The organism is Zhongshania guokunii (genome assembly GCF_040892635.1).
GTDB lineage: Bacteria > Pseudomonadota > Gammaproteobacteria > Pseudomonadales > Spongiibacteraceae > Spongiibacter > Spongiibacter guokunii.
The window spans coordinates 56,741-107,213 of sequence record NZ_JBFRYA010000014.1; the positions used below are offsets into that span (position 1 = coordinate 56,741).

Below are 50,473 nucleotides of genomic sequence, written 5' to 3' on the forward strand. Positions count from 1 at the left end.
GCATTAATATGATTATTTTAGCTGGCATCAGTGTGTTGCTGCAGGCTTGCGCAGGCAGCAGGGCGAGTTATGAGTCCTTAATAGAAACCAAAAATGATACCGCCGCCATTTATTTATCGGTGGGTGAGACTAAAGAAGTCTTAGCGATTAGTAACGGCTTTCCCGGTTGGTGGGGTATTTATCCTGGGGTCGCATCGGTCTCGCCGGAAATTGCTAGCGTGAGCTGCAGGGACAAGCGAAGCGCGATACCTTTTCGCGCTCCTGGCCTAGTTTTGGGCGGTGAGGTTTGCTATTTAACCGCAAATAGCCTTGGTGAAACTTGGTTAATCCATGGTAATAAATTCAACTTGGATATAACTAGCCCTGATTTGCCAGAAAATAAAATTAAACTTGTTGTCACTAAGCCAGAGTAAATATTTTGCTTAGTAACGATAAAACAATGCCGATATCACCACCGCCACGTGGGGGCATATCGATTTCCTTCCGCAAATTGTGCAGCTTAGCTAATCTTAAGATGAAAAGCACAGCGCAAGTTATCCGTCTGCTTCTTCTTTATCCTGTGTTACTTGCCGTTTCTTCCAGCCATGCGCTAGAGCAATCTAGCCGTAATTGGCAGCTTACCGGGCCTAAGCAACAATCAATGGCGCTAAGTATCGTCAATCGCCCAGATGAGCCGGGAACATTAACACTCAGTGTTGACGGGCATGCGCTTTTTGAAGGACCAATGCGTCATGGCGAACTTTTGGGCGTTTGCCTAGATAAGCGTACACGTTCGCCCAGTTTTATTGTTAGCGACATAATGGAGGGAGTGGGGCTTGAGCAAGCCTCCCTGCTAAGAAAAGATACAGAGTGGCAGTTGCTGGCAATTCCTAGCGTAGAGGGCGTATCGAGAGTCGATGAGATTGCCGGTTGTTATCGAACCGTTAGCAATTGGAAATTAAACAGCGACGCCATTAATTGCGAGTGTGATGTAGACCAGCTTAGCAAACTGAAAATATTTACGGATCAATGGGCTGATTTACTTAACGACTATCAAACAGGCGTGTATTTTAATGAATCAACCAGTCAGCTTAATCCAAGGGGAATTGAGAATACCGCTCACATAGAGCGCCTGCTGAAGCACGCACGCGTTTACAAGTCGATTAGCTTTGATGAAGCCGTAAAAGGGCGCCGATGGCTAATTATTGAGCATCAAAATGGCGTCTACGGTTCCTTTTCCCTTGGCCTAATGAAACAGAAGAACCGCTGGTTTGCGTGGTATTACGTACCGGGTAATAGCAAATCCTTTAATACGGTGAGTAATATCGAGCGCTCAAACGCAAATGTGCTGTCGGCGATGCTTTGTATCGAGGGCTGCAACTGGTGGGGCAAGTTGGCAAGCGTTGATATTGGTCTTGATACATTAATGATCAAGGTGAATGACGACGAATGAGCAAACATTGTGCACTGTATCAGGTGTGGATTTGAATACATTAGATTTACAGGAGACTTGTGGACACGTGGACTAGGCTAAAATTGCAAATCTCACTGCAATACTTGCGTCTTATGGCTAAGGCATATTCTATTTTTACGCCTAAAAGGGCGCCGATTGCCGAATATCGAGCACGTAAACTACGCATCCAACTTGAGATGAATACAGTACTTATTAAGCAATTTAAGGATGCAAAACGTAAGCAAAAGAAGTCATACCACTGGGGCAACATTGGTTGGCAGGTAGAAAATGCTGCTGCACAGTGTGAAGTAATACTGCGCTCGTCCAATTCTGAAAATTTAGCACAATATTTCGAACGAGTTTTGCCTGCTATTTCTGAACTGGCAAGCAGCTATCGTTATGACCAAGCCGATGAAAGCGGCTATGCATTAGCGACAGTACGAGAAATTGAACAGGCGCTAATTGAGGAATCCAACAAGGTGCAAGATTGAAAAAGGTGGAAACATGAAACGAATTAAAAGGGTGGCTATCGCAGTTTTACTCGGTTGGAGTGTCTTAGGGAATACGGCGCTAGCACCATCGGCAGTTCACCTACGAGACTTAGATACGATGCTTGATTTTATTAGGGAGCACCAATATGTTGCGATGAGCCTTGAAAGTATTAACCTAATATCGCTAACTATTTTCTACAATAATAACTGTGAAGCCAAATTTGCCCGAAGCAAATCTAGCGTACTAAGCTTCGGACGCCCAGGCCCGCAGCCTGGTATTGAGTTTAAAAGCAGCTCTTGTCCAATAACTGAAACCAATGAGACCTCTCAATGATTTCAGCCACTGCCGCGATAGTAAGAAGGCACCAGTGAAGCCCGTAAAAAAATGGCTGTTGTTCGCGTTCAGCTTACTACTAGTTGAAACATTGATAGCAGTAAGCTTGACCAAATTTTTCCTGTGGGTAGAACGAGGCTACTGCGCACCGTACTTTCGCGCATCAGGACACTGCTACGCAGATTGGTTCGCGTTGTTTGAGTCAGTGTTCTATTGGGTTGCCGCAATACTTATGATTGGCGCAGCCTTTATGTTGTGGCGATATTTTTTACGGCGACAATAAACTCTGCCATGTAGATTTGCCGATTTCATATAGTAACCAAGTGAAACTGATGGCTGGTTAAAGACTAATCCAAGATAGCCGCTCAGCGGCAGTACCCCTAAAGTACCCGCCACCACTCATACTTTATCAACCTGATAGCAGCGAAATCATGAAGGAATTCACCGTGGCAGGCTTGAACTACTGAGACTCGAGCTCTGGGTAACTGGCGCGCATCAATAATTAATAGGCCTCGCTGTATACCAGTTCATAACTATGGCTATAGATTTCTAATATATTTCCGAATGGATCTTCCATATAAATCATCCGATACGGCTTTTTTCCTGGATAGTAATAGCGGGGTTTAGCCATACGTTTTTTGCCGCCGGCAGCAACAATTCGCTCCGCCAATTCCTCAACATTCGGGTCTTGTACGCAAAAGTGAAATACGCCGGTTTTCCAGTATTCGAAGTTGTTCTCAGGGTTTACTTGCCCCTTAAATTCGAAAATTTCAACGCCTATCCGGTCGCCGGTTGAAAGGTGTGCAATTCGAAACCTTTCCCAGTTACGATCAAATACATCGCTACACATTTCACCAATCGGACTCTTGTCTTCAACAACCTCGGTTGGTGCCATTATTAAATACCAGCCCATCACCTCCGTATAAAATTTGACCGCTGCCTCAAGATCAGGAACAGATATCCCTATATGAGAAAAGTTGCGTGGATAAATATTACTCATAATTTGCCGCTCCATAATTGATGTCGCAAGTAGCATACAAAGCGGAAAGTATTAGGTAAAATTATTATTAATCATGATAATGAGTAATAAATGTAATGATTAATCCCGTTTGGTTGCGCAGCTTTTGTACACTTGTAGAAGTAGGGCACTTCACCCGCACTGCCGATGCCCTGCATATGACACAGTCTGGCGTTAGCCAGCACGTACGTAAACTCGAAGGACATTTAAATCAACAGCTTATTGTTAAACGAGGCAAGGGCTTTACCCTCACGAGTGCCGGCGAACGCTTATATCATGAAGGGCGTAACTTGATTGCTACGCTGACAGACCTTGAACAGCAAATTGGAATAGACCCTGAATATGAAGGGCTCGTGAAACTCGCCTCCCCAGGCAGCGTAGGTCTTAAACTGTACCCTTATTTGCTAGCAGTACAGAAACGCTACCCAAAGCTGGTTATCGACTATCGATTTGCTCCCAATAGCGAAGTCGAGAAGTTAATTGCGGACCATAAAGTAGATATTGGCCTAATGACGTCCTTGGCGACAATGGCTGATGTCTGCCTTAGGGCAATCACCGAAGAAGAGCTCTTGTTAGTCATGCCGGCGGGGCACATAGCACCAACCTGGGAGCAGCTAACAGCGCTTGGCTTTATTGATCACCCCGACGGCTCCTATCATGCAGCTCTGCTACTAAGCATTAACTTTCCAGAATTCCAAAATAGCCGACAATTCAAAAGAACTGGCTTCTCGAACCAAATCAATTTAATTCTCGAGCCGGTTAGTATGGGCTTAGGTTTTACTGTGTTGCCTAGTTACGCAGTCGCTGCGTTTACGCAACATGCAAAAGTAGAAGTGCACCGCTTAGATAAAAGAGTCACTGAGACGCTCTATATTGGCCGACACGCCAATAGGTTTACGCCGAACAGAATTACTACCGTCACAAAAGAGATTGAAAAATGTCTTTGTGTAGACGGCTTATAGTGGGTATTTTACTAAATTCGCCCTATAACTCTCATCGTTTTCCTTTATCCTATTGATTTAACTGGATATTGTTGTGTTGTTTTTAGGTATGGCTCAAAATTCTTGATTGAGTATTTGAAGGGCTCCCCGTGAGCCGAATATCCAATTATTCGGCTCACGGATGAGGTGTTGTCTCGGTCTCGTCAGACCTTCCGTGCCTTCCCTCTTTCCGCCCGGACACGGTTTTCTGTCTGAACGTAGACGGGGTGCTAGCCACTTCCTATCAAATTATTTCGTGAAACACGAGCTCTCGCTGTGCTTTTCTAAGGATTTAGACTATTGCCAACATTAATTTCCGGAACCCATTGAAAAATAGTAATTATTGGTTGTAACTAGGTAGGGTATTTCGATATGAGTTTAAGAATTGAGGTCTTTCTTTGGCTGGAAAGGATTGGGGCGTTAAGACTGAAAGCTGCAACGCCCATTGACCATGAGAAGTTGTAAAGATGAACTACTTAGTTTCAACCTGTGTTACAGGTAGGGCAACAATAAGCACATCCATTTACTCGCCATGTAGGATGGTTTCTTTTGGCCACTTGGACAGCGCCGCTACATGTAGGGTGCTCACCCAAGCTTTCGCGGTTTATATGGTCGGGCAAGTTATTGCAGATGGATGGGGATTGGTCGGGATTAAGCTTAATTCAGCGATAGAATACGTTAGTATATTGATTTAAATAGGAATTATCGTAATTTACGCATTGATTAGAGGTTTTAGAGACGACAATAACAAACCGTCCTAAGAAATGGTAACTGCTTTTATAGCATATCCCAATCTAATCAAACCTTTCGGTCGCTACCACTAGCAGCACGCTTTTTGTCATCGGTCTGCACGTAAACTGTATCTGTGGTGGACATGCTCGCATGGCCTAAATCCTCGGATACATCTTTAAGTGAGCGACCGCGTTCAATTTCTAAACTTGCACCTGTATGCCGAAGCCAATGTGAAGTCGCTTCTTTAAAATTGCTAGCGTTGTCTTCGCCGTATCGTGCCTGCATTTGTTCGTATGCATGATCAAAAACTTCTTGTACTAACCGTGATAACTGCCGCGCTGTCATTCCACCACGGCCTCGGATTTTCTCGATAATTGGGTGGTTTTCTCCTGCAACAGGGAGTTTATTTAAACCACGGTATTGCCGGTAGCGTGTTAAATAGCTTAGAAAGCTAGGAGGGACTGTTACATCGCGGACTTTTCGGCCCTTACCGTAGATTTTCAACCACCAATTGTTGTCATGATCCTTCCAAAAATGACTCATTGCGGGCGACCATTCTGAGCGATCTGAGTATTCTGAAATACGGAGGAAGAGTGTTTTTAATGATGCAATGAGAAACAGGCTTCGCTCATATCTAGAGTCGTCCTCAGCCATGTTATGCGCAACATCGAGCAGAAAATTCCACTGGTCTTCTGATAAGCGCTTTACGTCCTTTACCTGTGTATCTTTGATTAAGTATCGACAATCTTTTTTCGCGATTTGTACTGGGTTACCGTAGCAGTATTCTTCATCAGTTAGATGCTTATAGAAGGCATTAAGCGCGGTGAACGTCGCTTGTAAGGTTTCTTGCGAGGGGCGGTATTTTTTCTTTTCGCGCTTGGATTCGTCCCCTTTGGCGACCATCAGTTTGAAGGGTGCCCATTCAGTGTTACTTGTGTAAAGACCACCTTTCATATGAAATTTTTCAACATTAGATAGCGATATCCAAGTTAATGGCGGTCTCCAGCAGAAATCTGCGTATTCGAGAATGTCGGCTTTTCGGTATTCATCAATGGGCTTATCCTTAACAAGAAACGCCCAAAGTAGAAACTTTTCAATCTCAGAACGAAATCGAGTGTATGTGTGTTCTGACTTGTTTCTACCGATATAAGATAGAAACTCCTGGCCCCAGAGCCACGCCTTAGATTTCCATTGGTCAGCGTCGGCTAACAAGGCGGCAAGATCAGGAAACTCTTCAAGCTTTACCTCTTTGAGGTCTTTGTATGTCGGGTACAGCGGGACGGGTTTAGGAATGGCCATGGATTTTCCTGATATCTACAGATAAGAGCATATAATCGGCTATCTGCATTCTAGCACCCTGCACGCCCTATTTCCAATACGTCACCGTATCGGAATTTTAACAGTGGTGGAACCCTCTCCACCTGGAAACGCGCAATACTTAGGCGCCTACCAGACCAGCAACACAAACCTCAGATTCATCTTATTTGCAAAGCTACCGATACCCCCCATTTAGGATTCTTAGACCGGCCTGCTTAAGGGTATCTTAAGAATTATAGTCTATCGTTACGCATATTGACTGAATGTGGATTAGCAAAAGTGCTTCTCCCGACATTCCACCTATGTAACGAGAAGCTATAACAATGCACTTTGGCCGCCGCCTAACTTCATACCAGCTATTGATTGCCGTCGCCTTATTCCTAGCACTAAGCGCAAACGCCACGTTCTTTCAGAACATACTGCAGATATACCCTTTACAGGACAATACTGGCTTTCTTCTGTCAGTGTTCGTCCTGCTTTTTTCTGCCCTTTTATTTATGCTCTCGCTGTTCAGTTTGATCATCCCGAGTAAATATGTGGCGATCCTCTTTATCGGTGTTGCTGCGTTCAGCGCCTACTTTTCCGACCAATACGGTACGGTTATCGACGTTGAAATGATACGCAATATGATCGAGACCGACACGTCCGAAACAGCCGATTTAATAACTTGGGGATTGATATCGAGAGTCCTTTTACTCGCTTTGCTACCTACCATTATTGTCTTTCGTCTCCGGCTCCAGAAAGTGAAGCTCCGGCGCTACTTAGCTGTTCACGCAATAGTCACTGGCATGTCGCTATGTGTGGCCGCGGCTTGCGTATTCAGCTTTAGCAGCCAGTACGCCAGTTTCTTCAGAGAACATAAATCTGTTCGATATTACGTCACGCCCGCCTATCCAATTTATTCGGCTTTGCAATTTGCAGCGAGTTTCTCCCATATCGACACAGACCTACCTTTCAAGTCATTCGACGCCATTTCTAGTATTCTGGAAGACGAAACTGACCACAAAGAACTTATCATCCTCGTTGTTGGCGAAACCGCCCGCGCAGACCACTTTTCCCTAAATGGCTATTCGCGCAACACCAACCCCTTGTTATCGCAAGAAAGTCGCCTTATCAGCTATAGCCGCATCCAGTCCTGCGGTACGTCCACCGCGATCTCCGTTCCCTGCATGTTCTCTTATTCTGGCCATGACGGCTTTGACGTAAAAAGCGCTCGTAACACCGAAAATGGCTTAGATTTACTCCAAAAGGCGGGTGTGAACGTTTTATGGCGCGACAATAACTCGGACTCTAAGGGTGTGGCTGATCGTATCCCATTCGAAAATTATCGTACGGCTGACAAAAACCCTATTTGCAACCCAGAATGCCGAGATGAAGGGATGCTCGATGGTTTACAGACCTACATCGATGATCAGACTGGTGACATTCTCATTGTTCTCCACCAAATGGGGAGCCACGGCCCCGCCTATTTCCAGCGCTACCCCCCAGAGTTCGAGCGATTCACCCCAGCATGTCAATCCGCTGAGCTTTCTGACTGCAGTCAGGAGGAGATCATCAATGCCTATGACAACACAATTGTGTACACCGATTATTTTTTATCGAAGGTGATCGAATTCCTTAAAGTAAATACCCCAAAATACGAAACCGCAATGTTCTATGTCAGTGACCATGGCGAGTCCTTAGGAGAATCGGGAATCTATCTTCACGGCATGCCCTATCGTTTTGCCCCTGATGCCCAAACGCATGTGCCCGTAATTGCGTGGATTGGAGAATCCTCCGACATAGATTACGAAGAATCTAAGCGACTGAAAGATCTGGACAATACCCACGACGAAGTATTTGACACCCTATTGACTGTTTTTGAAGTAAACACCGACCTTTTACCATCCGCAAAAGACAAGCTCATTGTTTTGTCAGAGGAAGACGAGTGAGACCAATGAACCCCATAAAGCAAATATTGTGGTCGATTCTCGCGCTATTCGTGCTGTTGCTCTGCTTTGAGAAAACGAACCTCGACCTGCTTGTTCAAGATGTCTTCTACAGCAGCAGTCAGCAATGGATTTTAGATACCACGCATCCAGTACTGCACTTTCTTTTATATGACGGTGCCAAAGCAGCCGTCATTGGTTGGGAATTATTACTACTTATTGCGCTGGTGTTTTTCAGAAAGAAAGCAATCGTCAAAGCGTATAGACAGGGAATCACTATCGTTTTAATTGCCATCCCCTTGTCGGTAGGCGTGGTGTCAGTACTCAAAAATTCGACCAATATCGCCTGCCCATACGCTTTAACCCGTTATGGCGGGGATATCCCCTATGTCCGCATATTTGATCATTACCCTGAAGGTCAGCGCCCTCAAAAACAACAGCGTTGCTTCCCAGCGGGGCACGCGAGTGCTGGATTTGCCCTCTTGGCGCTGTATTACTTGCCAAAGACCCGAAGGCGGAAAAATCAATTCCTTGCTTTAGCCCTAGGTGCTGGCACGGCGATGGGTACTTACAAAATGCTGGTTGGCCACCACTTTATCAGCCACACACTAATCACAATGGTGCTCTGCTGGTTAAAGGTGAATATCGTCGCCTTATGTACACAGCGATTCTCAAGCTTAGAAAATTCTGAATACACAGCCATTAATAACCAGACAGGCTAAGCCTGTGTTCAATTGCAGCCAAATAACTGAAAGTGCGCTGCTAAAGCCCCGAAGACTGTACTTACTTTGCGAACTGGTGGAAATCAGATCTATCGGACTAAGTGCATACGCCGCCACGATGATGGCAAGTAACCTGACGAAAACAGGCATATTGGGGTCGCGTGCAGCAAAATAAACTGTCAGTGTATGTATCTTCAACTTCTGTGCATGTGCTTTTAGTGACTTGATATTCATAACACGGAACAATTTGCCAATCGACACTGGCAATATAGCAGCTCTAGGTAAAACAAGCCCACTACGAGTACAAGCGTCAGCACTAATAGCGAATTAGTATCCACCACAATAACTTTTATCGTAATTAAAACCTTCGTGCTATGCTTCGCCAAGATTACTGTTCACCACATATAACTAATGCCAAAATCACGACAAGTCAAACGCATAAAAAAGGTAAAAAAACGCCGCTTGGTTATCGAATATTGGCCGGGAAAGCCGATGCGACGCTATTACCCACAACTGCAAACACACGCTCTGGTATGGCATGGACTCGTTACCAGCCAATTGCCCGCAGGTATAGTTGACGAGTTCACTTTCTCACCTGATGGGCCAATGTTTCTCGATGAATTTCTTCAAGTTATTCGAGAGGAATTTTCTAAAATTGTTGCTGATGATGCAGTTAACTGCGGAATTCGAGTTTACACCAAAAATTAGAAGGCCAGGTGGCAACAGCGTTATTTAATGCTTACGTTAACCATTAAACATCCGTGCTGGCACGTCAAACACGTGTAACCACGCACCCAAACTCAATGCAGGGCATATCTATAGGGCATATTTGCTAGGTATCACCCAATACAGCCGGCACCCTAGCTTCCACCTCTATCGTAATATGGGATAAGTTCGGGATAAGTGCTCGAACATTTTCTTTTATCTTCGCTACGGAGCTCCCTTTGCCCGCTGAGACAGATAAAATTACTGCGTTGTGGTGTTCCGCAATTGTCCAAATATGGAGGTCATTAACAACTAGACCATTATCACATTCAAGCTGGCGCTTAATTTCTGTTGGATTAACCCCTGTTACATTGCGGTCTAATAACACTCTTCCAGTGTCACCGAGAAGAACATAGGCCCAACGCGCAATAATAATGGAGCCGACAATCCCTATTACCGCATCCATCCACAACCAGTTCAAGTAGCGCCCCGCTAGCAAGGCAAAAATCGCCAATATGGAAGTCAGTGCATCAGCTAATACGTGATAATACGCAGCCTTTAGATTGTGATCGTGATGATGACTTTCGTGATCGTGCTCATGGCCTTCATGAAGGATTAGTACCGATATGATATTGACTACTAAACCAACTATTGCGACCGTTATCGCACTGAGATAGTGGATGGATTGTGGGTTAATAAGGCGCTCAATAGATTCTACTGCCATGTACAGCGCTACCATTGCCAATGCAATTGCACTAGCGAAACCACCTAGATAGTTTACTTTTCCGGTGCCAAAACTAAAGCTATCATCATTTCGATGCTTTCGAGCATAACTATAGGTAAAAATGGCTAATGCGAACGCGGCCGCGTGTGTTCCCATATGCCAGCCGTCGGCTAGCAATCCCATTGACCCTGACCAAGTGCCAACGATAATTTCTGCGACCATAGTAATTAGCGTTAGCCAAAACACCGCGAGTACTTTCCGCTCTTTATGAGCGGAATTACCGACAAAATCATGAGCATGGTTGCTATGAAAGGAGTTTTTCACTGTATTAAGGCTCATTGGATTAGGCTACTTGATTAATGAGAGAATAATTAAGATACTATACCCTAGTATAGTAAAAGGTCTACATGATATGTCTCACACAATTCAGAACCAGAAAAAAATACTAACCCGCATACGGCGAATCAAAGGCCAAGTTGAAGGACTTGAACGGCTGCTACTCTCAAAGCATGAATGCAATAAAGTATTGCAACAAATCGCAGCTATCCGCGGTGCGACCAATGGGCTAATGATGGACGTTTTGGAAAGTCATATGCGAGAGCATTTAGGTGCCGACGACATTCCTCCGGCACAGCGACAACAAGAGCTTGTGGATGTTATGGCAATCCTAAAAAGTTATCTAAAATGAACACCTTGCACCTAAAACAAGGCAAGAATGAAATCGTTGAATGAAGAAGCGCCTCACCTACATACTTATCCTTTCGCTGATGTTGTTTACCACATTAGGCTGGGGCAGCGTATCCGTTGCGGCTGAGCACATGACGCCAAACATGCAACCAGGATATGCGGGGTGATTGCGATACACCAGCAAACTGCTGTTGTGTGAATAGTAATAATAGCTGTGAAAACATCGATTGTGGCATTTGTGGACTAACGGCAAGCTTCCTACCACCCGTTCCTATAGCTGCACTTGAAAAAAACCAGCGACCCGGACAGTTGCCCTCCCGCCTCCACACAGTCCAGCGTTTCAACGCTTACTGCTCAGACCCCCAAAATTTTTATAATTTACTAATAGGCACCGGATAACGGTGCGTGGTTTGGCCTATTTATAGCGCCAAGTAAAAGGTATTTTATGAGGATTTATTATGTTCAGCCAAACTTAGTGGTATATCGCCGCCCCGGTCCGACGTTTTGTTGTTGCGGTCGTTGCAGCGTTGTCCCTGATTTTTGCCCCAGCACTGTATGCTGCTGAGGAATACACCCACTCGGTAACGCTGTCATCGTCATCGGGTTCAGCCATGGCCCAAGCACCTTTGACGAAGCGCTTCGTGCCAACCCAGGAATAACCGCCCTTGAAGCTCCTGTTCGAAGTACCGAAGCACGTATTATTCAGTCTACCGCCCTACGTGACCCACAACATGGCTACAGTACCCATCAATGTCAGGCTATTCGCCTCATATTTAGCTACTCTATCGGTTGCGTTATTGTGTTCCATATACTTGCCTATTCACTATTCAGGAGATAATTTCATGATGGATGTATCGAACAGTTGGGTGCGGACACTCAGGCGCTATATCGTTCTTATCCTAGCTAGCAACCTGCTGTGGGAAATACTGCAATTGCCTCTATACACCATCTGGCAAGAAGGCCAACCGAGCGAGATCACTTTTGCCATTTTTCACTGTACCCTTGGCGATGTACTTATCGCCACAGCCTGCATCGTAGCCGCACTCGCTATATTTGGTGACACAAGCTGGCCGCAGACTCGTTTTTGTCCTGTCTTGTTGACCGCGACCGTATTCGGAGTTGCCTATACCTTGTATAGCGAATGGGTCAACGTCCATATACGCGAAGCCTGGGCATACACTCGTTTGATGCCCACCCTGCCGTTGCTTAATGCCGGGATCTCGCCAATTCTGCAATGGCTCATACTGCCACCGCTTTGTCTGCTGCTCAGCGCACGGGGACGCCATGCTTTCAAACGTCCTTGCCACGCAGACGAAGAGCGTAAGTAATCACCGATACGGAACTGGTACTCATTGCCCGGGCAGCGTGACTCAGTCGACGTGCTTTGGCGATACCTCACTGTGTATCTAAATGCTCGCGCCGACTAATAATTAGCGATATCTCGACATTTTACTACGCCTTTTACCGCACCAAGCGGCATCGCTTGAGTGTTTTTCTTCCCTTTTGGTAAATAATTGCAATTCTTGAATGTTCGGAAAATTTTAACGCTTTTGCTAACCATGTCAGGACGACAAAAAGTGGTTTCCATGCCAAATGCGACGATCCTTTGATGCTGTGGGTATACCACGTTCAAGCCCTGAAAATCTTCTACGGATTTGTTGGAAATATGTATTTACCTGATAAAGCGATGCTTTGGATAAGAGATGAGCTATCTAGTCCAGATCAAGTCCTTTTTGAACGTAACGTTAAACAAGTGTGCAGTGCCATCCTAAATTTTTTCGGAGAAAACTGACATAAATGCGGCTCGCAGGCTTGATTCGAAATCAGCGAGATTTATGACGTCGATTGTGCAGCCACCCGTCACTTTGGGTTTAAACGCGGTGAGCAACTGCTTAACTTGTTTTGCGCAACCGCGAGCGCGCCAATCAGACAGCAGGCCGCGCCCACCCGGATCGGCGCAAATCCACTGCCTGGCTCGCGCATGCCGACGACCTGGCCATGGAACACGCGGGCTGCAGCACCGATGATTTTCCCGCGGTTGGCGAAGAAGCGGACGTCGTACTTCCATTCCCTGCCATCGCGATCAATCAATGGATGCGCTGCATAGCGCTGCGCGAGATAGGCATCGGCAGGTAATTCGGCCAGCTTCTTGCGGCTAATGCTCTTGCCAACGTAGACGCCGCGACTGGCATAGCCAGAGGCCGGCTTGAACACCCACTGACTACGGTCGGCGTACCACTCTTCAGTAGCTCGTTCGTCCATGGGAAGTGTTTCGGCGATGCGAAACGAAAGTCCCGAGGTTTCATCACGCGCCAGTTCCGGCTGTGATGACCATTCAATGAAACGACGCTTGTCGGCGATGGCTGTGTAGGCCGCTGGCGAAGGTGCCAAAATCGTCGTCCCTTCGGACACTGCGCGGAGGATGGATTCGTGAGCAGGCTCGGCTAACAGGAAATCCGTGCTGCGCCAATACACGCGATCAATCGACGTGTTTTGATGACGCAAACGACCCTCGCTGTAAGTCAGTTCAGCGGCATCAAGCACTCGCACGTCCATAGCATCCGGCCGAATGAGATCAGCCAGAGCATGCATTTCGGCAAGCAGCGCCTGGGACATGAGTTGGTCGTCTACGATCGCCACGACACCAGTGCTGTGTGGGTCAGCCCCCAGCAGGTCGTGACGAAATAGCGTAAGCAGTCGCTTTTCCAATTGGCCATGCTCCCAGTCTGCACAACATTCGTTGCCCTCGCGCGCCGCCTGCATCGCCGTAAGTACACCACCGGCATTGGTATTGACCTCGATCAGCACTGGCCCCTCAGATGTGGGATGAACGTCATAGCTCAGCAGCATGGGGCGAGAGTCCGCCTGCGGGTTCATGGCCAGGATCCGTGCCCAGAGCGTTTCAATGCCGGTAGTCACGAGACGTAATGCGCCCGGTGAGACAGGCACTGGCTGATCGAGAACGGGAAGGCCAAATGAATTAGACATTTTGTTACTCAGGCAAAGGTAAATAAATCCGCTGCATGTGCAGACTGTACCTGCACGCAGGTTTTCAATATTGGTACCATGTGGTCAGTGCCTTACAAAGGGCGATGAAAATCATGATGGCCCTGCCCACTATCGGCGTGGGTCTTTCAACTCAGCGCCACTGTTGGTCACTTTCCAGCCAACATAAATTCATTTCTAGCGACCTAGCTATCTTCTTGCTTTCCAATCTCCGCCTCCTCTGGGGTGTCCGGATGGCTCTCCAGTTTGGCCAGCCGTTCCTCTTCACGCTCTGATTCCCTGAGCAGCATGTTTTCAATCCGCGTTGTTAGCAAGAACTCCTTCTTTTCGCGGCGGCCGAACTCCAGGGCCAGATCTTTATAGAGCGAGATGGTCATGAGCACCATGATCAGCATGAAGGGAAACGCGGCAATGATCGAGACGGTACGCAAACCATAGAGCCCGCCGCTGAGCAGCAGGACAGCGGCCACCAGCAACTGCAGGCCGCCCCACATGATGCGGACGAATCGGGTCGGGTTGAGTACGCCCTTTGAGGTGAACATGCCGAGGACAAAGGTGGCCGAGTCCGCGGAGGTGATGACGAACATGGCCACCAGCAAAACAGCGCCAATACCCAGAAATTCACCACCTGGGAGTTGATTCAGCAAGGCATAGAGACCGGCCGGAGCCTCCGTGGCCACGGCATCAGCGATGCCGACTTGGTCGTATAGTTCAAAGTAAATGGCGGAGCCGCCAAAGGTTGAGAACCAGAGCATGCTGAGGACAACCGGCACGATCATCACGCCAAGGATAAACTCGCGGATGGTCCGGCCCCGAGAGATACGGGCGATAAAACTGCCCACGAATGGCGCCCAACTGAGGCCCCACGCCCAGTAGAACATGGTCCATTGTTCCACCCAGTGCTCGCTGGAATAAGGAGTGGTCACCAGACTCATTTCCGTGATGTTGCCCAGATATTCGCCTAGAGTCTGGGTCATCACCTTGAAGATAAACGCGGTGGGGCCAAGAGTGAGCACAAACAACAGAAGCAGAGCGGCCAACGCCATATTGGCGTTGCTAAGGAGGCGGATGCCTTTGTCGAGCGGGGTGAGCGCCGAAATCATAAAGAGCCCGCCCACCACGCCGATGATCATGAGCTGTGAGGTGAAGCCATAGGTAATATCAGCCAGGTCTGATAAGCCGCTGTTAATCTGGAGTGTGCCAAGACCAAGCGTGGTGGCAACGCCAAAAATAGTTGAGACCACGGCCAGGGTATCGATGGCCTTGCCCCAACCCCGATCAACCCTGGTGCCAAGCAGTGGGCGCAAGGTTTCGCTGATCAGTCCGTAGCTGTTGTGGCGAAAGCGGACATAGGCGATGGCAAGACCCACCAAGGCAAAATTTGCCCACTGGTGCAGCCCCCAGTGAAAGAAGGCATACCGCATGCCCATCTGGGCTGCTTCAGCAGTGCGGGGATCCCCAATACCCAAGGGTGGCTCATTGAAGTGCATCATGGGTTCGGCAACACCCCAGAACACCAAACCGACACCCATACCGCCGGAAAAAATCATTGCCAGCCAGCTGGGAAAAGAGAATTCTGGCGGTTCGCCATCGGGACCGAGACAAAGTTTACCGAATCTGGAAAAGGCAATGCCAAGGGTGAAAATAACAAAGCCACTGGTGGCCAGAAGATAGAGCCAGCCGACGTTGGTGGCGGTGGCATCCAGAACCTGCTGCGCCCCCTGCTCTACCATCTCTGGCCAGGAGGCCGCAACTGCCACGAAGGCGGCCATGATGAGTACCGAGACGTAAAAGACGGTGCCCACATCCCCAAGCAATCTGCTGAAAAAACCGGAAATACCGCGTGAGATATGCTTCATTGAACTCCCTGTTGCGAAATCGTAAATTTACGATTGAGTGTTGTCAGGAGCTATTCGGAGCCCTCTTAGAACAACAATGTCATAAAAATTATTAGGCATTCTGCAAGCGATTATAAATGGTGGCCAGCAACCATCCAGCGATACCCGCTGATACGATCCAGGCTACAAGGCCCTGAACAACACCGATCAGCGTCAGGTGCCAACCCATCTCATTCAACTGCATATGCAGCATATTACCTGACATGGACAACATCATGGTTGGCATCAACATGACCAAAGCGCTACAAATTAGCCATAGCACCGCCGCAGTAATCGCACTGGACACCCCAAATTTAAACGCATTAATGGTCATGATTATTTCTCCATCTGTGGTGGTATATCTGTGAAAAGAGTATCGCTACATATCGCTGAACCGGTTAGTAGACTGCGTCATGCGCATCATTTCGTGCTCCTCCAGCGAACGAAGTGATTCCATTAACTCTCTGGCAGAGGGGATGTCCGCCCTACTGGCAAGGTAGCGATACAGCTCAATCACCTGCTGATGCTGGTCGACAATCACCGCCATGATTTGCGTGGCGTTCAACTCGGCAAAGGGTGCGTCACAATGTGCATGTCGAACGATGGGGTGCTTTGCGACATATTCATAACACCAGGTATTCAGGGCAAGCTCATCGCCTGAGGTTTCGAAGCCATTAACAACTTTTGTGAGACTTTTTTCGTGATCTGACAGGTAGGCAAGAATCATTCGTGCTCGCTCATCGCTGTTCTTATCTACGCAATGAGATAAACACTGACTCAGCTGTTCGTGAAATTCCTGAGTCCAATGAAGAACATCTTTTAATGTTTCAATTTGCATAAGCACTCCCTCCAGTATCGATTAACTAAAAGCGGGAAATATCACGATAACCCGTGGCATCAGCCGTAAACTCTGCATATCCTTTTAAATACACGCACAAGTCCTTAAACGCATCAAGATCGTCATGAATATTTACTGTATTAACACCCGCTAATCCCCATCGGGGCACTCGTTAAAAAAGTTTATTGCCGTAAACATCTTTTAAACTATCGTCTTATGCTTGTAACGCCAGCAATTTTAATCTTCGGCATGCCTCTACAAAGGATTACCTTATTTCTCTTTATTGGAATTACCGCAACCGATTTCCCATGGCCACAACCGCCCCATAGCAAGAAACGTAAAAGACGCAGACCAAGTAATTAAAAGAAAACCATTTAATGCTTCCACTGCAGTAATAAAGCGAATATGTCCTAGCGGTTGAATATCTCCTAACCCAAGGGTCGTATAGATTACTCCCGAGTAATACAAATAATTCATTGCGTTACCCACTGGCGCGCCTTCAAACACGCCTAAATCAAGCAACGACACAGACCAATTATAAACCAGTGCATAAAAACCAATCTCGATTATATGTGCCAAGAAAAGTGCAATGACAATAACCAACACTTGCGATTGTCTTTCAAGATTAAATTTCTGTGTATTCGAACCCAGCCAGAGCAACACGCGATAATGGAATGCAAAAGTAGCTGCGACTAAACTAAATGCCAGAACAATCGCAAGTATCACGCTACTTATCTCCTCTGTTAGTAGCCAATGGGTATTCCAACTGATCGGGTATCAGTCTACCTTTTTCCTGATACTGCAATATGAAGCTATAGATTACGGGTAGTACCAGTAAATTAAGTAAGGTAACGGTTAGCATCCCTCCTAGCATAGGTGCTGCGATACGATGCGTTACATCGGAACCAGTTCCACTACTCCACATAATGGGAATCAAGCCCGCCATGGTAGAAATAGCCGTCATTGCGACCGGACGGACGCGTTTTGATGTAGCCGACAATACCGCGTCTTTTACCTCCTCAAGCGATAATCTATTGGTAGATATCGATCGTCTCTTGGCAATCTCTGTATCAATAAAACTTAGTACCAACACCCCTATTTCTGCCGCCATACCCGCCAAGGCAATAAAACCCACCGCGACGGCCACAGACACATTGTAGTCGTTGATATAGATGAGCCAGATCCCACCCACAAGACCAAACGGGATTGACATCATGACAACCAGTGGTTCGGTGATATTGCGAAAATTAAAATACAAGAGTAAAAAAATAATGAACAAGGTCGCTGGTGCCACAATTTGTAAGCGAGCCGCTGCGCGCTCCATATATTCAAACTGCCCCGACCAAGTAACGGTATAGCCCGCAGGTACCTTCACTTGCTCTTGTAACACTCGCTTCGCTTTGGCAACAAAGCCACCAATGTCAGAGCTAGAAATATCCACATAAATCCAGGCATTAGGCCTAGCATCTTCACTTTTAATGACCGGAGGGCCACGCTGGTATTTTATCTCTGCGACCATAGCCAAAGGAATTTGTGCTCCAGTCGGTGTTGGGATCAATACCCGCTTGAGCGTTTCTATGTCGTCACGTAATTCTCTTGGATAGCGCAGGTTTACAGGGTAGCGCTCGAGGCCTTCAACCGTTTCGGTAATGTTCATGCCGCCAATGGCACTCTGAATAACATCTTGCACTGCGCCCACCGTAAGACCATAGCGAGACGCACTCTCACGGTTAATATCAAAATCCAGGTAATAACCGCCCACCGCTCGATCACCAAACGCCGACGTGGTTTCAGGTAAGGATTTCATTGCTTGCTCAATGTCCTGAGCAACTTTTTGAAGGACATTGAGATCGGGACCAGAGACCTTAATACCAACAGGCGTTTTAATTCCCGTTGATAACATATCAATCCGAGTTTTAATCGGCATCGTCCACGCATTAGCTAAACCCGGAAACTGTATGGCCTGGTCCATTTCATTCATCAATTCCTTGGTGGTTTTCTTGGGATTTGGCCATTGATCCTTGGGTCTTAACCGTACCGTGGTTTCCATCATAGCTAGTGGCGCTGAATCCGTCGCCGAATCGGCACGCCCCACTTTACCGAAAACATGGTGCACTTCGGGAAAGGTCGCTAAAATTTTATCCGTTTGCTGCAATAGCTCCTTGGCCTTAGTAATCGAAATACCAGGAAAAGTTGTTGGCATGTAGAGAATATCGCCTTCGTCCAAGGGCGGCATGAATTCGCTACCTAATTTTGAATACGGGTAATAGGTCACGGCTAATAAGCCTAATGCCAAAATAACAGTAAGCCCCCGCCACCTCATTGCGAACTTTAAAGCAGGTCCGTGTAATGCATGCAATGCTCGATTGATTGGGTTTTTGTGTTCGGCAATGATCTTTCCGCGCAAAAAATAGCCCATCATTACCGGCACCAACGTTATAGCCAGAATGGCTGACGCTGCCATGGCGTAAGTCGCCGTAAATGCTAACGGGCTGAATAAACGCCCTTCTTGCGCCTGCATGGTAAAAATCGGCAAGAATGATACGGTAATCACCAGTAATGAGAAAAATAACGCTGGCCCGACTTCTTGGCAAGATTCACTAATGGTTTTCCAGCGCTCATCATTGTTCAATGCATTCCCTTTCTCCTCCACCGCAGTGGCCAGGCGACTGTGCGCGTTTTCAACCATAACAATCGCGCCATCGACCATCGTACCGATCGTTATCGCAATACCACCCAGGGACATAATGTTAGCGTTAAGCCCCTGAAATCGCATTACGATAAAAGCCATCAAAATACCGAGTGGCAAAGTAATAATTGCAACGAAAGCTGAGCGAGCATGCAGCAGAAATAGAATAACAACCAAACTTACAATAATTAATTCTTGTATTAACGATGTATTGAGGCTTTTAACCGCACGTTCAATGAGATCGCCTCGATCATAGACAGGTACAATTTCCACCCCGTCTGGCAAACCCTCCTTTAACTCCTCCAACTTGGCGCGAACTGCCTGAATCGTGGCTAATGCATTTTCACCGTAGCGCATAATCACCACGCCACCGGCGACCTCCCCTTCACCGTTAAGGTCAACTATGCCGCGCCGCAATTCAGGGCCAATCTGAACACGGGCGACGTCTTGTAAGCGTATTGGCGTGCCATCGCCATCAACTCCCACCGGTATACTGTTGAGGTCATCAATCGACTGAATATATCCCCGCGCCCGCACCATATATTCGGTTTCTGCCATTTCCACCAGGCGCCCGCCTACGTCCTTATTGGACATCTTGATGGCCATCTTGATTTTGTTCAACGGAATGCCGTAGCGCTGCAATGCATTGGGGTCGACTTCAACTTGATACTGCTTGACGTAACCACCCACCGATGCAACCTCGGCTACCCCTTGCACAGTTTGCAATGGGTAGCGCAGATACCAATCTTGCAAGGAACGTAATTGCGCTAAGTCATGTTTACCCGTTCTGTCGACTAAGGCGTATTCGTAAATCCAACCTACACCAGTTGCATCAGGCCCTAAGGTCGGCGTGATGCCCTGAGGCAAACGACCACTAACGTAATTAAGAGATTCCAAAACGCGTGAACGCGCCCAGTACATATCCGTGCCATCTTCAAAAATAATGTAGACGAAGGACAAACCAAAAAAAGAATAACCCCTCACGACTTTGGTGCGAGGTACAGCGAGCATCGAGGTTGTTAGGGGGTATGTCACCTGGTCTTCAACCACTTGCGGTGATTGCCCCGGATATTTGGTAAAGATAATAACTTGTACGTCTGATAAGTCCGGAATTGCGTCCAACGGCGCGTTTTTATAAGCAAACAATCCAACCAAGGCAATAATGGCAGTAGCAATCAACACCATTACACGATCACGTAGGGAGGCTTTGATAATGGCATTAATCATGTTCATACGCTCCCAGTGTGCCCTGTTCTGCATGGTCATCCTTTTTTATACTAGAAGTGCCGGCATCCTCCTCACCACGATCAATCCGCTTATCGCTTACCACGCCATTTGGACTGTCTCCGCTCACGTTCAGCACATCCATCATTTTTGCGGTGGCTTCCCGCAATTTTGATTCAGAATCAATCAGGAACTGAGCAGAGGTCACCACCTCCTCACCGGCATTAACTCCCGCCAGAATCGCTACTTGTCCAGCAGACTCAATACCTAAGGTTACGATTCGAGGTTCAAACTTTCCTACACCGCTTGCTATAAAGACCTGAGCACGATCACCGGTGCGAATAACAGCTTCAGCTGGTATAACAACCACATCTTTCAAGGGGTCGGCATAAATACTAACCTTCGCAAACATATCAGGGCGCAATAACAACTCACTATTATCAAAAACTAAACGCACTTTGGTGGTTCGTGTTTTAGACTCGGCATAGGGATAAATATAAGAGACAGAACCCTTAAATATTTTTCCTGGAACAGAAACCAAGGTCATGTCTACTTCATCACCTAACTTGACCCACGGCAGTTCATATTCATAGACATCCGCGTACACCCAGACCTGTTTCAGATCAACCATCATGTATAGTTCGGTTTTTGGTGTCACAAACTGTCCCTTGCGCGAACCAATACGAATAACAGTGCCGTTGACGGGAGAATGTATATGGAGGTATTTTTGAATAGTTCGCGTTTTTTCAAGCGCCCTAATTTGATGTTCTGGTACATCTAAAAATTGCAACCGTTCGCGAGCGCTCCTAACCAACTCTTCAGCCCCCCGCCGGATTTCATCGAAAGGACTCTTACTCAGTGTTGATAGATTATTCAGTGCTAATAGGTATTCCTGCTGCGTTGAAACTAGTTTTGGTGAATAGATACTCAGCAAGATATCGTTCTTAACGACTGTCTGCCCAGTTTTATCCACGCGGACATCTTCGACCCAGCCATCCACTTTGGGGTGCACCCGTGACATTCGCTGTTCATCAAAATCGATTCGTCCCATGGCTCGAATGGTTCGACTGATGGATTTACGCACGGCCATGGCGGTTCGAACACCGATATTCTGTACGACTACTGGATCAATTTTAACTGTGCCCGGTATTATACTCGTCTCGTTATCGGCATACACCGGAACATAGTCCATGCCCATCGAATCTTTGGCTGGTACCGGCGACGTCACTAATGGATTCATCGGACTGCGGTAAAACAAAATTTGTTTTGCTATAGAAGCTTCGCCTTCGTCTGCATATACCGGTACGTAATCCATTCCCATCGAATCTTTTGCAGGTACCGGCGACGTAACAGTCGGATTCATCGAGTTTCGGTAAAATATAGGTTTAATGTCATCCGTTGCCATAAGCTCGGAATCGGCATCACCACCGAAGATAAAATAACCCGCGCCGAGGCCAATAATAAGCATCAGAATTGGGAGTAATGGGGTAGATTTATTCATAAACAGATTCCTTACCGACGGCGGCTTCTAGTCGCGCTAATGCTTGTTTCGCTTCGCTCAACGCTTTCCAATATTGCAGTTCATAATTAAAGAGAGTCATTTGGCTACGAACCAGGTTAAGAAAATCGACTTCACTTACCTGATAGCCCGCCAACATAGAGTCCACCGTTTGTCGTGCCTGTGGCACGATGCCGCTGCCAAAAAGCGAAAATTGTTGTTTTGCTCGATGATAGTCTGTCACCGATGTGGAAATAGCCGCCATCACCAGGCCTTTTTCGTCGAGTAACGCATAGTGATTTTTTTGTAATTCATAATTTCTTTGCGACACCGCTTTTGATTGTTTTCGACCTGCATACAAAGGTATCTTTACACCGACCATAACAGACACAAAATCCGAACGAGAACCACCTCCTGGCGACGGGTTATCACCAGCTCTATCACCGTACGTCACACCTACTTGAAAATCAGGATAATAATCTCGCTTAGCCAAATCCAGACGCGATTGTGCTGCCTCAATCTGAGTTTCCATCTGTTTCAAGCGCGGCCTAGCAACTTCTGCCAATTGGTAAAGCATCGTTTCATTAGCAAGATTCGGCATCGTTTTTGAGACTTGATTCGGTAACAAGACGACCTTATTCGCCGGTCTATCCATAAGAACATTAAGCTGAATAGACTGGTTTCGTCGTATCGCTTGTAGTTGAATCTCTTGATCTATTAATTTTGATAATTCTAACTGTGCAAGTAAAACATCCTGCTGTAAACCTTTGCCAGTTTCGTATTTGGTTTTCGCTACGGCTATAAACTGCCGTAACAGACTTTTATTCATCTCTACTGTTTCAAGGGCGCGATCTAAATAGTAAATATTCCACCATCTACTTTTAACATTTCCAATTAATTGCAATCGAACTTCATCCACCGTATGTCCGGCAGCCAATGCATCATATTCAGCAGCCTCCTCCTTCAAACCCAGTTTCCCAGGAAAAGGAAATACTTGGCTGAAGCCGATCTGAGTCTGAGTCATGGCTTCCTGATCTCTATCAAATGTATCAGTGGGGAAGTTCATCGCATTTAAACTAACCATAGGGTCTGGCAACGCTCCCACCTGTGAAGGTATTTCGGACATCGACTTGTAGCGCGCCCTCATCTCACTGAGGTTTGGATTGTGTCCGACAGCTAGACTTACGGCCACTCTCTCCGTGAACTGATTTGTATTCTCTCCGCTGTACAAAGGCGAACTAACTACGCTCAACATGACAAACCACAATTGTAACGTCACTTTTTTATCAAAAAATATGTTTGACATTATTTCTATACCTGAAAAAATAATTGATAAAATCAACTAAAATATTTCATTTAATGAAAACAGAGTAAAGGAGAAACCCATCAATAGGGCACCAAGACTGAATTGCTATTCAGACTACAGCATACATATTTCGGCGCAGCCTTATTCGTCATTTTTGGTAAATCCCCCCATTATAATTTTGCGTTTAATGACATAAGACATTAGATCTACAATCGTTTTTCCAGATGGAAAATATGCCCAACTATCTCCCGCAGGCTTATAAACTGGGAAATAAGCCCTCTTTCTAATTATTCACAAATTCCACAACATCATTCTTCATAACATCCCCTTCGGTGTTTATTGCTCGCGAGAAATGATCATTAACCACAGATTTGATCTTCAATTTTCCGACATAATCGACTCTGTAGTCAGACTCACCCTCCTCAACAGCACCTTCCCATACATATCGATAAACCTGGAGGTCCTGACCTACTTTAGCCCCATCCTTGCTACCTATGCATATAACCAACTCATCATTATCGATGCCAACCACCTGGCCTTTCATGATTTGTTCGTGATAAAACTGACTGCCAAAACAGGCTGTCAGTAACCATACTAAAATCATCAGAAAGCTAATTCCCAGTATTTTCCGCAACATTTTAATACTCCTATTGACTTATATTTTTATATTACAATGTTAAAAACATAGGGCCACATAAACCTTATGCGCTCCAATACTTACAGATCACTAATCCGCGAATGTATTTTTTATATATTCAAGGGCTGCCGTTAGGTTTTCATCAGAAAGCCGACTGTTACCGCCTCTTGGTGGCATTGGCATCAAACTCCCCTCACTTTGAAAGCCATTAATAATGTTGCTAAGTAGTTCGCTATCACTCTTCGACAAACGGCCATCTGCGGAGGTAAAATCGGGAACACCTGAGAAGCTACCCTTTCCATCAGTACCATGACAGGCCATGCAGTTGTTTTTATAAACACGCTCCCCAGAAATAGTACTTTTAACTTCCGCTACCTCTGTTATCAACACCTCTGTACTAAGGCGTGTATGTGTAGACTTTGCATTAACTCCTCTTAAAAAGGTAAGGAGGTCGCGAGTCTCTTGCCCTGTCAGCCCTGCTCGAACACGCATATGAAAAATAGAAGTAATCCCATCACGAAGATCCGTTGGGTTACGCATGTTGTGACAACGCGAACAGTTCTCTGACCAAACCTTACTGCCTTGAGAAAAGTTGCCTGCTTCTGGATAATCAAGCGCCACCGACCACTGGGACGTCACCACTAAAAGCGCGGACAAAATTATTCCTTTACCATTGTTATAAATACCTGTGCAAATTTTCGTTTTCATTACTGTTTTCCTCTGTTAGAAAACTATCAGCTAAGAAGGTTCTAATTAAAAACCATAGGCCATCTGAAACAGGAATCTATCTTTATCGGCGTCGCTTTCCGTTTGACCATCATTAAATTCGTAGCTTAATTTTCCAATAAAATTATTGGCAAAGAGGTAGTTAGCACCTACAGCCCATTGCTGCTGATCCTGACTATTGTGGGGCGAATCGAAGTCCGTATAGCGCGCAACCAACTCCCATTTCGATTGACTGATTCGATAAGCTCCCTGTGCGTACCATGTCTCCCAAATTGCGCCTTCTGAGGCTGAAGCACCACTCCCCGTATCAGCCCCGACCTCAGTCTCAACATACTCACCACGTATATTGAAAGCTTTATACTGCAAGCTGAAATCACCTCCAATCACATCATAATCACGTGCTTCCTCACGGCCGAGCAGACTGTTGTCCCCTTCATGAATTGACGTAACCGTGGCTTCACCGCTAGCAGCGGAAATACCAAGTTCAAACCCGACGAAGGGAATAAAGCCCAGTCGAGCACCTACGGCTTTTTTACCATCATTGTCTGCGCCAAACCCTTCTGCCTCTACACCATCCAGTTCAAATTCACCGTCTTCAAATTCACTCATAAGCTCCGGGCCATTACTGATATATATGGCGTAATTTGTCCTTATACCGCCAACAGGAAATCCACCACGTACTTGGAATCCGACGTCGGATACTGGCGCGGCTCCATCGTGACCAAACCCAGGTGGCGCTGAAGGAAGTTTATTGATCCAGGACGGATGGAGGTTCTGTCGAAACTGACCAATAGGACTCAAAAATTTACCACCAACAAGGATCATATAGTCGTTTACAAACCAGTCGATCGTTAGATATTCAAGATTAGTCTCAGTCTCTCCATCGGCGTTAATTTCAATCTCCAATTCAGCTTCGAGCATCACTATGTCGCGGTATTGAAAGTGAAAGATGGGCGCAAACGTACCCACATTGAAACTACCGTCCGTCGACTCAGTTTCGATGTATCCCACATCGGCATAACCAGACATATGGATCAGGGTGTCAGGTAGTAACCAATCGCTGGTACTAGCGACATCTTGCTTGATAAGCTGAACCTCTTCTTTGGTCGCGCTCTTTCCTAACTGCTCCTTCAGCTGGTCCATTTCCTGCTGCATACGCTCGAGGCGCTCGGCTAACACTTCATCACTTAGCTCCGCGAGCGCCACCGTTGAAACCGTGGCAGCGGCAAAGGTGAACATGATAGCTCTTGCTAATTTTTCTAGTTTCATAACTTGTCTCCGTTATTTTGATAGACCTATCGACCAGGTGGTCGCTTATGGCAACTCAAAGGCTCATGGCTGACATTGTCTTTAACGTTCTGATCGACAAATTTGTAATAACCTTCTTTAAAATGCGTCCACCAATCATGGCTAACTTCCACATCATGTTGCTTGAGAACGCTTTCAATACCATCCAGACAAACTCGTGATGCGTCGTAGTCCAGATTCAAAACATGTGATTTCTCATCAAAAGAGATAGCGTCAAGACCATAAATATTTTCGATTTCTGCAATGGCTTCTTGCAACCTGCTCTGTTCGATGGGTTCGAGCCTCAAATGCCGCACTACCAGATTGACTTCAGAAACACCCAATCGATGATTTCCTTTTTTGCTCATATAAATCCCTCCAAACCCCAGGCCAGTGTATGCATGTAACTAAGTATTAAATTCCACCTCACATGGAACACCGGCGAGGGATTATAGTAGTTAGTACCTCCATGTTCTTGCTAATCCTATTGATTATGCTTTTCGCCTTCCATCGTCGCCTTGTAATGTTTATGTGTTGGATCATTTTCTTTATTCGTACTTTTAGGATAATTACCTTCTTTATAATCCTGATGAGATTCACCCGGCATGGTTGCCTTGTAATTCTTATGCGTAGGCATCGCTTCCGCATTTTTATCAGTTTTTGTTGCTGACTCTGAGTTGCTATGAGACTCACCTGGCATAGTGGCTTTGTAATGTTTATGGGTTGGCTCCTGCTCCGCATAAACAGTCACAGCTGCTGAAGATATAATTACTAATAAAGAAAATCTTATAAAATTATTCATGGCATTCTCCAATTAAATATAAATTTTTTGGTTAATTTTTTAATATATTATGCAGTACGCTATTTTATTCCATACGCCTCTCCTTTCTAATCACAACACTCATTAAAAATTATCACTCGATAATAGCTTTTGTTTCCAACTATGGAGTACAGAAATTCGTTTAATACAAGCATCAAGGAATTTCCAATACCTTACATAATCACTCTAAATATGTACTAACTCTAATTCATCATCACGGTTATCCAGATAATTTTATTACGCCGTTATTCAATGATTATGTTCACGGTGCATTATTCTTTTCCTTGCCTCTGATCCCAGATATAGATGCTCACCGCATGCAATCAGAATCATGACAAAAACAGCCACGGCGATAACATAAGGATCGGAATTCAGCTTCACCCAGACAAATCCGCTCAGTACAAACAGATCCAGAATAATGGCAGTCACTGGCACCCAAGATTTGGCTTTAATATCGTCCAACAAGTAACGCAGAACGCCCCAGTGAATGGCAATATCCATGACTAGGTAGAAAACTATACCGAGAGCAGCAATGCGGGAGAGATCAAAAAATGCGGTGAGAAAAATCCCCAGCACGACGGTATATACCAGCGTGTGTTTTTGGATGCTGCCAGACATACCGAAATGGCTATGGGGCACCAAATGCATTTCCGTCAGCATCGCCAGCATTCTGGAAACTGCAAAAATGCTGGCAAGAATGCCTCCCGCCGTTGCAGTCATGGCAATGGCAACGGTGAACCAAACACCATATTCCCCAAATACAGGACGCGCCGCCGCTGCCAAAGAGTAATCTCGGGTTTCGATAATTTCGCTGAGAGAAAGGTTGCCTGCTACCGCAAAACCAACCAGCGTGTAAATAACAACACAAGCAGCGATTGAAATAACAATGGATCGGCCAATGTTTTGGTGTGGATCAATCACCTCGGAACCACTATTGGTAATGGTGGTAAAGCCCTTGAAGGCCAAAATACCAAGCGCAGTAGCTCCGAGAAAATTTCCTAACGTTCCAGGTTCGCTCTCACGGGTAAAATCGATTGCCAGGCTGTCCGCCAGTAAAACACCTGCCAGACCGATAATCAGAATGCCGCCAATTTTCAGCATGCCAATAAAACCGGCAAAACCTTGAATAAGGCGATTGCCCTGAAGATTAATAACAAAGGCCGTCAATATGAGTGCCACACCCAGTATCGGCACCATAAGACCGGATTCGTCACCACCGAACAGTTGCATCGTGTATGAGCCGAATGTTCGGGCTAAAAAACTTTGCGCGATGACCATTGAGAAGTACATCAGCAAAGCATTGAACGCGGTGGGTAATCGATCACCATAGGCTTTGTGGAGATACATACCTATGCCGCCCGCAGAGGGATAGGCGTTAGATATCTTGATGTAAGAGTAAGCACTAAAAGAGACGATCACAGCGGCGGCCAGAAAGGCCAATGGAAACAATGCCCCCGTCATTTCGGCCATCTGCCCGGTCAGCGCAAAAATACCGGCACCTATCATCACGCCAGTGCCTAACATTACTGTTCCAGACAACGTTAAGCTGTCTTCATCGTAATGCGAGGTGCGATTCTGATCGCGGGACATGGTTTCTCCTTAAATGGTTTGTGTTTTTTCAGTGGTAAATTTTGGAAACCACGCAGGAGTGGAATCCATATACCGGCGATAGATATCAGCGAATTCGTCCAGTGCCATTTGTTCTTCACGTTTCGCCAAACGCACATACACAATCACCAATATTGGAAACATCACCACAGTAGGTAGCGTTGGCCACTGCAACAGGAATCCGAACATAATCATGATGAAGGCAATATATTGAGGGTGGCGACAACGGGCATACCAGCCGGTGGTAGCTAAGGAGCGCGTTTGTTGGGCCTTATGTAAAACATTCCAAGCCGCTGACAATAAAAAGAACCCTGAAATGATCAGTATATTGCTGGCGATATGTAAGGGGTCCCAGTGAGCATTACCTTCGAATCCAAAAAGGGTATGCAGTAAATGGCCGTTTTCATGAGCAAGAAAGTCCACTCCGGGATACTTTTCCGCGAGCCAGCCGGAGAAAAAATAGATCGTTAGCGGAAAGCCATACATTTCAGTAAATAAGGCCACAATAAAAGCAGAGAACGCACTAAAGCTTCGCCAGTCGGTTTTTGTTTGTGGTTTAGCAAAACTGAAGGCGAAGAATATAAATATCGCTGAATTTAGTATCACTAACGTCCAAAGTCCGTAATCGGAATCACCGTGCATTGTCTTTCTCCGTTGATGTCGATGGAGGATTAATATCGCATTTTCCGTTAATGATGATGGCGATCTTCTTTTTCATTGCGCCCGCGCTCCAAGCCACGGCGATAGGCATCCTGCTCCGTCTCACCCGGCTCCTGCCCCCCATGCCCGTTATCTCCATGACCATGTCCACCATGCATAAAAATATGCATGAAGGGGCAAGCTAAAATAATCAGGAATGGCAGGTACTGCCAGACATGCTGTCGGTGCTCCATCAGTAAAAAGTAGCTGGCCGCACCAATTAACCCCATTGCAGCCAAACCTTTTGGCGTAAACCAGAAAGATGTTTTTTGCGTTGTCATAACGCACCTCCTTTCAATGTGTCGTGGCTATTGTTTATGGTTATTCCACCGTGATCTGTCCGCGATACATTTGCATTTGACAATGGAAGGTATATTCACCGGTAGACAACGCGGGTAGTTGAATCGTCTTCAACTTATTCAACGGCAGGGTATCGCTAATTTGTAAGTCCGGGATTAGCAACGCTTCCGAACAAGGTGATTGATCTTTGCGCATGAATTTAATTTCTACTGGTTTTCCAGAAGGTAATTTAATGCGCGACGGGCTATAGGTACCGTTTTCGACAACAATCACTAAATCATCTTCACCTATTTCAGTCTCCTTGGGCCTGTACAACCAAAACCACCATACAATTAATCCAATCAACACAACGCCGGCAATATTGATAAGTAACATGTCATGCTCCTACTAGGTCAGTGTTGCTCTTAATGTTCTTTGGCTTTAAAAAAGCGAAGTCGATTGGCATTCGTCACGACCGTCAACGATGAAAATGCCATCGCCGCACCAGCAATGACCGGATTGAGTAGCAAACCGAAGAAGGGATACAACACCCCCGCAGCAAAGGGAACACCCGCGACGTTATAGATAAAGGCACCGAATAAATTCTGTTTGATATTGCGCAACGTCGCCTTGCTAACGGCAATGGCATCGGCAAGTCCGTGCAGTGAGCCGCGCATCAAGGTGATATCAGCGCTTTCAATAGCGACATCTGTGCCGGTACCGATAGCAAATCCGACATTGGCAATAGCGAGCGCGGGGGCATCATTAATGCCGTCACCGGTCATGCCGACGATCTCGCCCTGCATTTGCAGCTCTTGAACTTTTTTGGATTTTTCTTCCGGCAGCACTTCAGCAAAAAACTCGGTAATGCCAGCTTTGTTGGCAACAGCTTTGGCAGTATCGCGATTATCACCTGTTAACATCACGACACGAATACCGCTATGTTGTAGCCGCTTGATGGCAGCAATCGAATCTTCTTTGATGGGATCGGCCACGGCGATAATCGCCGCAAAGCTATTATCGATGGCAAAGTACATTGGTGTTTTGGCATCCGCGGCCAAGGCCTGTGCTTTTTGCACGAAGTCACCCAGATCGATGCCACGCTCGCGCATCAATTTTTCATTTCCAAACAATAGCGTTTTTCCATCCACTTCGGCTTGTACGCCATGACCTGCGATAGCGTTAAAATTGGATACCTTTCCGGTTTCGATGCCGCGTTCCTGTGCAGACTCCACTATAGCCATTGCCAGTGGGTGTTCAGAACCGCTCTCCAATGTTGCCGCCAGCTGTAAAACGGTTTTCTCGTCGTATTCTCCGGCGATAACTACATCCGTAACTTTTGGTGCGCCCAACGTAATGGTGCCGGTTTTATCCAAAATCATTGCGCTGATTTTCGAAGCTGTTTGCAGTGCGGCGCCATTGCGAATCAACACACCCGCCTCAGCCGCCTTGCCAACCCCAACCATGACTGACATCGGCGTCGCCAACCCTAAGGCGCAGGGACAAGCAATAATTAACACAGTAGTCGCCGACACAATGGCGTAAGCAACCACAGGATCAGGCCCAAAGTTCAACCAAATTAGTGCACTGCTCACCGCGATAATCATGACTATGGGGACAAAATAGGCCGAAATTACATCCGCCAGCCGCCCTATCGGTGGCTTGGAATTTTGCGCGCGTTTGACCATATTAATGATTTGCGCCAGCGCCGTGTCTTTGCCCACGCGAGTGGCCTTGAATAATATGGAGCCCGTTTTGTTGATGGTGCCCGCTGCCAGGGTATCACCCACGGTTTTTTCAACAGGCATAGGTTCACCGGTCAACATCGATTCGTCGATTGCGGTATAACCTTCAATAACTTCGCCATCGACAGGAATTTTTTCACCGGGCCGTACCCGAACAACATCGTTTAACAAGACCTGATCGATAGCAATATCCAGCTCTTTATCGTCGCGCACGACGCGGGCAGTTTTTGGCTGCAAACCAATTAAGCGTTTGATCGCCTCCGAGGTACGTCCGCGCGCTTTTAATTCCAAGGCAAGACCCAGATCGATCAAGCCGATAATCATCGCAGTTGCCTCAAAGTAGACATGCCTTGCTTCCGGAGGAACGGAACTCGGAAAAAACACCACTACCATTGAGTACAACCACGCTGTGCCCGTACCCAGAGCAATCAACGTATCCATGTTGGCTGAATGATTAAGAAATGATTTCCATGCGCCAACATAAAAGTGCTTACCAGAAACAATCAGCACACCCAACGTCAGGAGGCCAACAACCCCCCAAACAACTTGCTCACCGGTTGTATTGACGTTCATTTCACCGGTGATCAGTGCATAAGCCATCAAGGGACCACCCAGTAAAAGGGCAATCCAAGTTTCCTTCATCAGCCGCTTGTAATAAGCCTGATCCGCTTTTTCTTTCTCTGCTAATGCATCATCGTCATTGTCAGCAGTCGCAATCTTGGCGTTATAGCCCGCCTTCTCCACTGCCTTAAGCAAATCAGACGTTGCGGCATTGCCCGTCACGCTCACGGTGCGCTGAGCGAAATTCATTTCCGCGCTTTCCACACCCGACACGGCTACCAGGGAGGCTTCAATTTTTCCCACGCAACTGGCGCAGCCAGCACCCTCGATAATCAGTTCCTGTTGTGCCGCGCTGGCAGCATGATTGTGATGGCGAGTACTGCTATCAGCACCTTCATGACAATCCGATATGCCGGATTCCGTGTTCACTGAACTCATCGGATCACTCCTGAATTATTTGATGACTGTTGCGGGAAAACCTGACTGATTCAATGCCTCCTTCAAAGCGTTAGCCTCTACCGCGCCAACGACCGAAGCGACACCCGTGGCCAGATCCATGCACGCTTCGGTTACGCCGGAAACAGAGCGTAACGTTTGCTCAATGCTTCTCACACAACCACCGCAAGTGGCGCCTTGGACCTGTAACCGTTGCAGCGGAACGCCAACGCTTACGCCACTTCCATTTTGAGTGCTGAGAGCAGAGGATGATTGGCTGGTACAGCAACAGCCGCCTTGACGGGTTTTAGTCGTATTCACTGAATCCTGGGTATTCATGGTTTATTCTCCACATCAATGAGTTGGGAAAAATCTTCAATCAAGTGACAAATCATATGGCCGGTTGGGACTTTATCCGGCTTTTGGCTCCACTCCCCCACAGCCTGTTGCATACGGTCACGCAACAACTGTGTCTCGAGAAATTGCCGCTCTATTTCATGCAACCGTTTTTCAATTAACTCCCTCACCGTTGGACAAGGCGATTTTTTCTTGTCCGCATGGGAAAGAATTTTCTGAATATCATCTACTGAGAAACCCAGCTGTCTGGCACTCAGAACAAAACGCAAACGATGTAGATCCGCTTCTCCGTATTCCCGGTAGCCATTGGTTTGGTTTTTTTGGGGGTTCAACACATTAATCCGGGTATAAAACCGCACAGTATCTGACGTAACTCCTAGGCGCCGGGCCATTTCAACTACTTTCATGTCGGAGCCTCCAAGTTCATATTGAACTTCCAGAATTTAGGCTACAAAAAATTTAATACACGTTTGATTTGTATAAAATCAAACCTGACACTCCAATAAAACTATCCAGCTGCGTAACTTTCGCTCTAACCCTACACCTGTGTCTAAGACGCAGGTCAAGCCACTCTCAATCTGACTTTGGTCGATGAGTTTTATTGGTTTATGTTAGTGGTGTAACTCTGACATCTACATGACCCGTACATTACAGGCCTGTAATGTAGGGGTCTGTTACTTGATCTATATCAATGAATCGTTCAACAACTAACTAAGGCACTCCAGCGTTGACTGGATTCGTTCGGCATTTGGCTTTGGGCATAAAAGTGATTGGGCCAGATCTAGCGACGATTGAAAGCACGGGGACCGCTGTTGAGCGAGTGTTCAAAGTGATAGCCGCGGCACTGAATTTACTCGAAGTACAGTTGCCGAGCGCACCACCGTTGGCTACTTCTTTGACATTGACCGAGACGCCGCATCGAGGTACCGATTAGATGTTGGCGACAACGTCGCGATGACGGTCAACTCAACTCTTTTAATGACCTTACTGAGTCAGTAGTCGACGGTGCAGCCAAGCGGCTACGCCCCAAATTAATGACCGGGCTCGCATTAATCATGGGCTTAGTACCGATCATACTAAGCAATGATAGCGGCGCCGATCTAACGAAACGCGCAGCCGCTCCCATGCTCGGCGGGGTTGCCACCTCACTCATTATGAGTTTTAGTGGTGTTTCCGGCATTGTTCGTGATTTGGAAGCAACGTTCTATAAAAGTAGCACCGGCAATCAAATCCTCAGAAAACTAATGATTAACGCTGCCCGGGGCTAAAGCTACCCGACATTATTATAAATTCGCAGCAAGTCTCCCTCCGAAATATCGCGTCGTATTACAATGGAGCCTAGGTGAATCTCAATTTACAGTCGGCGAGCGTAATTGAATTGGGGTGAGTTTCAAATTTTCAGGTTTGCTGATCCATTAGAATTTTTCTGGAAAAGGCGCATGCTAGCGTTTAGATATATTAAGGCTCACATCTCCTTAACGACTTTATATTAGATGGCAAAGCGAAATAGTTGATCCAAGATAGTCCCTGAGGACTCAAAAAAATGCATCAAAATCAATTATTATCACAGCCTTGGCTAGGGTCGGCGGCCATAACTGCAGGCATGGGGGTATTTCTTGGCGCCTCGGGCGATAACAAAGCTCACCGGCATTGGGCTCATCAAATCGCTATTGGTCTAGAAGGACCAGTAGCGCTGCTATCTGACAAAACACGATATTTCGAACGCGGGCTATGGATACCTGCAGGTACCGCTCATCAACTAGAAATCGCACATGTATTATGCATCTATATCGACCCAACACATGATTTTTGTAAAACACTGCTACCGCAGATAGCCGTAGAGGAATGGTCTATATCCTTGCTGAATGAAGAAATTTCATCCGCGTATGTAACGCGCTTTGCCAAAGTAAAAAACCTTCACGCAGCGTTGATTAGCTTCGACAAACAATGTCGCTGTCAATTCATTGACACTCCAGACGAGCGATTGAATGTCATTTTGGCAGCACTCAAAGATGATATTAGTAGCGGCAACAATACTACGCAGAAAACCTTATCGAGTTTGGTACATCTCTCACCCAGCAGGTTCTCTCATTGGTTTACAGAGCAAACAGGCATGCCATTACGCAGTTACAGGAAGTGGCTTAAACTGCTGGTCGGATTTGAACTATCGCGGCGAATGCCTCTCACCGATGCAGCACTTTTATCTGGTTTTTCTGATCAGGCCCACTTCTGCCGAGCAGTAACGCAGGCCTTCGGCGTTAGCGCTACAACCATTAAGCAACTGCTGCTACAAAAATAGCTTTTTCGTTCAATGCGCCGCCATTGAAAAATGACAAACTAAGCACTCTGTAGCTCTGGAAGCTTTTGCATATGAAAAGCACATTGGAAATATTTGTCAAAGCCCTGTATTTGCCTTTCTTTCTAATCGTAGGAAATGGCATTGCTATTTATATGGCGGAACAAGATTATTCAAAATTTGCCTTGGCGGCATGGGTCGGCTTACTCATCGCAGTGTCGTTCTTAATTGAACAATGGATGCCATTTCGTCCCGAATTCAACAAGCCTCAAGCAGACTCGGGGCGTGATGTTATTCACGCCTTCGTCAATGAATCACTGAGTATTGTCGGCGTATTAAGTGTCCCAATCATTGCTAGTTTTATCCCATTTAATTCAATTTGGCCCTCCTTCGCACCGCTGTGGTTGCAAGTGTTGTTGGCGGTGATCATCGCCGATATAGGCATTACACTGGCACATTACGCCAGTCATAGGTACAGCGCGCTGTGGCAGCTACATGCAGTACATCATAGTGTGAAACGTATGTATGGGTTTAACGGTCTTATGAAACACCCCTTGCATCAAACCATTGAAACCCTTGCAGGTACTGCCCCGCTACTCTTGATGGGCGCTCCACAAGAAGTCTTACTGCTGCTGGTTGTTGCGGTGGTTATTCAGCTGTTACTGCAACATTCCAATGTTGCCTATTTCGCAGGGCCGCTCAGATCTGTTCTGGCAATTAATCAAGTTCATCGCTTCCACCACCTGAATACGGCAAAAGAAGGCGATGTCAACTTCGGTCTATTCACAACGTTAACGGATCATCTCTTAGGCACTGCGTACTATGACAAAGAGAGAGTTATCCGTTCAGAAGATCTGGGCATCGGAACCGCGCCGGATTATCCCGTAGCTTATATTCCACAAATGCTAGCACCGTTCAAGCGCCTTGGCTGAACCGCCGACCCGCAGTACTTATCTCACGGCATTGCTAAATATATAGCTACTAACCCTTATTACAGTACCAAGCATCTGCGGACTTTTCAGATGCAGGTTATTACGCGGGAGTTATTATCGGAGGCTGATATTAAAAATCGTACTGGATGCCAACTAGTGTGGTGCGCGGTCGATTTGGACGGGCGCCGTCAGGATTACGTGAGACTATTTTCTGCTGGTCAAAGATGTTTTCAGTTTTCAGAAATATTTCAACATCTTGCGAGAGTTGGTAACGACTGATGAAGTCCATCACAAATAGTTCTTCAGTCTCTTCATAAGAGTCGCCAGTCCGATTACAGCCAGCAACAGAACACATTTCATCAATGTATTTGGCTACGATGTAATTATTCCAACCGCTTTGGTGCTCGAAGCCCGCTCGCAAACTAAAAACCCGGCCAGGAACATCCTTTCGCTTGTCACCTGATTCAAAGCCAGAAACGGCGTTGTCTTTGGTGATTTCGGCCTTGGTGTAGGTGAATGCAGCGTCCAGTGGAATCTGAAAAGCACCGATTGCAGCCTCTGCGCTTACTTGTAGTTCAAGACCTGACACCGCCGACTCGCCAAGGGCGAAAGAACCAGAAGTATCACCATTGCTGCATGGCGCAGCCACTGAGCAGTTTTCAGTGGTATCGGTAATGTCACTGTAAAATGCTATTGTTTCGACAAATATATGGTCGTTATTAAAGCGAACACCCGCCTCCCAGTTTTTACTTTCCTCCGGATCTTGCGATACTTTGGCACCACCACCTAGCGGCGAAAAACCCTTGTGAACACCGGCTAGCAATTGTATTTGGTCGTTCACGTCGAAGCTAAATGATACCCCGGGCAACCAAATAGCCGTGTCGTTTTGGCGATTTTTATCAGTGGCAAACGTGGTGCGAGCGGTATCAGAATATTCTAGCCTGCTACTTTCAATATCTTCGTATCGCAGGGCCAAATTAATATTTAAAGCGTCGCTAACTTGCCAGGAATCGGTTAACCAAAAACTAAGGGCGTCGGCTTCTTCCTCTCGGTTGTTACTACCCGAAACCTGTCCAGTATCACTGCTGCGAGATTGGAATACTAAGTCACCGTTTGATTCTTGCTTGTAGGTGTCTACTACTTGAAAACGATCCATTTCGTCGTGGTGACGCCTTAACCCTACAGCGAACTGATGAGCGCCCGCTTCGATATCAAAATTAAGCTGAACACCTTCCGAAATATACTTCCGATTGTTGTTCGTATAGTTCAGACCATCTTTTTCTGCGCTACCATCTAATATGGCTTGCTCAAGCGCTCCGCCCTCATTAGCAGCTCGAACGATATCTCCGCCGCCACTTAACTTAAACCAATTCCTAGCAAAGTCATTTCTATATACCGTTGCGGTGGACGTCACGGTATCAGACCACTTAAAAACGTGGCTTAGGTTGAGCGCTTGATGATCATTATCCATTTCATCAATACTGCTTAAGCCATACCGTCGATTAGGATCTTCATTGAAGTCCTTATCACTTAGTCCAAGATAGGTCTCGTTGGAAATTTCATCCGAAGATTGTAATTTCAACAAGACACTCTGACGCTCACCGCTCCAACCGAGCTTAAACACATAATCAGAAATATCATATCCTGGGTTCTGACTACTGCGGTCGATATCCTTAAAGCCCTCTCCATTACGCTGAACGGTTTCGAGCAAAAAGCGCCAATCGCCTGTCTGGCCACCAAAATAGGCATGTATATCTGAAGAACCGCGTTGATCGGCGGTGACTAACACTGATCCACTCATTTCCTCAGGGATCGGTGTAGACAACATATTTACAATGCCCCCAGTTGTTTGGGGCCCGTGACGTAACAAGGGGGCGCCCTTCAGTACTTCAAACAGCGACATACGAAGCGCCGTTGGGAAATAATAGGCTTCTGGGTTTGAATACGGCGCAGGCGCAATCAGCACACCGTCTTCCATCAAGGTAATTTTACCACTGCGCTCACTGGTCGCACCGCGAATACCAATATTTGGACGAAGACCTAAGCCGTCTTCTTCAAGGATATAAATACCGGGAACAGTTTTAAGTGCTTGGTTAATATCTGTGGTGACTTCTGTTCGCAGCTGTTCTGAGCTTATAACAGCACCTGAGCCAGGTAGACTTCGTGCTCCTTCAACACTGCCAATGACAAGCATTTTTTCGATACTAGCGATATCTGCGAATGCCGGAACTACGGGCGACAACACGATACACGTATACAATAGCGACTTCTTCACACCCAACCCCATTCTGTTAATGTTATTCATTTACGAATCGTAATGATAATGATTATCATATCTTGGGTCAATAAGGGGCGCGAGCTTGTGCATCTTTATCTCGGCGAATACAGCGAAACAGGCACTTATGAATTTGATCGCAATTGAGAATTGAGCGGTTAAACGAGAATGAGAATGGAGCTGCTATGCGCTTAGAATGGAGTTTCTAGGGTGCAGCCTTGTTAGTCATTGCGCCAAATTGGACTTCCTAGGGTTTGCTAGACACCAAGTAACGTTAGAATCTAGTTCTTCGAAAGCTCCTGCGTCACCAGACTGTGTGAAAACTATTTTCAAGTCATAATTTAGACAAGGATTGATGTGAATATGTGTCTTACATCAAAATCTGACCAAGTTTTCTAGCCCATCGTATACACATTTCACGTAGGATCGCGTGATTAATTTCGTTATAGGAGTTTTCATACAGCCTCTCACAATAGCGGACATTTAGTGACAACACTTTGCCGGCCCTTCTTGCACAGTGAGGGAGGGAGGCTGACTTCTTAACGGAAATTGGTTATGAGTTTGATAGAAAATTTGAAAATCACCCAATGGCAATCATTATTGCGCGGTGTACAAAGTAACCCACAACCAGCAAAAGCAAACCCGATATATAACTTTGCCAAAAGCCAAGATGAAACCGCTCAGCCAGTAAAAACGGCAGGAAGAATAAATAAGAAATCGGCACGCCAAAAAGAATACTTTTGGCAAAGGTGATGCTGGCCTGCGGGTCTTTGTGTTCGATGTACGAAAATAACAAAGCCAAAATAGAAACCAGTGGTAGCGCGACAATAAAGCCCGCCAACACCGGTTTCTTATCCGATAGCCACGACGCATAACCAATAACCGTTGCTGCAAGAATCAGCTTAGCGGCAAATATATAGGCTGTCATAAGCTCACCTTTAGTTCACACCTTCGAACTTACCGCTGATGTTCGCATCAAATACTTCGCCTTCGGCGGACATCAGGATATAAAGCGCCCGCTCATCGCTAGGGTTAACAACCTTTACGATAAAGTAGCCGGGCCCACTCTGGTAAATCGTTGCTGATTCAGCGTCTACTTTCGACCAACTCTCAGGAACCTTGCCAAAGCCAAGCTGAGGGTCGGCGCCGGCAAAGCCTTGGGTGATTTCCGTTGCTATCACTAAAGCCTTTTGTTCAGTAATTGGCGCATGGCCACCGCCATGTGCTAATAGATTTGAGCTTATAAACAAACTTACTAACAAACATAAAGCGATTCGGAGTTTCATATTTTCACCTTTCTTTAGTGGCTGTGATAAGCACCATCACCGTGTTCACGGGGTGCTTCGTCCTGCAACGAAGGCTGAGGAGTAATCATACGCCGGGGATAGTGCTCCAGGATATTTGATTCCGCTTCCACCGCCATGTCTTCATGGATATGCGAGTGGTCATCGGTATTGATCGGGAAATTATCGGCTAGCACTGTGTGCTGGTAGCCATGCAATTGATGCAGGAACAGCAAGCCACCAACGATGACCAATAATGTATTGGCCATTACATTAAAGCGCTTGAATGAGGCTGTTTTGCGCCACCCTGCCAGCAACAATAACATTGCGGTAAGCGCTGCGATTTGACCTAATTCGACACCGACGTTGAAAGCCAGGATTTTCATCACGATACTGCCGTCCCCCATAGGCAACTCCTGCAGCCGAGTCGACAGACCAAAACCGTGAATCAAGCCAAAGCCAAACACCATCCACATTAGATTAGGCGACGCCACGCCCAGATAACGCTTGAAGCCGTCGAGATTCTCGAAGCCCTTGTAACAAACGGTGAGTGCAATCACAGCATCAATCAAAAAGTAATTTGCCTGTACTGAGTAAAGCGTGGCAAACACGAGCGTTATCGAGTGACCCAAGGTAAACGCCGTGATGAATTTTACAATATCGACAAAGCGGCTGAGAAAGAAGATGACACCAAACAAGAAGAGTAAATGGTCATAGCCGGTAAGCATATGGCCCGCACCCAACAATATGTAATCTGGCAGACCAGCCTCGATTGCACGCTGCTTATCTGCCTCAGACATACCGTGGGCGAGCACATTTATACTACTGAACATCAACATCGCTATTGCAGCAATGAGGGCGTAAAAACGACCTGTAAACATTTTTTCCTTCACATTATGCTCCTTTATCGGCGCGGTGCAGCATCCGGTACAAGGACGGCAGCACAAACAAGGTCAGCAGTGTCGACGACAAAATACCGCCAATCACCACGGTCGCTAGGGGGCGCTGCACCTCGGAACCTATCCCCGTGTTTAAAGCCATTGGTACAAAGCCCAAGGACGCAACCAGCGCAGTGGTAATGACAGGCCGCAGACGAGTCAGCGCGCCTTCGATAATCGCTGGCTCTAGACCTAGACCATCACGGCGCAGCTCTCTAATAAACGACACCATCACCAAGCCGTTCAGTATTGCGATACCGGATAAAGCGATAAAACCCACGGCTGCAGAGATGGAAAACGGTATATCTCTAAACACCAACGCCAATATCCCACCAGTTAGCGCGAGAGGAACACCACTAAATATAATCATTGCATCTTTCAACGAACCAAGTGCTAGCAATAAGAGGCCGATAATCATGAGTAGTGTCACAGGTACAACCACGGCCAGTCGCTGCGAAGCCGATTGCAAAGTTTGATAGGTACCGCCGTATTCCACCCAATAGCCTGCTGGCAGAGTCACCTCTGACTCAACGGTTTCTTGTACGTCGCTAACGAAGCTGCCAAGGTCGCGGCCACGAACGTTCGCCGTCACCACAACACGGCGTTTACCATTTTCCCTGTTGACCTGATTTAGTCCCGTTGTCAGCTCAATATCCACCAATTCTTTCAGCGGCACATAGCCACCATTAGACACTTGAATAGGGAGTGAACCCAGCTGATCAATATCACTACGGCGATCTTCAGGTAATCGCACAACAATCTCTGCGCGGCGATCGCCCTCGTAGAAAAATCCTGCGCCCTGACCACCCATTGCCGTGGCAACTTGATCTTGCAGAGTATTTAATTCAACACCGTATTGGCCTAGGGCCAGCAATTTCGGTTTAAGGGTTAACATGGAGAGGCCCGTAGTCTGCTCCATCTGGATATCGACAATGCCGTCGACAGAGCCAATTGCGCCTTCGATTTTACCGCCAAGGGCTTCGAGCTGAGACAAGTCATCGCCAAATATCTTTATGGCTAACTCGGCGCGCACGCCTGACAAGAGCTCGTTAAAGCGCATCTGGATCGGCTGAAGAAATTCATAGCGATTGCCCGGAACGGGTTCGACCAAAGCTGCGAGTTCTTCCACAACTTGGTTCTTAGTCTTGCTCGGATCTGGCCACTGATCGCGCGGTTTTAGAATGATGAAGTTGTCTGCCACACTCGGGGGAACCGCATCAGTTGCGACATCGGCAGTACCGATCTTGGCAAATACTCGCTCTACTTCAGGCATGGTCTGGATAGTGGCTTCCAAGGTTTCCTGTAATGCCACCGCCTGACTTAGCGAGGTGCCCGGAATCCTGAGAGCGTGCATAGCGATATCGCCTTCATCGAGGTTTGGTACAAACTCACTGCCCAAGCGACTTGCCAAGCCAGCACAAACAACAAGTAATACCAGCGCAGCTGCAACGACAGCGCCGCGCATGGCGATCGCTTTGCGCAACAGTCGACCGTAAAGATCCTTTGTTGCATCAAATGCGCGATTCTCTTTTTCGACTACCGGCCCCTTAAACAACATGGCAATTGCCGCTGGAACAAAGGTGATGGACAGTAACATTGCGGCACTCAGAGCAATGACCACCGTCATGGCCATGGGGTGGAACATTTTGCCCTCTACACCGGTTAAGGAGAAAATCGGCAAATACACTGCTGTAATAATAAACACGCCAAATAGTGCGGGCCGTATCACCTCTTTGGTGGCGCTATACACAACATCTAAGCGCTCATTCAGCGATAAGGCCTGCTTGTCGCTAGCAATGCCCAAGCGGCGCAAACAGTTCTCTACAATAATTATGGCGCCGTCTACGAGCAAACCGAAATCCAATGCGCCCAGGCTCATCAGGTTTGCGCTAACGCCGCTGCGTACCATGCCGGTAATGGTCATTAACATCGCGACAGGGATAACCGCAGCCGTCAATATGGCTGCGCGCACATTACCCAATAGTAAGAACAGAATAACGATAACCAGCAATGCGCCTTCTAGTAGATTCGTCGTCACGGTTTTCAGGGTTTTATCCACAAGACCGGTGCGATCGTATACCGCAGTCGCTGTAATGCCTTCTGGCAAACTCGACTTAATTTCCTCAAGCCGTTCACCGACCGCTTTAGCAACGGTACGGCTGTTTTCGCCAACGAGCATAAATACCGTGCTCATTACGACCTCACGACCATTCTGGGTGGCGGCACCAGTACGTAGCTCCTTACCCTCGCCAACAGTCGCAACATCACCAACACGCAGAGGCTGACCATCAACCGTTTTAATCACTATCTTGCTAATATCCGCAAGCGTTTCGGCTTGTCCCGGAATACGTAACAGCCACTGCGAGCCTTTTTGCTCAACAAAGCCAGCCCCACGGTTTTGATTATTGTCGGCAACCGCATCGATCAGCTCTTGCTGCGAGATACCATAGGCGAGCATTTTTTCAGGCTGCAGCCCAATTAACACTTCCCGTTTGTAGCCGCCAATTGGGTTTACTTCAACCACACCGGGCACACGCAATAGCTGGGGGCGAATAATCCAATCATGTGCTGAGCGCAAATCCGTTGGCGTAATCAGCTTGCCATCGGCGTCGGTCGCACCCGGTTCAGCGTCCACGGTGAACATGAAGATTTCACCCAGCCCCGTCGCAATCGGCCCAAGCTCCGGCTCCAGTCCTATTGGCAATTTTGCCCGCACGTTGCCAAGTCTTTCGTTCACCAGCTGACGTGCGAAATAAATATCGGTGTCATCACCGAATATTACTGTGACTTGGGAAAGTCCGTATCGAGAAACAGATCGGGTGTACTGCAGCTCGGGTAGGCCTGCCATCGATGTTTCAATGGCGTAGGTAACGCGTTGCTCGACTTCCAGCGGCGTGTAGCCTGGCGCTTCAGTGTTAATTATGACCTGAACATTGGTGATATCGGGAACGGCATCAATCGGCAGTCGGTTGAAATTCCATAAACCCAGACCACAAAGCGCAAGCACGGCGGCCATCACCACACCGCGCCGCGCTAGGGAAAATTGTATAATTGCATCAAGCATGGGACGTCCTTTAGTGGTCGTGTGAAGCGCCAGATTTTTCGATATCGGCCTTGATGATGTAGCTGTTTTCGGTAACGTATTCGGTTCCCAGCTTTAGCCCACCTAGGACTTCAATCCAGTCGCCCGCCTCGCGACCGAGCTCCAGCATCCGAACTTCGTATTGGTCGCCTACTTTGGCGTAGACCACGGTGAAATCCCGAAAGCCTTGCAGTGCTTGGCGCTTTACCGCGAGTGGCACTTCATAGCGAGCAACTTCCACATCGCCGCGAACAAAGCTCCCCACTGGCAGCGCAAGATTGCTGGCGTCAACACTGACGCGTATATCCGCAGATTGATCCGCATTCAGCAGTGGAGAAATCCACTGCACGTCACCTTCTCCAATTTCTTCCATCGCATCGTTGAGCAACTGCACGCTGTTGTTTAGCGCAATTCGACGACGGTCGTCAGGGTAGGCTTTGAGTAAAACCACTTGGCGGGAGCGATCAACAATACTCACCAGCGTACGGCCAGCAGTCGCTTCGCCGATATTAACCGGCAGGGCCGCAATTTCACCGGCAATATCGGCGCGCAACACATAGGATTTCAGGCTTTCGTTACTCTCGATGCTCATCAACGGAGTGCCCGCTTTCACCTGCTGACCTAAGCTAACGTGAATGGCTTTAATCACACCGTCGAAACGGGCGCTTAACTGCGTTAAAGCATTGGTATCGGCTGCCAGTCGACCGAAGAGCGGCAGCCGCTCTACGAGCACTTGTGAACGTGCAGTACCAGTGGTGATACCCATGGCGTCAGCCACGTCGGCATTAATCCGAGTTCGTCCCTCAAAATTATCGTACTGCCACTCATAGCGCTTATCGCCGTAGGCCGCATTGAGCGTAACTAGAAAAGAATGTGGCTCGACTATTTCCATATCACCGCGCAAAAAATCTTCTTGCGGCCTGAAATTGATTTGATCGTCGCCATCACCGAGGCGCCCCAAAGTAACGCTCACCTTGACGTTTTCTGGAGGCAATGCCTCGCCACCTTGACTTGCCCACACCCGAAACTCTGGCGGTACACCGGTCTCGAAGATGGCCAATTCAATCGCGAAGTCATCCTCGCGCAACATACGCCCCCGGTGCGGGCCTTTTTCAGGTTCAATTTCCTGCACTTCGGCGCCAACGGCGAGTGCAGCGCTACTTAAACTCATTAATAGCGAGACAAGCATACTGACGATTAACGATCGTTTTACTGAATTACTCATGGATTTACCTCATCGTTGCCCAGCAGTGGCAAACCGGTTAGACGTTCAATTTCGACGCGTGTGAGCTGTGCTTTAAACTGACTATCCAGTAAATGACTGCGTGTCACGAGCAATTCCTGCTGCACCCCGCGCCAATCTTGGTAGCTGTACCGGCCAAGCTGGTAGGCGTTTCGGGCTTCTTTCTGGGCTTGTTCAAGCGTTGGGATAATGTGCTCACGCAGTGCGCCAACCACATGCTGCGCGTGCTGAAACTCTTGAAGCAAAACATACAAGCGCGCTTCCAGCACTAATTGCACTGCATCAGCATCTGCGCGATAAGCATCACGATTCGCAGCTAAGGCGGCGATACGTCCACGATTACGCTGTTCGCCCCCTAAGGGCATAGTAAAACCAGCTACTAAGGCGTAGTCGTCGGTATTTTCAAAACGCCTTACACCGGTTGAAAACTGCCATCGTGACTGGGCTTCCGTTTTTGCTAAGGCGATCTCGGATTGCGCAATGCGCTCTTGGCTGAGTAGTTTCTGCACGCGCGGATGACTGCTTAGCTGCAGCGCTAGCTCCTCGTAGTTCAGTTTGCCGGTGGCAATGGCGAGGGAGCCTGATACTGTATCAAAATCGAGTTGTCGCGCACTCCACTGGGTCGCCAACATCCGCTTAGCGCCACGAATTTCATGATCCAGATCTTCGAGTGTTATCTCTGCCCGCGCTAACTCGGCTTCAGCACGAAGCTTGTCAGCGAGCAGCGATTTGCCTGCATCCATGCGCTTTGACAGTTCTTTAACCACTGAATCCGCTTGCGCTCTTGCGGCTGCAGCGAGTTCTTTACGCTGCTGATAAACGACTACGGTGAGAAATTGACGGGCAGTCTCGGCGGCCACATCCAGCTTCTTTATCGCTTGCTCATCGCTAATCACCTGTTTTTGCACGTCAGCACTATGTCCGCGCTGCTGCAGTAAGTCACCCTCTAAAACCCAACTAATACTGAGCGTTGACTGAAGGCTGTCAGAACCGCTGTAGTCCCCCGAGCCAAATCCATCTTCAACACTTAAGCCAAGCTGGGGGCGACTGCCGACCCGTGCCTGCTGCGCCATTCCATCGGCAGCTGCGCGACGGTAGTAAAAGGCTTGGAGCTCTGGGTGTTTAGTAAAGCTTCGTTGAATGGCCTCGTTTAACGTTAAGGATTTCTCTGCCACAGAGGCCGTCGACATAGTCAGCAATAACGGAATTAGGGCAAGCGTTTTACGCCAAAAAAACCGATCTACAATCGGTTTTTTTGGCGTTAGAAACGGACTAAAAACATACATAAATACGCCTCAATGACTAAAAATTGCTTCAACCGCATGATGATAGCTATCCACACTCAAAAGGCAGGAAGCCAAAAGTACACACAGAAATACAACAAACAACGATAAGGGGAAACTGCGGCCTGGTTCAGACCTCAGCTGATAATGAACACGCGCTTCAATTTCAGACGCATAGAAATGACAAGACAAGGGACTGGAGAATTGCTGCTGATTTCGCGACAAGCGGCATAGTTTTATCACGGTACTAGCAACGGTGGTGCCACCCGATCCGCCCACAGCCGCATAATCGTCTGCTGCAAGCTCCAAGCACAAAGAAAATTCGCGGCGTAACCGGTTGCTAGTGAATGGTAGGTAAAACGCCGCAAGAAAGGAAAAAGACCACTTCCGTAAAGGGTCAAACCTCTGCTGGTGGGCGAGTTCATGGCGACAAACGATGTCATTTTCAGCCGCAGATAATTGTGCTTGCAAGGCAGAACTAATGAAGACTTTAGGCCGAAAAAGACCAGCGGTGAACGCATAAATCACCGTAGAGTCCACGCTACTATTTTTAGTAAAACCATCAAGGGTAAGCAGCGCACCAAGGGCAGACCGATGCTTAAGCAATTGGTGAGTATGGCGAACTATCGCTAGAAAAGACGCCGCGGAAAATAGAAGTACTATCGCGCTGTGCCAGCTATATAAGTTGAAAACATTAATATGGTGCCAATGGGTAAGCGCCAAGAACCACGAGGGCATAACCGCGGCAGAATCAGGCATTAGTACAACGCTTGCAACGCTTAGAGCAACAAGCCAAGGGATCAAAACAAATGACCACAACACCCATTGGCGAGCGCCTGCGGATAATTTGACCCGCCACTGTTCAGTAGTTCGAAAAACGAAAGTAAGAATTAGTGAGCAATAGAAAAACACCGATGCGGCAATAAACACGCTATTTAGGGTAATCGCATAACCGCCGACAAGCATTCTTATTTCCCCGATTTATCGCTGGCGCGGCGCTGATCAATAAGCGATGCCAATGCCTGCAATTGCGTTTCAGTCATTTCTGCTGACAGGGAGCTAAATGCGGCCAATAAGGTGTCTTCATTGTCAGTGTAATCGGCGGCGACTTCGCGCATCAATTGCGCCAGAAAAGCATTTTTGGCCATAGCTGCACGATAAATGAAGGCGTGGCCAGCTTTATTACGGATTAAGAGCTTCTTTTTATATAGCCGGTCAAGGGTACTTTGGATCGTGTTTAACGTTCTCACCGAATCATCCGTAAGCTCGCGATGTACCCGCTTAGCGTCTGCTTCATCTGTATCCCAAAAATACTGGAGAACCAATTTTTCCAAATATCCCAATTGCATGCCACATTCGACCTAGGTTTACAGAAGAATAGTATAGTGCCTACGAAAAAACCGATCGTCAATCGTTTTTTTCGTAGGCACTACAACGAAGAAAATGGGTTAAATGATAAACAGAAGCGGAACCGCTGAGGGATCGCAGGTTGAGGCGCCAAATCCCCCGCTATACCCAACGTAGATAAATTCATGCGAGGTCGACCAATTATCAGCGATGACGAGCGCAACGAATTTAGGGTGGGTGAGTTAATTTATCCGCTTGAAATGACAATAAATGAAACTCTGCATTTTGCCTATCGGCGTTTGGTGAGATTCTTCTTCGTGGCCTAATAATTCAAACTGCGCACCTAATTCGGCGTGTAACGTACTCGGAGAATAACGGCGCACAGGCAGACCGCTGCATTGCTCGGGGCCATTCTCGGAAAAAGTCGCAATGATCATGTGCCCACCTAATTTAACGCAATCTAATACTGTTTCAACATAGCTGCGCCTATTGGCTCCCTCTATCAGGAAATGAAACACCGCACGGTCATGCCATAAGTCGATACCCTGCATAGGAAGAAGGAAGTGAAGAACATTCCCCTCAATCCACTGTACTTTTTTAGGGTAAGCGGATTAAATGGTTGATCTTACCTTTGCATGAGAGTGAGACAGACCGGCATCTCATCGGATTATCTGGTTGATGCTTCACCTACTGCTGGTGCATGTTTCCTTCGCTAATTCCAGCAAGAACCCCACACGCCTCAACTTCCCGGTCATCGTTGCAACTCGCTCTCAGTGAAACGAGTTGTTTCTCAAGCGCTTGCAGAGCGGTTATCTGCGACCGCACATGAGAGATGTGATCATCGAGCAAGGCGTTGACGGCGGTACAAGGCTGATGAGGATCGTCCTGATAGCTCTGTAGTTCGTGAATCTCAGCCAGTGACAGGCCCAGGATTCTGCAGCGACGGATGAAGGCCAGCCCCTCACCATGCTTCTCGGTATAGACACGGTAACCGTTGTCCTGCCGATCAGGCGGCGGCAACAAGCCCTGCTGTTCATAGAAGCGGATCGTCTGTGTTTCGACCCCTACCAACTGCGCCAACTGACCAATGCGCATCAGCCTCCTCCCCAACGGATTCTTTACTCTATTGACCTTATAGTAGCTTTATAGTTTTAAATGGTACCACAACATTGTTCAAGTGGAGTCGTATCATGAGCAAATCCTGTGGTGGCGCCTGTGGCGGTGATGCAACGTCCGCAGCGGATACCGATATACAGGCCTCCTCCGAGGCGCCAGGGAGATGGGTCAGTGTTTATGCCGTGCCGAAGATGGACTGTCCATCAGAAGAACGAATGATTCGCCTAGCCCTGAACGGCTTTGAGGAGATTCGGGCGCTGTCCTTCGACTTGTCGAACCGCCGGCTGAAGGTCGTGCATGACGGCGAGGTCGAGCCCGTCACCTCGAAACTGAAGACCTTGGGGCTAGGCGCCTCGCTTCAGGAAACCGTCGCTGCAAATCCGGAGACCATCAAGGCCGCCGAGTTTTCGGCAGCTTCTGCTAAGCAAGAATCCGGGACCCTGCGCTGGTTGCTCGGCATCAATGCACTTCTGTTCGTGGTGGAAATGACTGCCGGTCTGATCGCCCAGTCCACCGGCCTGATTGGAGAATCCCTGGACAATTTTGCCGATGCGGCGGTGTACGGGCTTGCCCTTTATGCGGTTGGACATAGCGTGAAAATGCAGGTACGTGCCGCGCATCTTGCTGGTGTACTGCAACTGATCTTGGCTGTGGGCGTGCTCGTAGAGGTGGTGAGACGCTTTGTATTCGGTAGTGAGCCTGAATCGCTGGTGATGATGGCTATCGCATTCGTCGCATTGATTGCCAATACCAGTTGTCTGCTGCTCATATCCAAACATCGGGAAGGCGGGGCGCACATGAAGGCAAGCTGGATATTCTCGGCCAACGACGTGGTGATCAACCTGGGGGTCATCACCGCCGGCGCCCTGGTCGCGTGGACCGGTTCCAATTATCCGGATCTGATTATCGGCACCATCGCGGGGGGCATTGTACTTAACGGTGCCAGACGCATTTTGGCGTTGAAGGGTTAAATAATGCTCATTATTGGCAAAAAGCTCTCGCCGTATGCCCTATTGTCCATATCGGGCCTGCTGGCAGCGTCTGATCAGGCTGTAAAGTGGCTGGTGCAGCAATCAATGGCCTATGGCGAGTATGTTTCGGTGACCCCGTTCTTTAACTGGGTGCACCTATGGAACACCGGTGCCGCATTCAGTCTTTTTGCGAATGGTGGAGGCTGGCAGCGCTACTTTTTTATCGGAATCGCGGTAGTGGTCTCGATTTTTCTGATCAAGCTGATCCTTGAAAATCGTCATAAAGGAGAAGCCATCGCTTACAGTCTTATCCTCGGTGGCGCCATGGGCAACCTGATTGACCGGGTCTTTCGCGGCTATGTTGTGGATTCCTTTGATTTCTATTGGCGAGACTGGCATTGGCCGGCCTTCAACCTGGCTGATATTGCAATTGTCCTCGGTGCCTTACTTTTCGTTTCCAGCAGCTTGTTGGGTAAAAAAGCAAACACCAATGCCGAGCCGGATGGATCTGACTGACACCTACGCCTATACAACACCATGACCGAACTTCCCGACAACATCCTTCACCTGCCGCAATACCAAGTACTGGGCTGCAAATCAACCGACGACGAAATGCACTTCCAGGTGGACGTGCCCGATCCCATCGCCTGCGAGGAATGCGGCGTGCAGGGTGAGTTCGTACGGTTCGGCAAGCGTGACGTTCCCTATCGTGATCTGCCCATCCACGGCAAGCGGGTCACTCTCTGGGTGGTCCGCCGCCGATACACCTGCCGGGCCTGCAAGACAACATTCAGGCCCCAGCTACCGGAGATGGTGGACGGATTCCGTATGACACTGCGGCTGCATGAGTACGTGGAGAAGGAATCCTTCAACCACCCCTACACCTTTGTGGCGGCACAGACCGGCCTGGACGAGAAGACGGTGCGCGACATCTTCAACGCCCGCGCCGAGTTCCTGGGGCGCTGGCACCGCTTCGAGACGCCCCGCATCCTGGGCATTGACGAGCTATACCTGAACAAGCGCTACCGCTGCATTCTGACCAACA

51 protein-coding genes (1 of these 51 only partly in view) are annotated in these 50,473 nt (G+C 47.5%); 16 read left to right on the forward strand and 35 right to left on the reverse strand.

The features are described 5' to 3' along the window. From AB4876_RS14985 to AB4876_RS19100, 4 genes are all read left to right on the forward strand, one after another. Nucleotides 1-413, forward strand: partial view of a hypothetical protein gene (locus AB4876_RS14985; protein WP_368382569.1) — the 3' portion only. Its footprint begins 4 nt before the window's first position; the window shows 413 of its 417 coding nt (coding positions 5-417); its start codon lies beyond the left edge, outside the window; it ends in the stop codon at nt 411-413. A gap of 227 nt (nt 414-640) precedes the next feature. Beyond that, nucleotides 641-1,432, forward strand: a complete 792-nt coding sequence (locus tag AB4876_RS14990; protein ID WP_368382570.1) for a hypothetical protein — start codon at nt 641-643, stop codon at nt 1,430-1,432. A gap of 59 nt (nt 1,433-1,491) precedes the next feature. After that, complete coding sequence (locus AB4876_RS14995; RefSeq protein ID WP_368382571.1) at nt 1,492-1,923, forward strand: hypothetical protein; 432 nt, start codon at nt 1,492-1,494, stop codon at nt 1,921-1,923. 13 nt (nt 1,924-1,936) lie between these two features. Further along, complete coding sequence (locus tag AB4876_RS19100; protein ID WP_497024786.1) at nt 1,937-2,257, forward strand: ssr3402 family protein; 321 nt, start codon at nt 1,937-1,939, stop codon at nt 2,255-2,257. A 502-nt stretch (nt 2,258-2,759) separates the two neighbouring features. Here AB4876_RS19100 and AB4876_RS15000 read toward each other — a convergent pair. Then, on the reverse strand, nt 2,760-3,257 hold the full coding sequence (locus AB4876_RS15000; RefSeq protein WP_368382572.1) for a lactoylglutathione lyase family protein: 498 nt from the start codon (nt 3,255-3,257) through the stop codon (nt 2,760-2,762). A 95-nt stretch (nt 3,258-3,352) separates the two neighbouring features. Here AB4876_RS15000 and AB4876_RS15005 point away from each other — a divergent pair, with 95 nt between their 5' ends. Then, entirely contained in the window at nt 3,353-4,237 is an 885-nt protein-coding gene (locus AB4876_RS15005) for a LysR family transcriptional regulator (protein WP_368382573.1), read from the forward strand. An 816-nt stretch (nt 4,238-5,053) separates the two neighbouring features. On the opposite strand, the gene AB4876_RS15010 is transcribed toward AB4876_RS15005, so the two are convergent. Beyond that, nucleotides 5,054-6,286: a tyrosine-type recombinase/integrase gene (locus tag AB4876_RS15010; RefSeq protein WP_296434164.1), complete on the reverse strand. Its 1,233-nt coding sequence runs from the start codon at nt 6,284-6,286 to the stop codon at nt 5,054-5,056. A gap of 341 nt (nt 6,287-6,627) precedes the next feature. On the opposite strand from AB4876_RS15010, the gene AB4876_RS15015 reads away from it, so the two are divergent. From AB4876_RS15015 to AB4876_RS15025, 3 genes are all read left to right on the forward strand, one after another. Further along, nucleotides 6,628-8,235, forward strand: coding sequence for a phosphoethanolamine transferase (locus AB4876_RS15015; protein WP_368382574.1), 1,608 nt, complete (start codon nt 6,628-6,630; stop codon nt 8,233-8,235). A 5-nt stretch (nt 8,236-8,240) separates the two neighbouring features. Then, the gene (locus AB4876_RS15020; protein WP_368382575.1) at nt 8,241-8,954 is read left to right on the forward strand and encodes a phosphatase PAP2 family protein; all 714 of its coding nucleotides are present in this window, start codon (nt 8,241-8,243) and stop codon (nt 8,952-8,954) included. 411 nt (nt 8,955-9,365) lie between these two features. Next, nucleotides 9,366-9,662, forward strand: a complete 297-nt coding sequence (locus AB4876_RS15025) for a hypothetical protein (protein WP_368382576.1) — start codon at nt 9,366-9,368, stop codon at nt 9,660-9,662. A gap of 124 nt (nt 9,663-9,786) precedes the next feature. Here the strand turns inward: AB4876_RS15025 and dmeF are convergent, their stop codons facing one another. Continuing rightward, nucleotides 9,787-10,722: a CDF family Co(II)/Ni(II) efflux transporter DmeF gene (gene dmeF, locus AB4876_RS15030; protein WP_368382577.1), complete on the reverse strand. Its 936-nt coding sequence runs from the start codon at nt 10,720-10,722 to the stop codon at nt 9,787-9,789. Nucleotides 10,723-10,795: 73 nt separating this feature from the next. Here dmeF and AB4876_RS15035 point away from each other — a divergent pair, with 73 nt between their 5' ends. Further along, nucleotides 10,796-11,071 (forward strand): metal/formaldehyde-sensitive transcriptional repressor, encoded by a 276-nt coding sequence (locus AB4876_RS15035; RefSeq protein ID WP_368382578.1) that lies wholly within the window; start codon nt 10,796-10,798, stop codon nt 11,069-11,071. 471 nt (nt 11,072-11,542) lie between these two features. Here AB4876_RS15035 and AB4876_RS15040 read toward each other — a convergent pair whose 3' ends face one another. Further along, a complete protein-coding gene (locus AB4876_RS15040; protein WP_368382579.1) occupies nt 11,543-11,683 on the reverse strand; it encodes a hypothetical protein in 141 nt (46 codons plus the stop codon). Nucleotides 11,684-11,912: 229 nt separating this feature from the next. Between AB4876_RS15040 and AB4876_RS15045 the strand changes: the two genes are divergently transcribed. Next, nucleotides 11,913-12,398 (forward strand): hypothetical protein, encoded by a 486-nt coding sequence (locus AB4876_RS15045; RefSeq protein WP_368382580.1) that lies wholly within the window; start codon nt 11,913-11,915, stop codon nt 12,396-12,398. A 532-nt stretch (nt 12,399-12,930) separates the two neighbouring features. Here AB4876_RS15045 and AB4876_RS15050 read toward each other — a convergent pair. From AB4876_RS15050 to AB4876_RS15145, 20 genes are all read right to left on the reverse strand, one after another. Beyond that, nucleotides 12,931-14,058 carry a hypothetical protein gene (locus tag AB4876_RS15050; RefSeq protein ID WP_368382581.1) on the reverse strand — a complete coding sequence of 376 codons (1,128 nt, stop codon included), beginning with the start codon at nt 14,056-14,058 and terminating at the stop codon, nt 12,931-12,933. A 203-nt stretch (nt 14,059-14,261) separates the two neighbouring features. Beyond that, nucleotides 14,262-15,935 (reverse strand): BCCT family transporter, encoded by a 1,674-nt coding sequence (locus AB4876_RS15055; RefSeq protein ID WP_368382582.1) that lies wholly within the window; start codon nt 15,933-15,935, stop codon nt 14,262-14,264. A gap of 91 nt (nt 15,936-16,026) precedes the next feature. Beyond that, nucleotides 16,027-16,287, reverse strand: coding sequence for a DUF5676 family membrane protein (locus AB4876_RS15060; RefSeq protein ID WP_368382583.1), 261 nt, complete (start codon nt 16,285-16,287; stop codon nt 16,027-16,029). A gap of 45 nt (nt 16,288-16,332) precedes the next feature. Next, nucleotides 16,333-16,791, reverse strand: a complete 459-nt coding sequence (locus AB4876_RS15065) for an ATPase (protein ID WP_368382584.1) — start codon at nt 16,789-16,791, stop codon at nt 16,333-16,335. Between the two features lie 270 nt (nt 16,792-17,061). Continuing rightward, nucleotides 17,062-17,517 carry an ion channel gene (locus tag AB4876_RS15070; protein ID WP_368382585.1) on the reverse strand — a complete coding sequence of 152 codons (456 nt, stop codon included), beginning with the start codon at nt 17,515-17,517 and terminating at the stop codon, nt 17,062-17,064. 1 nt (nt 17,518) lies between these two features. Beyond that, nucleotides 17,519-20,707 carry an efflux RND transporter permease subunit gene (locus AB4876_RS15075; RefSeq protein ID WP_368382586.1) on the reverse strand — a complete coding sequence of 1,063 codons (3,189 nt, stop codon included), beginning with the start codon at nt 20,705-20,707 and terminating at the stop codon, nt 17,519-17,521. Continuing rightward, entirely contained in the window at nt 20,700-22,205 is a 1,506-nt protein-coding gene (locus tag AB4876_RS15080; protein WP_368382587.1) for an efflux RND transporter periplasmic adaptor subunit, read from the reverse strand. The genes AB4876_RS15075 and AB4876_RS15080 overlap by 8 nt, the downstream gene beginning before the upstream one ends. Next, nucleotides 22,198-23,508 (reverse strand): TolC family protein, encoded by a 1,311-nt coding sequence (locus AB4876_RS15085; protein ID WP_368382588.1) that lies wholly within the window; start codon nt 23,506-23,508, stop codon nt 22,198-22,200. Before AB4876_RS15085 ends, AB4876_RS15080 begins: the two co-directional genes overlap by 8 nt. A 283-nt stretch (nt 23,509-23,791) precedes the next feature. Further along, nucleotides 23,792-24,145 carry a hypothetical protein gene (locus AB4876_RS15090; RefSeq protein ID WP_368382589.1) on the reverse strand — a complete coding sequence of 118 codons (354 nt, stop codon included), beginning with the start codon at nt 24,143-24,145 and terminating at the stop codon, nt 23,792-23,794. A gap of 90 nt (nt 24,146-24,235) precedes the next feature. Further along, nucleotides 24,236-24,853, reverse strand: a complete 618-nt coding sequence (locus AB4876_RS15095; protein ID WP_368382590.1) for a c-type cytochrome — start codon at nt 24,851-24,853, stop codon at nt 24,236-24,238. A 45-nt stretch (nt 24,854-24,898) separates the two neighbouring features. Next, the gene (locus AB4876_RS15100; protein WP_368382591.1) at nt 24,899-26,140 is read right to left on the reverse strand and encodes a putative porin; all 1,242 of its coding nucleotides are present in this window, start codon (nt 26,138-26,140) and stop codon (nt 24,899-24,901) included. Nucleotides 26,141-26,166: 26 nt separating this feature from the next. Continuing rightward, nucleotides 26,167-26,526, reverse strand: coding sequence for a cation transporter (locus AB4876_RS15105; RefSeq protein ID WP_368382592.1), 360 nt, complete (start codon nt 26,524-26,526; stop codon nt 26,167-26,169). Between the two features lie 116 nt (nt 26,527-26,642). Next, on the reverse strand, nt 26,643-26,960 hold the full coding sequence (locus tag AB4876_RS15110; protein WP_368382593.1) for a hypothetical protein: 318 nt from the start codon (nt 26,958-26,960) through the stop codon (nt 26,643-26,645). A gap of 267 nt (nt 26,961-27,227) precedes the next feature. Next, complete coding sequence (locus AB4876_RS15115) at nt 27,228-28,568, reverse strand: APC family permease (RefSeq protein WP_368382594.1); 1,341 nt, start codon at nt 28,566-28,568, stop codon at nt 27,228-27,230. 9 nt (nt 28,569-28,577) lie between these two features. Next, the gene (locus AB4876_RS15120; protein ID WP_368382595.1) at nt 28,578-29,228 is read right to left on the reverse strand and encodes a methyltransferase family protein; all 651 of its coding nucleotides are present in this window, start codon (nt 29,226-29,228) and stop codon (nt 28,578-28,580) included. A 47-nt stretch (nt 29,229-29,275) separates the two neighbouring features. Then, nucleotides 29,276-29,566: a DUF2933 domain-containing protein gene (locus AB4876_RS15125; protein WP_368382596.1), complete on the reverse strand. Its 291-nt coding sequence runs from the start codon at nt 29,564-29,566 to the stop codon at nt 29,276-29,278. 40 nt (nt 29,567-29,606) lie between these two features. Continuing rightward, the gene (locus tag AB4876_RS15130) at nt 29,607-29,960 is read right to left on the reverse strand and encodes a cupredoxin domain-containing protein (RefSeq protein WP_368382597.1); all 354 of its coding nucleotides are present in this window, start codon (nt 29,958-29,960) and stop codon (nt 29,607-29,609) included. Nucleotides 29,961-29,989: 29 nt separating this feature from the next. Further along, a complete protein-coding gene (locus tag AB4876_RS15135) occupies nt 29,990-32,308 on the reverse strand; it encodes a heavy metal translocating P-type ATPase (RefSeq protein ID WP_368382598.1) in 2,319 nt (772 codons plus the stop codon). 15 nt (nt 32,309-32,323) lie between these two features. Then, entirely contained in the window at nt 32,324-32,644 is a 321-nt protein-coding gene (locus AB4876_RS15140; RefSeq protein WP_368382599.1) for a heavy-metal-associated domain-containing protein, read from the reverse strand. After that, nucleotides 32,641-33,069 carry a MerR family transcriptional regulator gene (locus AB4876_RS15145; RefSeq protein WP_368382600.1) on the reverse strand — a complete coding sequence of 143 codons (429 nt, stop codon included), beginning with the start codon at nt 33,067-33,069 and terminating at the stop codon, nt 32,641-32,643. The genes AB4876_RS15140 and AB4876_RS15145 overlap by 4 nt, the downstream gene beginning before the upstream one ends. Nucleotides 33,070-33,696: 627 nt before the next feature. On the opposite strand from AB4876_RS15145, the gene AB4876_RS15150 reads away from it, so the two are divergent. From AB4876_RS15150 to AB4876_RS15160, 3 genes are all read left to right on the forward strand, one after another. After that, on the forward strand, nt 33,697-33,930 hold the full coding sequence (locus tag AB4876_RS15150) for a hypothetical protein (RefSeq protein WP_368382601.1): 234 nt from the start codon (nt 33,697-33,699) through the stop codon (nt 33,928-33,930). Between the two features lie 275 nt (nt 33,931-34,205). Next, nucleotides 34,206-34,961: a helix-turn-helix domain-containing protein gene (locus AB4876_RS15155; RefSeq protein ID WP_368382602.1), complete on the forward strand. Its 756-nt coding sequence runs from the start codon at nt 34,206-34,208 to the stop codon at nt 34,959-34,961. Nucleotides 34,962-35,032: 71 nt separating this feature from the next. Continuing rightward, nucleotides 35,033-35,890, forward strand: a complete 858-nt coding sequence (locus AB4876_RS15160) for a sterol desaturase family protein (RefSeq protein WP_368382603.1) — start codon at nt 35,033-35,035, stop codon at nt 35,888-35,890. Between the two features lie 130 nt (nt 35,891-36,020). Here AB4876_RS15160 and AB4876_RS15165 read toward each other — a convergent pair whose 3' ends face one another. The 11 genes from AB4876_RS15165 to cadR all read right to left on the reverse strand — a co-directional run bounded on the left by AB4876_RS15165 (nt 36,021) and on the right by cadR (nt 48,436). Then, entirely contained in the window at nt 36,021-38,195 is a 2,175-nt protein-coding gene (locus AB4876_RS15165) for a TonB-dependent receptor family protein (protein WP_296434593.1), read from the reverse strand. Nucleotides 38,196-38,745: 550 nt separating this feature from the next. Continuing rightward, nucleotides 38,746-39,093, reverse strand: a complete 348-nt coding sequence (locus AB4876_RS15170) for a hypothetical protein (RefSeq protein ID WP_368382604.1) — start codon at nt 39,091-39,093, stop codon at nt 38,746-38,748. A gap of 10 nt (nt 39,094-39,103) precedes the next feature. Next, nucleotides 39,104-39,451 carry a DUF6488 family protein gene (locus tag AB4876_RS15175; protein WP_368382605.1) on the reverse strand — a complete coding sequence of 116 codons (348 nt, stop codon included), beginning with the start codon at nt 39,449-39,451 and terminating at the stop codon, nt 39,104-39,106. 14 nt (nt 39,452-39,465) lie between these two features. After that, on the reverse strand, nt 39,466-40,341 hold the full coding sequence (locus tag AB4876_RS15180; RefSeq protein WP_368382606.1) for a HupE/UreJ family protein: 876 nt from the start codon (nt 40,339-40,341) through the stop codon (nt 39,466-39,468). Between the two features lies 1 nt (nt 40,342). Then, the gene (locus AB4876_RS15185; RefSeq protein WP_368382607.1) at nt 40,343-43,450 is read right to left on the reverse strand and encodes an efflux RND transporter permease subunit; all 3,108 of its coding nucleotides are present in this window, start codon (nt 43,448-43,450) and stop codon (nt 40,343-40,345) included. Nucleotides 43,451-43,460: 10 nt separating this feature from the next. Beyond that, on the reverse strand, nt 43,461-44,693 hold the full coding sequence (locus tag AB4876_RS15190; RefSeq protein ID WP_008250315.1) for an efflux RND transporter periplasmic adaptor subunit: 1,233 nt from the start codon (nt 44,691-44,693) through the stop codon (nt 43,461-43,463). After that, nucleotides 44,690-45,997, reverse strand: coding sequence for a TolC family protein (locus AB4876_RS15195; protein WP_008250314.1), 1,308 nt, complete (start codon nt 45,995-45,997; stop codon nt 44,690-44,692). The genes AB4876_RS15190 and AB4876_RS15195 overlap by 4 nt, the downstream gene beginning before the upstream one ends. Before the next feature lie 9 nt (nt 45,998-46,006). After that, nucleotides 46,007-46,960, reverse strand: coding sequence for a M56 family metallopeptidase (locus AB4876_RS15200; protein ID WP_008250313.1), 954 nt, complete (start codon nt 46,958-46,960; stop codon nt 46,007-46,009). A gap of 2 nt (nt 46,961-46,962) precedes the next feature. Continuing rightward, the gene (locus AB4876_RS15205; RefSeq protein ID WP_008250312.1) at nt 46,963-47,343 is read right to left on the reverse strand and encodes a BlaI/MecI/CopY family transcriptional regulator; all 381 of its coding nucleotides are present in this window, start codon (nt 47,341-47,343) and stop codon (nt 46,963-46,965) included. A gap of 240 nt (nt 47,344-47,583) precedes the next feature. Further along, the gene (locus AB4876_RS15210; RefSeq protein ID WP_368382608.1) at nt 47,584-47,778 is read right to left on the reverse strand and encodes a hypothetical protein; all 195 of its coding nucleotides are present in this window, start codon (nt 47,776-47,778) and stop codon (nt 47,584-47,586) included. 250 nt (nt 47,779-48,028) lie between these two features. Beyond that, entirely contained in the window at nt 48,029-48,436 is a 408-nt protein-coding gene (gene cadR, locus AB4876_RS15215; protein ID WP_004364961.1) for a Cd(II)/Pb(II)-responsive transcriptional regulator, read from the reverse strand. A 95-nt stretch (nt 48,437-48,531) separates the two neighbouring features. On the opposite strand from cadR, the gene AB4876_RS15220 reads away from it, so the two are divergent. The 3 genes from AB4876_RS15220 to AB4876_RS15230 form a co-directional block, all read left to right on the forward strand. Next, nucleotides 48,532-49,428, forward strand: coding sequence for a cation efflux transmembrane domain-containing protein (locus AB4876_RS15220; protein ID WP_004574643.1), 897 nt, complete (start codon nt 48,532-48,534; stop codon nt 49,426-49,428). 3 nt (nt 49,429-49,431) lie between these two features. Continuing rightward, complete coding sequence (lspA, locus tag AB4876_RS15225) at nt 49,432-49,944, forward strand: signal peptidase II (RefSeq protein WP_004863699.1); 513 nt, start codon at nt 49,432-49,434, stop codon at nt 49,942-49,944. Between the two features lie 21 nt (nt 49,945-49,965). After that, nucleotides 49,966-50,473, forward strand: a 508-nt coding sequence (locus tag AB4876_RS15230; protein WP_368382609.1) for a transposase family protein, incomplete at its 3' end; no start/stop codon positions are given.

Bases quoted from the DNA above. Each gene is read 5' to 3' on its own strand.
- AB4876_RS14990 (WP_368382570.1), top strand. From the start codon at position 641: ATGGCGCTAAGTATCGTCAATCGCCCAGATGAGCCGGGAACATTAACA.
- AB4876_RS19100 (WP_497024786.1), top strand. From the start codon at position 1,937: ATGAAACGAATTAAAAGGGTGGCTATCGCAGTTTTACTCGGTTGGAGT.
- AB4876_RS15000 (WP_368382572.1), bottom strand. From the start codon at position 3,257: ATGAGTAATATTTATCCACGCAACTTTTCTCATATAGGGATATCTGTT.
- AB4876_RS15005 (WP_368382573.1), top strand. From the start codon at position 3,353: ATGATTAATCCCGTTTGGTTGCGCAGCTTTTGTACACTTGTAGAAGTA.
- AB4876_RS15010 (WP_296434164.1), bottom strand. From the start codon at position 6,286: ATGGCCATTCCTAAACCCGTCCCGCTGTACCCGACATACAAAGACCTC.
- AB4876_RS15015 (WP_368382574.1), top strand. From the start codon at position 6,628: ATGCACTTTGGCCGCCGCCTAACTTCATACCAGCTATTGATTGCCGTC.
- AB4876_RS15020 (WP_368382575.1), top strand. From the start codon at position 8,241: ATGAACCCCATAAAGCAAATATTGTGGTCGATTCTCGCGCTATTCGTG.
- AB4876_RS15025 (WP_368382576.1), top strand. From the start codon at position 9,366: ATGCCAAAATCACGACAAGTCAAACGCATAAAAAAGGTAAAAAAACGC.
- dmeF (WP_368382577.1), bottom strand. From the start codon at position 10,722: ATGAGCCTTAATACAGTGAAAAACTCCTTTCATAGCAACCATGCTCAT.
- AB4876_RS15035 (WP_368382578.1), top strand. From the start codon at position 10,796: ATGTCTCACACAATTCAGAACCAGAAAAAAATACTAACCCGCATACGG.
- AB4876_RS15040 (WP_368382579.1), bottom strand. From the start codon at position 11,683: ATGGCTGAACCCGATGACGATGACAGCGTTACCGAGTGGGTGTATTCC.
- AB4876_RS15045 (WP_368382580.1), top strand. From the start codon at position 11,913: ATGATGGATGTATCGAACAGTTGGGTGCGGACACTCAGGCGCTATATC.
- AB4876_RS15050 (WP_368382581.1), bottom strand. From the start codon at position 14,058: ATGTCTAATTCATTTGGCCTTCCCGTTCTCGATCAGCCAGTGCCTGTC.
- AB4876_RS15055 (WP_368382582.1), bottom strand. From the start codon at position 15,935: ATGAAGCATATCTCACGCGGTATTTCCGGTTTTTTCAGCAGATTGCTT.
- AB4876_RS15060 (WP_368382583.1), bottom strand. From the start codon at position 16,287: ATGACCATTAATGCGTTTAAATTTGGGGTGTCCAGTGCGATTACTGCG.
- AB4876_RS15065 (WP_368382584.1), bottom strand. From the start codon at position 16,791: ATGCAAATTGAAACATTAAAAGATGTTCTTCATTGGACTCAGGAATTT.
- AB4876_RS15075 (WP_368382586.1), bottom strand. From the start codon at position 20,707: ATGATTAATGCCATTATCAAAGCCTCCCTACGTGATCGTGTAATGGTG.
- AB4876_RS15080 (WP_368382587.1), bottom strand. From the start codon at position 22,205: ATGAATAAATCTACCCCATTACTCCCAATTCTGATGCTTATTATTGGC.
- AB4876_RS15085 (WP_368382588.1), bottom strand. From the start codon at position 23,508: ATGTCAAACATATTTTTTGATAAAAAAGTGACGTTACAATTGTGGTTT.
- AB4876_RS15090 (WP_368382589.1), bottom strand. From the start codon at position 24,145: ATGTTGCGGAAAATACTGGGAATTAGCTTTCTGATGATTTTAGTATGG.
- AB4876_RS15095 (WP_368382590.1), bottom strand. From the start codon at position 24,853: ATGAAAACGAAAATTTGCACAGGTATTTATAACAATGGTAAAGGAATA.
- AB4876_RS15100 (WP_368382591.1), bottom strand. From the start codon at position 26,140: ATGAAACTAGAAAAATTAGCAAGAGCTATCATGTTCACCTTTGCCGCT.
- AB4876_RS15105 (WP_368382592.1), bottom strand. From the start codon at position 26,526: ATGAGCAAAAAAGGAAATCATCGATTGGGTGTTTCTGAAGTCAATCTG.
- AB4876_RS15110 (WP_368382593.1), bottom strand. From the start codon at position 26,960: ATGAATAATTTTATAAGATTTTCTTTATTAGTAATTATATCTTCAGCA.
- AB4876_RS15115 (WP_368382594.1), bottom strand. From the start codon at position 28,568: ATGTCCCGCGATCAGAATCGCACCTCGCATTACGATGAAGACAGCTTA.
- AB4876_RS15120 (WP_368382595.1), bottom strand. From the start codon at position 29,228: ATGCACGGTGATTCCGATTACGGACTTTGGACGTTAGTGATACTAAAT.
- AB4876_RS15125 (WP_368382596.1), bottom strand. From the start codon at position 29,566: ATGACAACGCAAAAAACATCTTTCTGGTTTACGCCAAAAGGTTTGGCT.
- AB4876_RS15130 (WP_368382597.1), bottom strand. From the start codon at position 29,960: ATGTTACTTATCAATATTGCCGGCGTTGTGTTGATTGGATTAATTGTA.
- AB4876_RS15135 (WP_368382598.1), bottom strand. From the start codon at position 32,308: ATGAGTTCAGTGAACACGGAATCCGGCATATCGGATTGTCATGAAGGT.
- AB4876_RS15140 (WP_368382599.1), bottom strand. From the start codon at position 32,644: ATGAATACCCAGGATTCAGTGAATACGACTAAAACCCGTCAAGGCGGC.
- AB4876_RS15145 (WP_368382600.1), bottom strand. From the start codon at position 33,069: ATGAAAGTAGTTGAAATGGCCCGGCGCCTAGGAGTTACGTCAGATACT.
- AB4876_RS15150 (WP_368382601.1), top strand. From the start codon at position 33,697: ATGACCGGGCTCGCATTAATCATGGGCTTAGTACCGATCATACTAAGC.
- AB4876_RS15155 (WP_368382602.1), top strand. From the start codon at position 34,206: ATGCATCAAAATCAATTATTATCACAGCCTTGGCTAGGGTCGGCGGCC.
- AB4876_RS15160 (WP_368382603.1), top strand. From the start codon at position 35,033: ATGAAAAGCACATTGGAAATATTTGTCAAAGCCCTGTATTTGCCTTTC.
- AB4876_RS15165 (WP_296434593.1), bottom strand. From the start codon at position 38,195: ATGAATAACATTAACAGAATGGGGTTGGGTGTGAAGAAGTCGCTATTG.
- AB4876_RS15170 (WP_368382604.1), bottom strand. From the start codon at position 39,093: ATGACAGCCTATATATTTGCCGCTAAGCTGATTCTTGCAGCAACGGTT.
- AB4876_RS15175 (WP_368382605.1), bottom strand. From the start codon at position 39,451: ATGAAACTCCGAATCGCTTTATGTTTGTTAGTAAGTTTGTTTATAAGC.
- AB4876_RS15185 (WP_368382607.1), bottom strand. From the start codon at position 43,450: ATGCTTGATGCAATTATACAATTTTCCCTAGCGCGGCGCGGTGTGGTG.
- AB4876_RS15190 (WP_008250315.1), bottom strand. From the start codon at position 44,693: ATGAGTAATTCAGTAAAACGATCGTTAATCGTCAGTATGCTTGTCTCG.
- AB4876_RS15195 (WP_008250314.1), bottom strand. From the start codon at position 45,997: ATGTATGTTTTTAGTCCGTTTCTAACGCCAAAAAAACCGATTGTAGAT.
- AB4876_RS15200 (WP_008250313.1), bottom strand. From the start codon at position 46,960: ATGCTTGTCGGCGGTTATGCGATTACCCTAAATAGCGTGTTTATTGCC.
- AB4876_RS15205 (WP_008250312.1), bottom strand. From the start codon at position 47,343: ATGCAATTGGGATATTTGGAAAAATTGGTTCTCCAGTATTTTTGGGAT.
- AB4876_RS15210 (WP_368382608.1), bottom strand. From the start codon at position 47,778: ATGATCATTGCGACTTTTTCCGAGAATGGCCCCGAGCAATGCAGCGGT.
- cadR (WP_004364961.1), bottom strand. From the start codon at position 48,436: ATGCGCATTGGTCAGTTGGCGCAGTTGGTAGGGGTCGAAACACAGACG.
- AB4876_RS15220 (WP_004574643.1), top strand. From the start codon at position 48,532: ATGAGCAAATCCTGTGGTGGCGCCTGTGGCGGTGATGCAACGTCCGCA.
- lspA (WP_004863699.1), top strand. From the start codon at position 49,432: ATGCTCATTATTGGCAAAAAGCTCTCGCCGTATGCCCTATTGTCCATA.